This window comes from uncultured Intestinimonas sp., assembly GCF_944387725.1.
In the GTDB taxonomy this organism is placed as follows: Bacteria; Bacillota; Clostridia; order Oscillospirales; family Oscillospiraceae; genus Intestinimonas.
Genome location: NZ_CALXGA010000007.1, coordinates 1 through 50,864, shown reverse-complemented (window position 1 = coordinate 50,864; position 50,864 = coordinate 1). Strand labels below are relative to the sequence as shown.

The following is a 50,864-nucleotide window of genomic DNA, read 5'->3' as shown; positions in this document are numbered from 1 at the left end:
GCCTTCGTTTACCTTGCCGCCATTGCTATTTTGTTGCTTTAGTACAAGCCTCCTGATTTTTCAAACAAGCCCTAGTACTCTACCAAGTTAGAACTTGCAGATTGAATTTCGAGCGTAATTTTTGCAGAACAAGGCAGAGGACGCCGGTGGGCTGACGCCCACCAAGGACGATCACGAAGGGATGCGGAAATTCCGCCGAAAAGCAAATGCAAGGTTCTGGCTTGGCAGAGTACTAGAAGGCCCCCCAGTCCGCGCTCACCGTGCCGCTCCTGAGGTCGTCATAGTAGTAGAGCATCAGCTCGGAGCCCTCCAGCCCCATGGCCTCCAGGGCGGCGGTGGCCTGGAGCTCCGGCAGGACCTGGCGCCCCTCCTCCAGATAGGTGTAGCTGCGCAGCTGGAGCTGGTAGCCTGTAATGGCCTGTCCGGTGATTTCCACCCGGGCGGCCCAGCCGTTCGTCCCCACATAAACCGGGGCCCCGTCCAGTTGATAGCCGAAGGTGACGGCCGCGCCGCCCCCCTCCAACTCCTCCAGGCCCGTGGCGTAGAGCCGGGCCTCCCCGTAGAGAGGGGTGGAGGCCGTCTGGAAGACCGTCTCTACAAAGGCCCAGGCGCTGCCCACCAGCTCCCAGTCCTCCGGGTCCTGGCTCAGGCCCTGGATGGGGTAGCGGGGGTCGGCCAGTTCCGGGGCGGTGTAGGTCACCAGCCCCGATTCCGACACCCGCAGCCGCTCCGATCCCTCCTGGACCACCACATCCCGCCCCGACTGGTAGGAGGCCGACTGGGGCTGAAAGGAGAGGTTCCGCACCAGGGCGTCGAAGGCCTCCCCGTAGCCGCTGCCGCCGGAGCTCTCGATGGGCGCCGGGTTGGAGGCCGAGTAGCAGCCCGGCCGGGGGGAGGCGGTGCCCTCCAGCAGGGTGTAGGGGTCCAGAACAGCGTAGGCCTCCCCGCTCTCAAAGGCAAAGGCGGCCCCGTTGGGGGCTGCGGCCTCCGCAAACCGGATCAGCCGGTCCGCCAGGTCTCCGGAGGTCTGGGAGACATAGCAGAGGCCGCTTTCGGCGTCGATATAATAGAGGAGGGCCTGACCCCCTTCCCCGATGGTGAGGAGCAGGCGGCGGGCGGAGGCGGTGAGGCTTGCGCTGGAGGTGCGGCCGCCGCTGAGCCAGGCCGCCAGGTTGGGCAGGGGGAGATCCCCCAGGAAGTCCAGGTAGACCCCCGGCACGTTGGCGGTGAGGGCCGCCCGGAATTCCTCGGCGCTGGCCTCCTCCGGGGGGGAGGCCCCGGCCAGGGCGTCGGCCAGGGGATTGATGAGGTCGTGGAAGCAGGGGTCCAGGGCGGCGTTGCCGTACTGAATCCCGGCGCTGCCCTGGGGGCTGAGAATCACCATGCGGACGGGCCGGGGGACGCTGCCCTGGGTCCACTGGCCCACAGTCTGGGCGGCGTCCGTCTCCTCCGGCTCCGGCAGGAGGGAGAGGAGGGAGGAGAAGAGGCCCTGGTCCCCCTGGCCGTAGAGCTGGGTGCGGCCCGACAGGTAGAGGGCCGAGAGGGCCAGGGCGGCAATGAGGACGTTTTTGCCCCACTCGATGAGGCGGCGCTTCCGGTTATTTTCCATGGGCGGGTCCCTCGACGGGCAGCTCGACGCGGATGGTGGTGCCGGGGCCCGGCCGGTCCACCAGGGCGATGATGCCCTCATGGCGGTCCACAATTTCCTTGGCGATGGACAGGCCCAGGCCGGTACCGCCCGACTCCCGGGAGCGAGCCTTGTCCACCCGATAGAACCGCTCGAAAATCCGGGGCCGGTCCTGGGGCGGGATGCCGATGCCGTTGTCGCTGACCTCCATCCACACCCGCAGCGCGTTGCGGCCGGCAGAGATGTGAATCCGCCCGCCGTCGGGGGTGTACTTGATGGCGTTGGAGACGATGTTCATCATCACCTGGAGCACCCGGTCCCGGTCGGCCACAATGTCGGGGAGCTGGTCCGGCAGGTTCAGGGTGAGGGTGTGGCCGCGGCGCTGGACCTCCATGAGCACGGCGTTGCAGATATCCCGGACCGCCGCGCCGAAGGGAAACTTCTCCAGCTTGAGCTCGCTGCGTCCGGAGTCGAACCGGGAGAGGGTCAGCAGGTCCTGGACGATGTGGGTCATGCGGTCGGACTCGTTGAGGATGACCCCCAGGAAGTTTTTCTCCATCCCCGGGGGGATGTCCCCGATCCCGTCCGCCAGGGTCTCGGCGTAGCTGCGGATGTTGGTAAGGGGGGTGCGCAGCTCATGGGAGACGTTGGCAACGAACTCCCGGCGCATCTCCTCGTTCCGGCGCTGGGTGGTGACGTCGTGGATGACCACCAGGACGCCCCCCTCGTCCCGCTCCTGGTCGAAGGGGGCCATCAGCAGCTCCAGGGTCCGGTTTCCGGCAACGCACTCCCTGTCCAGATAGGCAGGCTGCTCCAGGGCCAGGACCTCGGAGATGGGGGCGGCATCGGCGAAGAGGTCGGCATAGGTGACGCGCTCGTCGATGACCCGGCCCAGCATGTCCTCGGCGGCGGGATTTTTCTGAATGACGGCGCCTGTCCGGCTGAAGGCCACCACGCCGTCAGTCATATGGAGGAAGAGGGTGTCCAGCTTGTTGCGCTCGTTCTCGGCCTCCCGGATGGTGGCCTGGAGCTGCCGGGCCATGGAGTTGAAGGTGGCGGTGAGAATGCCAATCTCGTCCTTGGAGCCCACCTCCAGCTTGCGGGAGAAGTCCCCGGCGGCCACCCGCCGGGCCCCGTCGGTGAGGCGCTCAATGGGGGTAATCATGGTCTTGGCCAGCAGGAAGGACAGGAGCACGGAGGAAATCAGGCCGAAGATCAGGGACTGGATGATGAGCATGAAGAGGGCGCTGTTGAGCTGGGAGGCGCTCTGGCGGTTGTCGTAGATCTGGATGATGTAGGTCACGTCCCCCCGGGTAATGGGAATGGCCACGTCCATGTAGTCGGCGGTAATGTCGCTGCTGGAGGCGGGTTCTCCGGTGCGCAGGGCGCTGAGGACGTTGGGGCTCTTGTTCAGGCTCTCCCCCAGATCGTCGTCGGAGCCGGCCAGGTAGGCCCCTGTGGCGGCGTCCAGGATGAAGTAGTTCCGGGTGCGGCCGTCCACCCCCAGCTCGCCCATGTTGGCCCGCAGGACATCCTCCAGGCCCTCTACGCCGTTCTCCTCCCCGTCGTAGGGATTGGTGAGGTCCTCGTAGAACTCCCGGTTCTCGTCGGAGAACATATTGCTCATGCGCTGGTTGAAGTCGTTGAGATAGAAGCGCACCACGGCGTTCATCAGGAAGACGCCCACCACCAGCATCAGAGACATGATGAGCAGCACCATAATGAGCACCAGCTTCATATGCAGGGAGCGAAACATCCGGGCGTCCTCCTTTCTGCCCCATGCGGCGCTGCCGTATAGGGCATTTCTTCACAAACGGCCGTACTCAGGCGTTGAAGAGGTACCCCAGCCCTCTTCTGGTAATGACAAACTGCGGAGAGGCCGGGTCGTCCGCCCCATGCGGCGCCGCATGGGGACCCCATTGGGATGGAACATGCTCGGGGCAAATAAATTGCCCTGCGCCAAGGTTTCGGGCCGTTGGCCCGAAACGCTTGTACGGCGCTGACGCGCCGCCCCATCTGCGATGGGGCCCTGTGGAGGACGCCCCAGCCTCCGCAGCGCTGTGCCGTACTCAGGCGTTGAAGAGGTACCCCAGCCCTCTTCTGGTAATGACAAACTGCGGAGAGGCCGGGTCGTCCTCCACTTTTTCCCGGAGCCGGCGGACGGCGACGTCCACCGCCCGGACGTCCCCCACATAGCCCTCGTAGTTCCACACATTTTCCATCAGCGCCTCCCGGGAGAAGACCTTTCCCGGGTTGGAGGCCAGGAACTTGAGCAGCTCGTATTCCCGCTGGGTCAGGTCCAGGGGCAGGTTGTCCTTGTAGGCCATCAGCAGCTCGGTGTCAATGGCGATGCGGCCCAGCTCCATCCGGCCCGCAGGGGCCGTCCCGGCGGAGGGGGCCATGGTGCTCCGGCGGATGTTGGCCTTCACTCGGGCCAGAAGCTCCCGCATGGAAAAGGGCTTGGTGATATAGTCGTCTGCCCCCAGCTCCAGCCCCAGCACCTTGTCGGTCTCCTCCTCCCGGGCGGTGAGCATGATGATGGGGGTGGTGCGGCCCTCCGTCCGCAGGTCCCGGCAGACGTCAAAGCCGCTCTTCCTGGGCAGCATCAGGTCCAGCAGAATGAGGTCGGGGTCCTGCTCCAGAGCAAGCTGGAGGCCGGCGTCGCCGTCGTAGGCCTCCAGGGTGGCGTAGCCCTCCTTATTCAGGTTGTAGCTGAGGATGTCCACAATATTCTTCTCGTCCTCCACGATGAGGATGGTCTTTCCCATGGTGTGCCTTCCTTTCGTTCGAACTCAAGGCCCGCAGGAGCTGACGCTCCGGCGGGCCTGGCTGCTCACAGGCCCAGGAAAACCTTGGTCTTCAGCAGGCCCGCGACGGTCTTGCCGTCCTGGAGCTCTCCCCGCATAACCTGGTCCAACAGCTCCGGGAAGGGCACCCGCCGGTACGCCAGAAACTCGTCTGGGTCCAGGTGCTGCTTCCCCTGGCGGAGCCCCCTGGCCAGGTAGAGGTGGATGACCTCATCGGAAAAGCCTGGGGAGGAGAGCATCCCCCCCAGGTAGGTGAATTCCCCGGCGGTGAGGCCGGTCTCCTCCTCCAGCTCCCGGATACCGGCCAGGCGGTGGTCCTCTCCCCGCTCCAGCTTGCCGGCGGGGAGCTCCGTGATGACCCGGCCAATGGGGTATCGGAATTGTCGGACCACGGTGACCGTGCCGTCGTCGTGGTAGGGGACCACGCACACGCCCCCGGGGTGGGAGACCACCTCCCGCTTGGCGCTTCTGCCGTTGGGCAGGCGCACATGGTCCACCCGCAGGTCTACGATGACCCCCTTGAACACCGGCCTGCTGGATACCGTCTTTTCCTCAAACTCCATGCTTCTCCGCTCCTGTCCGCCCGGAGGCGGCCCGGGCCTGAATTTGTTTTCGCCCTCTAGTATATCATGAATTTGGAAAAACTGCAATCATTCCCGTTATCTCCAGGGATTACAGCTTCTACCCGGAGGACCGGTCCTCTATAATGGAGGGTACAAAACTGTCTCTCGCCCCGGCGGGAGAGACTGGAGGTACGGATATGACGATGCAGCCGGTGGGAGGGCGGGGAGCCCTCCTCACCATGACCCGGGAGGAGCTGTGGGCCCGGGGGACGGACCCGGAGGCGCTGAACCTGGAAGAGGCCCTGGCCCTGGTCCGGGAGGGGGCCGCCCTGGCGGGCCTGACCCTGGAGCACCCCCTGGAGCTGGAGGCCTATCCCCAGCGGGATGGGCTGCTGCTCTTTGTCCGCTCCCTGGCCCCCCGGCGGGTGTGGTACCCCTTCCCGGAGCTGGAGGGGCTCCTGGCCGCCGCCCGGGACCTGGGCGGCCTGTGCGCTCAGGCCGAGGCGGTTTGGCAGGGGGATCGGCGCTGGCTGACCCTTCCAGAGGAGGCCCAGGGGGCCCGCCGCCTCCTGGCGGGGCTGGGTCTCCCCCAGGAGGGGCCCCCGCCCCAGGAGGCCGGACGCCTCCGGCTGTGCGGCCGGGCCCTGGCCGTTCTTTTTGACGATTCCAGGGAGCGGCTGGAATAAAACCGGCCGGTTCCGGGCACACCACTTCGTGAAATCTTTTCCAGAAAAGAATGCCGTAACATTTGCGTAAAATTTCTTTTGATTTTACATACTAGGAATGATATAATATCCTTGTATTGGAGCGGGCGGACGGCATTGGACCCCCGCCGGAGTCAGCATTTACCAGGGCCGGGGGAAAAACCGGCCCTTGATACGCGCCCCCGGCCCCGCCGGGGAGCTGCGAGAGAATAGAAGGTGCGGTATTGACGAAGTATGTGATCCAGGGAGGCAGGCCGTTGTACGGGGAGATTGACATCAGCGGCGCCAAGAACGCCGCGGTGGCCATTATTCCCGCCGCCCTGTTGGTGGACGGGGTGTGCCGGATTGAGAACATCCCCCAGATCAGCGACGTGACCCTGTTATTGAAGATTCTCCAGGAGCTGGGCGCCGACGTGCGCACCGTGGACCGGACCACGGTGGACATCGACTGCACCCACATCCAGAACGCCAAGGTGCCCGACAGCATGGCCCGGCAGATTCGGGCCTCCTATTACCTCATCGGGGCCCTGCTGGGCCGGTTCGGCCTCTCCCAGGTGCCCCCGCCGGGGGGCTGCCATCTGGGGGCCCGGCCCATCGACCAGCACATCAAGGGCTTTGTGGCCATGGGGGCCGACGTGGACGTCAGCGGCGGCTATATCAACGCTTCGGCACAGGGGGGGCGCCTGCGGGGGGGACAGGTCTACCTGGACATCGTCTCCGTGGGGGCCACCATGAACATCATGCTGGCGGCCACCCTGGCCAAGGGCATGACCATCATCGAAAACGCCGCCAAGGAGCCCCATATTGTGGACCTGGCCAACTTCCTCAACTCCATGGGGGCCGACATCATGGGGGCGGGGACCGACGTCATCAAAATCCGGGGGGTGGACCGCCTGGGAGGCGGGACCTACTCCATCATTCCCGACCAGATCGAGGCCGGGACCTATATGGCCGCTGTGGCCGCCGCCGGGGGAGAGGCGCGCATTCGGAACGTCATCCCCAAGCACCTGGACTGCATCACCGTCAAGCTCATGGAGATGGGGGTGGAGGTGGAGGAGTCCGACGACTTCGTGGTGGTCCGCCGGGACCCCAACCGCCGCCTGACCCGGGCCAACGTCAAGACCCTGCCCTATCCCGGCTTCCCCACCGATATGCAGCCCCAGATTGCCGTGGCCCTGTGCCAGGCGGAGGGCACCAGCGTCATCACCGAGGGGGTCTGGGACAGCCGCTACCGCTATGTGGACGAGATCCGCCGCATGGGGGCCCGCATCCAGGTGGACGGCAAGGTGGCCGTCATCGAGGGGGTGGACCGGCTCACCGGGGCCCCGGTGCAGGCCTGTGACCTCCGGGCGGGGGCGGCCATGGTCATCGCCGGACTGGCCGCCCAGGGCACCACGGAGGTGGACTGCGTCCACTTCATTGAGCGGGGCTATGAGGACATTGTCCGCAAGCTCTCCGGCGTGGGGGCCGACATCCGGGTGATGGTCATCCCAGACGAGGGAAAGCCCCAGGCCTCGGCGGGCTGAAAGAAAGACGCAGCCGGAGCGGCGGAACACGTTGCCCCGGCTGCGCTGCCGAAAAACCGTACATAGGAGCGATTTCCTTGCTGACACTCACCACGCTGGCCAGCGGCTCCTCCGGGAACTGCGCCCTCCTCTCCGACGGGGAGACCCATGTGCTCCTGGACGCGGGCATCTCCTGCCGCCGGATCACCGGGGCCCTGGGGGCCCTGGGCCTGGAACCGGCCGCCCTGGCGGGCGTGCTCATTACCCATGAGCACACCGACCACATCTCCGGCCTGGCCGCCCTGGCCAAGCGGTACCGGGTGCCAGTCTACACCAGCCCCGGCACCGGACGGCAGCTGTGCTACCGCATAGCCGCCCTGGAGGACTTGCTCCATCCCGTGGCCCCAGGCGCGGCCTTCACCCTGGGGGGCCTGGACGTGGAGACCTTTCCCACCCTCCACGACGCAGCCGCGCCCATGGGCTTTGCTGTCTCCGGCGGGGGGCGGAAGGCCGCCGTGGTCACCGACCTGGGGGTGGTGACCCAGGACGTCCGGGCAGGAATAGCCGGGGCTTCTCTGGTGCTGGTGGAGGCTAATTACGACGAGGAGCGGCTCCTGTCGGGGCCCTATCCCCTCCCCTTGAAGCGGCGCATCCTGGGGGAGTGTGGCCATCTGTCCAACGAGGCGGGGGGCGCCCTGGCCCGCTCCGCCGTGGAGGCGGGGACCCGGACTGTGGTGCTGGCCCACCTCTCCGCCGAGAACAACACCCCTGAGCACGCCTATGCCGCTGTGAGCACTGCCCTGCTGGACTGCGGTGCTCAGCCTGGGCGGGACGTGCTTTTGGAGGTGGCCCCCCGGTCCGGGACCGGGCCCACCTACCCGGTGTAAGGAGGGGCCTTCCGTGAAGAGCATCCATCTTATCTGCGTGGGCAAGCTGAAGGAGCGCTTTTACCAGGACGCCTGCGCCGAGTACGCCAAGCGGCTGTCGGCCTACTGCAAGCTCCAGGTGGTGGAGCTGCCGGAGGAGCGCCTGCCCAGGGACCCCGCTCCGGCCCAGATCGAAAAGGCTCTGGAGAAGGAGGCGGCGGCCATTCGGGGCAAGCTCCCCCCCGGCGCCTGGGTGACGGCCCTGTGCGTGGAGGGCCGGATGTGCTCCAGCCGGGAGCTGGCCGACTGTCTGAACGCCTGGGAGGGAAGCAGCGCCCGGCAGATGGTCTTCCTGGTGGGGGGCTCCCACGGGCTGGACGAGAAGCTCAAAGCAGAGGCCCGGATGCGGCTCTCCATGTCCCCCATGACCTTCCCCCACCACCTGGCCCGGGTGATGCTTTTGGAGCAGATCTACCGGGCCTTCAAGATTCGGGAGGGCTCCGGCTACCACAAGTAAGTCTCCGCAGTTTTTGCGGAGGATTTGCCCATTTCCCTGGTAAAATGGACAGATCCCCATTGAAGCCGAAGGGACTTTTGTGTTATACTGATAAGTACCACACAAAGAGGAGGTCCTTCCCATGTCCTACCGTGATACCTATGAAAAATGGCTCCACAGCGCCGCCCTCTCCCCGGAGGAGAAGGCCGAGCTGGAGGGCATCGCCAACGACGAGAAGGAGATCGAAAGCCGCTTTTTCGCCCCTCTGGAGTTCGGCACCGCCGGTCTGCGGGGAACCATGTGCGTGGGCCTGCACCAGATGAACGTCCATGTGGTCCGGCACGCCACCCAGGCCTTCGCGGAGGTCATCCTGGCCGAAGGGGCCGAGGCCGCCCGGCGGGGGGTGGCGGTGTGCTTCGACTGCCGGAACCACTCCCAGGAGTTCGCCCGGGAGACCGCCTGCGTCATGGCGGGCAACGGCATCCCCGTGCGGCTCTTCGACGCCCTGCGCCCCACCCCGGAGCTCTCCTTTGCCGTCCGGGCGTACCACTGTATCGCCGGCGTGAATGTCACCGCCAGCCACAACCCCAAGGAGTACAACGGCTATAAGGTCTACTGGCAGGACGGGGCCCAGCTCCCGCCCCGCCACGCCTCCGCCATTGCCAAAAAGATGGAGGAGCTGGACATCTTCACCTCCATCCGGCGCATGGACTACGACCAGGCGGTGGCCCAGGGGCTCATCACCCTCCTGGGGGCGGAGACCGACGAAGCCTTCCTGGAAAACGTCATGGGACAGCTCAACGACCGGGCGGCGGTGGAGAAGGTGGCCGGCACCTTCAAGATGGTCTACACTCCCTTCCACGGCACCGGCTACAAGCTCATCCCGGAGGTCCTCCGCCGCATGGGCATGAAGCACGTCCTGTGCGTCCCGGAGCAGATGGTCATTGACGGCAATTTCCCCACGGTGGCCTCCCCCAACCCGGAGAACCCCGAGGGCTTCTACCTGGCGGTGGACCTGGCGAAGAAGGAGGGGGCCGACTTCATCCTGGGTTCCGACCCCGACGCCGACCGGGTGGGCATTATGGTGAAGAACGACCGGGGGGAGTACGTCACCATCTCCGGCAACCAGACCGGAGTGCTGCTGCTGGACTACCTCATCGGGGCCAAGCGCCGCACCGGCAAGATGCCGGAAAACCCGGTGGCCCTGAAGACCATCGTCACCACCGAGATGGCCCGGAAGGTGGCCGAGGTCAACGGCCTGAAGTGCTACGACACCTTCACGGGCTTCAAGTTCCTGGCGGAGAAGAAGGACGCCCTGGAGTCGGCCGGGGAGGGCAAGGTGATCTTCTCCTACGAGGAGAGCTACGGTTATATGCTGGGGGACTATGTCCGGGACAAGGACGCCGTCACCGCCGCCCTGTGCCTCACCGAGATGGCGGCCTGGTACGCCGGAGAGGGCATGACTCTGTACGACGCCCTGCTGAAGCTTTATGAGAAGTACGGCTGGTACGGGGAGAAGACCCTGAACCTGGTGATGCCCGGCCTGGACGGCCTGCGGAAGATGGCCGCCCTGATGGCGGACCTCCGGGCACAGCCCCCGGCGGAGATTGCCGGCGTGGCGGTGAAGGAGCGGAAGGACTACCAGGACGGCTCCGTGGTTGACGCGGCCACCGGCGTCAGGAGCGCCATGGAGCTCAGCGGCTCCAACGTCCTGCGCTATGAGCTTGCCGACGGCGCCAGCCTCATTGTCCGCCCCTCCGGCACCGAGCCCAAGGTCAAGGTCTACATCCTGGCCAGCGGCGGCTCCAGGGCCGAATGCGGCGAGAAGGTGGCCAGGTACGCCGCCTGGGCCGAGGGCCTGCGGAAATAAAGACGGATCGCGGCGGGGCGCCCCGGGCGCTGGACGCCGTGTGGAACAGCGGACGGCACATGGGCATAGAGCCTGTGTGCCGCCCTTTCTGCCAATGGCCTGCGGCCTCCGGGGGCGGCTTGCAAAGGGAAACGAGGTTGTGGGATGGAGCGGGAGACAATCAAAACCATTTGGTATGAATTCGAGGCGGCGGCTGGGTCCTTTGACCTGCTGGACAGCAACGCGGATGTGGTCGTTACCCTCAGCAGCGGGAGAAGATGGGCCGCGAGCTTCTTCACTTACCAAAATATCAAGACTCTGCGGAAAATGAATACACTGTCTGGGGAATGTCTTCGCGGGACCTATTTTTGTGCAGACAGCATGATCTTGGTTTCTGAACTGTCCAAGGAAGTGATTCAGGCGGTCCTCCAGGATATCATCCAGAATGGTGCGCTGGCCCGATTCTGTACGCGCTTGGAGACGGAGGAGGACCAGGAGACTATGGGAAGCAGGGAATTGATGGACCGGATTGCGGGAATCTCCGGAAAGGAGGGCTTTTTGGCCTTTTTGGAGGAACTGCGCCGGGATTTTCTGTCACATCCAAGGGCGTGGGCCAACACGGCCATCGACGGGTATCTGGAGGCCATGGCGCGGTGGGTGGAGGACGTTTCTGCCTCTGGATGGAACGATATCAACTGGGACAGGGTGGACTACAAGACCATGGCAAAGATCTTATATATGGGCAAGATCTATGCGTGAAGGGTTTGCCCCGCCGGTTGGGATGGGACTGCGAGCTGCGCCCCTTTGTCCTTCCAGGGAGCGCCACGACAACCGAACGCTGCCTGCCAAGGCGCGGCCAGCGCCCAATCCCGCCGTGGTCCCCTGGCCCGGTAAAAAAATCACCCAAACACAGGGCTGCAAGCCCTGCATTTGAGTGACGCCATGACTGCCCAGTGGACGCATGGAACGGTTTTACTGATATTCCAGCAGCACGGCCCCGGCGGCCCGGGCGAACATCCGGGCGGCGGCGAGGGCCTCCTGGAGGGTATTGCCGTGGGCTCCCACCTCCACCAGCAGGGAGCCGGTGGCGGTCTGCTGGTTGTAGCGGTTCTCCCGCAGGCCGATGGGCCGGGCCAGGGTGGGCCAGAGGGTATTCATCTCCTTCTGAATTTTCACCGCCAGGCTCAGATTCTCCTGCCAGCCTGGGTGGTCGTAGAGGGCGTTGGAGCCCATGACCAGCATGACCTGGGCCGCCTGCTCCCCGCCCACGGTGGTGATGGGCTTGTAGATGGTGCCGTCCTCCCCCACCAGGGCGTCCCGGTGGACGTCCAGCACCACCCGGATGCTGGGGTACTGCTCCAGCCAGGCCTCCACCGCCGCCAGGGACCGGTCGTAGGCCCCGTTATACTCCGGGTAGTCGTAGAGCTGGGTATCGTGGACCACGGTGAGGCCCATCTCCGTAAGGACTCTGGCGATCTCATCCCCCACCCGGACCACGTTTTTGGCGGTGTCCAGGGTTCGGCACTCCCCGGTGGGGACATAGGTGTCCGTGCCGTCGGGGGTGTATGCCTCGCTGCCGTGGGTGTGCACGATGAGGACCTGTGGGCCCTCCTTCGGCAGCTCCAGGCTCAGATCGGCGCTGGCCAGGGCGGCCACGTCCAGGTCCAGGCCGGGGCGGTTTTCAATGTAGACCCCCTGGGCGGAGTCGTAGCCGTCGCCGCTGACTGGCGTCAGGGTCCGGCCCACAATATCCTCCGGGGCGGTGGTCACCGCCGGAAGGACCTCCGGGTCCTCCGGGTCGTCGGGCTCCGTGGGGGCGGGGGTGTCCTGGGCCGGCTCCGCCGCCGGGGCGCTGTCGGGGACCTCCTCCACCCCGGCCATCAGGGCCGGGGACTGGCTGAGGATCAGCTGCTGCCAGCCCGTCAGACCCTCCGAGTCCGCCGGGTCCTCTGGCAGGTTCCCCAGCTCGGCCCGCAGGGCGGCTGAGACAAAGGCGGGGCTCTCCGCCAGAGTGCGGAGGGCCACAGCCGCCGAGCCCGTGTCCGCCGTCAGAGACAGCAGCCACACCGTCACCGTGGCAAGAAAAAGGGCTGCGCCCCTCCGCAGCAGCCTGGGCCACTGGCCTTGTCCCCTTTGCATGGCTCCTCCCCGCCCTTTCCTCAGTCTCTCTACGAGCATATGCGGGCGGGGGCGGGGTTATGACCCCTCAGATCAGGGCGGAGGAGATCCTTTGAAGGGTGGAAGCGGTCTCGTTGACCTGGCGGATGGTGGAAAAGATACTCCCGATCTCCTCGCTGATTTGGGTCACCAGGGTGTGGAGAGCCTCCACCTCAGCGGAGTTCTGCTGGCTGCTGGAGCGGATCTGGGAGAGAATGTCGTTGATCTTCTCCACGGACTCCTTGGTGTCCTGGGCCAGGCTCCGCATCTCCTTGGCCACCACATGGAAAGCGCTGTCCCGGACGCCGGTCCGGGCGGCTTCGATGACGGCGTTGATGGACAGCAGGTCGCTCTGCTGAGAGACCTTGCGGACGAACTCGGTGATGCTCCGGGAGTTCTGGATGGCGCCGCAGGTCCCCTCCATGCTCTGGAGGAGCTGGTCGCTGCCGGTCCGCATCTCCTCGATGCGCCGGGCGATGCCGTCAGAGGAGTTGGAGAGGGTCTCAATGGCGGCAGCCAGGTCCTGGGAGAGCTTTTGGAGCTGGTCCTCGGTCTCGGTGGCCTGAAGGACGGCGCAGCCGCCGATGATCTGCCGGCTCCCGTCCCGCAGGGGAAAGGAGCGGACCAGGTAGGGGATGCCAAAGGTGTTGATGTCTCCCCGGAGAGAGATGGTGCTGCCCCCGTCTATGGAGCGCCGGACAGCGGTGTTGTCGGGAATGGGGTCGCCTGGCTTGATCCTCAGGTCCAGCTTGCCGCTGGGGAGATAAAAAATGTATTTTTCCAGGTCAGTAACAGCAATGCTGTACCCCATCGCCGCCCCCAGCGCCCGGAAGGCCGGAAGAAACTGCTGGAGCAAAACCTCGTTGGACTGCATTGTGAAACCCCCTTTTGAACTCTCGCCTCTTCCAGAATAAAGAAAAAGGATAAATAAAGTATAGCATGGAGTTCGGGAAACTGTCTATAGTAAGGAAGAGGCATATATGTATAACAATTTTGTATAGATACATTTATCAGACAGCATGGACCGCCCTCGACGCCGCAGCCTCTGTGTGCTATATTTAAAGTAAGTTTTTTCAGGAGCCCAGACATGACCTACCAAGAATTTCAAACTGCCTTTTCCATCCGGCTCAATCCCCAGCAGGAGGCCGCCGTGCGCCAGACGGAGGGTCCCGTGCTGCTTCTGGCGGTGCCGGGCAGCGGCAAGACCACCGTTTTGGTGACCCGGCTGGGCTATCTCCTGTACTGCAAGGGAGCCGCCCCGGAGGAGCTCCTCACCGTCACCTACACCGTGGCCGCCGCCGGGGATATGAAGCGGCGCTTTCAGGCCCTCTTCGGGGAGCGGTTCACCGGCCGGCTCACCTTTCGGACCATCAACGGCCTGTGCGCCTCCATCATCCGCTTCTACGCCCGGCGGCGGGGGAGCACCCCCTTTGCACTGGCGGACAACGAGGGCCGGCTCAACGCCGCAGTGCGGGACCTGCTCTCCAGGACCGGAGGGGCCTACCCCTCGGAGCAGCAGATCAAGGACGCCCGGACCCACATCACCTACTGCAAAAACATGATGCTCTCCGAGGCGGAGATCCACGCCCACCGGGTGGAGGGCATGGACTTTCCGGCGGTGTACTTTGCGTATCAGGACTTCCTGCGCCGGAGCCGGCTCATGGACTTCGACGACCAGATGGTCTTCGCCCTGCGCATCCTCCGGCGGGAGCCCGGCGTCCTGGCTCACTACCAGCGGCGGTACCGCTATCTCAGCCTGGATGAGGCCCAGGACACCTCCAAGATACAGCACGCCATTCTGGCCCTGCTGGCCCGGGAGCGCCGGAACTTCTTCCTGGTGGGGGACGAGGACCAGAGTATCTACGGCTTTCGGGCGGCCTGGCCCCAGGCGCTGCTGACATTTGAGGAGAACTGGCCGGGGGCCAGGGTCCTGTTTATGGAGACCAATTACCGCTCCACCCAGTCCATTGTGACGCGCGCGGACGCCTTCATCCAGCAAAATCAAAGCCGGCGCCCCAAGCACATGCGCACGGACCATCCCCAGGGGGAGCCCATTCGGAAGATAGAGCTGGCGGACTACAGCCGGCAGGCCAGCTATCTGCTCCAGGTGGCCCGGGACTGTCAGCGGCCCACAGCGGTGCTCTACCGAAACAACGACAGCGCCCTCCCCCTCCTGGACCTGCTGGATCGGGAGGGGGTGCCCTACGCCTGCCGGCAGCGGGAGGGCTTCTTTTTCACCAGCCCGGTGGTCCGGGACCTGACGGACATTCTGCGCTTTGCCTTCCACAACTGCGACCGGGAGGCCTTTCTGCGGTTTTACTACAAGCTGGACCTGAAGCTCAAAAAGCGCCTGCTGGAGGAGCGGCTGCGCTTCCAGCGGGAGGGGGAGACGGTCTTTGAGACCCTGCTGAACGCCGGCGGCCTGGAGCCCTGGCAGGCGGGCCGGGTCAAGGCCATGCAGACCCACTTTGCCAAGCTGCCCCGGCTCACCAGCTTCGCGGCCCTCCAGCGCATTGTGAAATACATGGGCTACGGAGAATATCTGAAGGAGCAGAAGCTGGATGCCTCCAGGCTGGACATTCTCCTGGCCCTGGCCAACCAGACCCGGGAGACGGGGCCCTTTCTGGCCCGGCTTCAGGAGCTCCAGGGGATCGCGGCGGGGGGCGGCCAGGCGGAGAGTCCCTTTGTGCTCTCCACCATCCACGCCAGCAAGGGGCTGGAGTATGACCGGGTGCTCCTCATCGACGTGGTGGACGGGGTGTTCCCCTCCCTCCGGGAGGAGGAGGGCCTGTCCCCGGAGGACCGGGCGGCTCTGGAGGAAGAGCGGCGGCTCTTCTATGTGGGGGTCACCCGGGCCAGGGAGCGGCTGGAGCTGCTGACCTACCGGGAGAAATTCGGCGCCCCCCGGGAGGCGGGGCTCAGCTTTGTCCGGCAGCTCTTGGGGGAGGAGGCCGCACCCCGGAACCAGCCGGCGCAGCCGCGTCCCCGCCCCAAGCCAGCGGCGGGCCCCACGGCGGAGCAGGCGGCGGTCTGGGAGAAGGACTACCTCCCCGGCGTGGAGGTGGTCCACAAAAGGTTCGGCCGGGGCCTCCTGCGGGACCGGGCCGGGAGCATCGCCACCATCTCCTTCCCGGAATTTGGCGTAAAGCGGTTAGACCTTATCGTTTGCCTGAAGCGGGGACAGATTGCCCTGGCCCATTTCCTGCCGGACAGCGGGCGCTGAGGGGGGCGCAGCATACAGGCTTTCAGGCCCGGAAAAGGCTGCTGAGAACCGCCGGTTTGATGGCTTTCAGCAGCCTTTTTCTCAGGTCTTTGCCGGGGGCGGACTGCTCAGCCTTTGTCCATCTGCGCCAGCACCAGGGGGAGGAGGAGCTGGGCCACCTTGGTGTGGGCCTGGGCAGACAGGCAGCCCTGGGAGGCGGACTTCCCGCAGCACCGGCGCTCCGGACCGTCCCGGAAGGGGGCGCAGAGGTCCACAAAGGGGATGCTGAGCTGGTCGCACAGGCTGGAGAGGGATTCGTTCCAGACCGGCAGGCGGGCCTGGAGCTCCGGGCCCGCCGCCTCCTGGGAGAACCAGGGAATGCCCAGCAGGATCAGGGGAAGGTGGGCATCCGCCGCCTGGTCCAGCACGTCGGAAATCTCCGAGAGGAACTCGCCCAGGGGGACCTCCAGCTTCTTGACGTCGTTGGAGCCGAAGCCCAGGATGCACAGGCTTGCCCCCGCCGCCGCCTCGGAAAACCTTTCCATGGCAAAGTCGCCCTGGACGCCGGGACGGCCCTGGTTTTCCACCTGGACGTCCCGCCCCCGGGCCCGGAGCAGCCCCTCCAGCTTGGCGGGCCAGGCGTCCTCCAGGGGGCCGATTTTCCCGGTGTCCCCCAGGCAGCAGCAGGTGTTGGAGTCGCCGAAGGCGACGATTCGGTAGGCCATCTTCCTTCCCCTTTCTCCCGGGCCTCCAGAGGCGGGAGGCCGGTGTCCGTATTCGGCTTGGCTGCCGCTGTCCATCATACCACAGCCGGGCCCGCCGCGCAATGCCGGGGGCCGAAGTTCTGGCTCACAGCTGGATGGAACCACAGCCATGCGCCCAGCGGACAACGGGCCGGCGGAGCCTGCCGGCCGGGTTCAGACCGGCCCCAGGTCGGCGGGCACCGGGGCGTCCAGCCACAGCTCCCCCGGCGTCACCCGGCAGTCGCGGACCAGCACCTCCACCCCGGCCTCCGCCGCCGCCCGGAGGGCCGCCCCAAAGGCGGGGTGGGTCGCTTCATTGGGCCGGAAGAGGACGGGGCCCTTCATCTGAAGCACGAAGCAGACGGCGCAGGCATACCCCTCCCGCCGGGCGGCGGCGAGCTCCTCCAGGTGGCGGACCCCCCGCTCCGTGGGGGCGTCGGGGAAGGCGGCCACGCCGTCCTGCTCCAGGGTCACCCCCTTGACCTCCACGAAGCCCCGGCGCTCCGGCCCCGCCTCCCAGTAGAAGTCAAAGCGGGAGCGCCCCCAGGCCGTCTCCGGCTTCAAAAGGGTGAGACCGGGGACAAAGCGCCCGGCGGCGGCCCACTCGCCGAAAACCCGGTTGGGGGCCTGGGCGTCCATGTTGATGAGGAGGGGCCCCTTCTCCACGGCGATGAGGTCCCAGGCCGTCTTCCGGGCGGGATTGGTCCCAGGGGCCAGGTAGACCTGGGCCCCTGGCGTCAGCAGCTCCCGGCAGCGGCCGGTGTTTTTCACATGGACCGTCTCGGTCCGCCCCTCCAGATCCACCTCCGCCACAAAGCGGTTGGGCCGGCGAAGAAACCGGGCCGCCTCCACCCTGCCGTAGCGCATACCGCTCCCCCCTGTCCGGGGCGGTGGTCCCGCCCCTATTCTCTGTCATCATAGCAGGTCCCGGCGGGAATGGCAAGATTGTCCGCGTCCACGGCCCAAAAATGAGAAATTTCTCTTGACAAATCCATGAATTTGTATATAATAATGTAGCTTGTTTCCAAACAGGCGTCATCCTTGCCCCCGCATGGGCGCGGGGGCCATATGTCCATAAGGAGGTGCAAAACTATGGCAAAGATCAACGGCAATTACGAGGTGGTTTACATCCTCGACCCCGCTCTGGGTGAGGAGGCCACCGCCGCCATGGTGGCGAAGTTCAAGACCATGGCCGAGGCCCGGGGTACCGTGGCCGAAGTGGATGAGTGGGGCAAGCGCCGCCTGGCCTATCCCATCAACGACCTCAACGAGGGCTACTATGTGCTCATGACCTTTACGGCAGACGCCGCCTTCCCTGCCGAGCTGGACCGCGTGCTGCGGATCACTGACGGCGTGATGCGCTCCATGATTGTCTGCAAGGACGAGCAGTAAGAGGGCCCTGCCATGCTCAACAAAATTTTCCTCCAGGGCCGGCTGGTGGCCGACCCGGAAATGCGCCACACCACCTCCGGGGTGGCTGTGACCTCCTTCCGCCTGGCGGTGGACCGGGACTACAAGGACCGGGAGACCGGCGAGAAGAAGGCCGACTTCATCAACATTGTGGCCTGGCGGAGTACCGCCGAGTTTGTCTCCCGGTTCTTCTCCAAGGGCCGCATGGCCGTGGTGGAGGGCCGCCTGCAAATGCGGGACTACACCGACCGGGACGGCAACCGCCGCGTCGCCGCCGAGGTGGTGGCCGACAATGTCTACTTCGGTGACTCCAAGCGGGACGGCGAGGGAGGCTACGGCGGCTATCATGGCGGCGGTTACGGCGGCAGCTACGCCGCGCCGGCGGCCCCCGCCCCCAGCGCCCCTGTTCCGCCTCCGGCCTACTCCGCCCCCATGGGCGGCGGGAACCAGTTTGCCGAGGTGGAGGATGACGACGGCGATCTCCCATTTTGATGCTCTGCATCAAAATGGGACCCCAAGATTTTTGACATCCTCGGGCGGAGTGAATCCGCCCTGCGGCAAGGTTTTGGCCTCCGGCCAAAACGCTTGTACGCCGCACCTGCGGCGTCCCCGCTTGCGCGGGGGCCCGGATGCTTCCCATCAAAATGGGACCCCAGGATTTTTGACATCCTCGGGCGGAGTGAATCCGCCCTGCGGCGTCCCCGCTTGCGCGGGGGCCCGGATGCTTCCCATCAAAATGGGACCCCAAGATTTTTGACATCCTCGGGCGGAGTGAATCCGCCCTGCGGCAAGGTTTTGGCCTCCGGCCAAAACGCTTGTACGCCGCACCTGCGGCGTCCCCGCTTGCGCGGGGGCCCGCCCCTACTGAAATTACGATAAGGAGGGTATCCACCATGCCTATGGATCGAGATCGTCCCCGCGGACGGAAGCGCCGCAAGGTTTGCAGCTTCTGTGTGGACAAGGTCGAGCACATCGACTACAAGGACGCCGCCAAGCTGCGCCGGTTCCTCTCTGAGCGCTCCAAGATTCTGCCCCGCCGGACCACCGGCACCTGCGCCATGCACCAGCGCCAGCTCACCCAGGCCATTAAGCAGGCCCGCCAGATCGCCCTGCTGCCCTTTGTCACCGACTGAGCTCGGCAGGCATCCAAAGAGATCAAACATGGTTCCCATGTACGCCGGTATGTGGGAACCATGTTTTTTCACATGCGGCCAAAGCCGCCGCCATCCAATCCGCCGCCAGCTCCAGAAAATCCATTTGGGGAGGCATCGCCCATGCGTATCCGTCCATTCCAGCCATCGGACCTGGAGTCCGTCCTGGACCTCTGGCTCTCCGCCAACCTCAGCGCCCATGCCTTTCTTCCGGCCTCCTACTGGACCTCCCACCGGGAGGCGGTGGGGGAACTGCTGCCCCAGGCGGAGGTCTGGGTCTGTCAGGGCGCGAATGGCGCCCTCCTGGGCTTCGCGGGCCTCACCGGGGCGTACCTGTCTGGACGCTTCGTGGCGGAGGGGTTCCGCTCCCAGGGGGTGGGCAGGGCCCTTCTGAACCATGTCAAGGCCCGGCACGTCCGCCTGACCCTCCATGTCTACCGGAAAAACTGCGGGGCCCTCCGCTTTTACCGGCGGGAGGGCTTCCGCCTTCAGGCCGAGGAGCGGGAGGCGGCCACCGGGGAGCCGGAATTTCTCCTGGCCTGGGAGGCCCCACCGGAAGCAGTCCCCCTTTCGGACCGGGTTCCCAGCCCAACCCCGTGAAACGTCCCACAAAGCAAGAGCCCGCACCACCGGCTCCGTAGTGAGAATGGCGGACAGAAAACACGGAACTGCTTTGAAAACTAAGGAGATTGTGATACAATAAGGGGGGTGCAATCCGGCGGTTCTTTTTCCGGCGCCCCCGCCTGAATGGGAAACCGAGGAGGTATGCCCCATGGAGACCTGGAAATCCCTGTCCCGGCTGCCCAGAGTCCTGCTGGTCCTCCAGGCGGCCATGCTGGTCATCTTTACCATATTGTACCCCCTGGTGTCCAGCCGGGAGGGCATTTTCTACCGGGGCGCCCTGCTGGTGCGCTCCGAGGGGGCGGGCTCCACCCGCTACGCCGGGCGGCTGGAGGGCCGGCGGGCCGTCTTCACCGTCTCCCCGGCGGGGGAGGTGGCCTACCGGCTGGGAGACACGGCCTACGGCCCCTACGCCGTGGCCCTGGACTCCTCCGCCGTGCCCCAGGGCCATGAGCTCTCCGATGTGCTCACCGGCGTGGAGGTACGGGAGGGGGACGAAATCCTCTTCCGGGGCGGCTGGTGGTACCGCAGCGGCTTCACCTGGCTGGTGTGGGAGGACGGGCGGGAATGGGACACCTTTGCCGTCACGGTCTCCGCCGGCGGCCAGACCTATGACCTCTCGGAAGAGGCGGCGGAAGACCCCGACGCCCCTGCGGTCTCCTTCCTCCTGGAGCTGGTCCTGGAGCCGGAGCTCACCCACCGGGGCGTCTGGACCCTCTACTTCCTGGGGCTCTTCTGCTCGGCGCTCGGGGCGGCCGCCATCTGGTTTGCCGACCCCCTGTTCCGCTGGAACCTGCGCTTCCGCATCCAGGACCCGGAATCGGCGGAGCCCTCGGAGTGGGAGCTCTTCAGCCGGAAGGCGGGCTGGTGCTTCCTCACCGGCCTGGCCCTATTCGCCTATCTGGCGGGGCTCTTCTTGACCCCCTGAGGTCCCATGGGACCGGGCGGAAAACCGCCGCGTCCCTGTTCCAACCAACTCTGGTCCACCGGAGCATCCTGAAAAAAGGAGGCGCTTTGCCATGTGGATTTGGTTTGCCCTGCTCTCGGCGGTCTTTGCCGCCCTGACCTCCATTCTCGCCAAGATCGGCATCGAAAACGTGGACAGCAATCTGGCCACCGCCATACGGACGGCTGTGGTGCTGGTGATGGCCTGGGGCATTGTCTTTCTCACCGGCAAGCAGCACGGCATATCCGATATTGCCCCCCGGAGCTGGCTCTTCTTGGTCCTCTCCGGCCTGGCCACCGGGGCGTCCTGGCTCTTTTACTACCGGGCCCTCCAGCTGGGAGAGGCCAGCAAGGTGGCCCCCATTGACAAGCTCAGCGTGGTGCTGACCATGGTGCTGGCCTTTGTTATCCTCCACGAGACGGTGACGGTGAAGGGCATCCTCGGCGGCGCTCTGATTGCTGTGGGAACCCTGATTTTAATTTTGTGAAAACCTAAAGGAGCACGACAAGTCTATGTTGGACCACATTTCCGTCAAGGGCGCCCGCGCCAACAACCTGAAAAACATCGACGTCACCATCCCCCGGGACAAGCTGGTGGTGCTCACCGGCCTGTCCGGGTCGGGGAAGTCCTCCCTAGCCTTCGACACCATCTACGCCGAGGGACAGCGGCGGTATGTGGAGTCCCTGAGCTCCTACGCCCGGATGTTCCTGGGCCAGATGGAGAAGCCCGATGTGGACTACATTGACGGCCTCTCCCCCGCCATCTCCATCGACCAAAAGACCACCTCCAAGAACCCCCGATCCACCGTGGGGACGGTGACGGAGATTTACGACTACCTCCGGCTCCTGTGGGCCCGGGTGGGCACCCCCCACTGCCCCAAGTGCGGCAAAGAGATCCAGCAGCAGACCATCGACCAGATCATCGACCAGGTCATGGCCCTGCCGGAGGCCACCCGGGTCCAGGTCATGGCCCCTGTGGTCCGGGGCAAGAAGGGGGAGCACCAGAAAATCTTCGAAGACGCCCGGAAGTCTGGTTACGTCCGGGTCCGGGCGGACGGCTCCCTCTACGACCTCACCGAGGAGATCAAGCTGGACAAGAACAAAAAGCACTCCATTGAGGTGGTGGTGGACCGGCTGGTGATCCAGCCCGACGTCGCCCGGCGGCTCACCGACTCGGTGGAGACCGCCTCAGGCCTCTCGGGGGGGCTGGTGCTCATCAACATCGTGGGGGAGGACCGGGACATCCTCTTCTCCCAGAACTACGCCTGTGAGGACTGCGGCATCTCCATCGAGGAGCTCTCCCCCCGGATGTTCTCCTTCAACAACCCCTTTGGGGCCTGCCCCACCTGCACCGGCCTGGGCGCCCAGCTCAAGGTGGACCCCGCCCTCATCCTTCCCAACCCCTCCCTCTCCATCCTGGAGGGGGCCATCACCGCCTCGGGCTGGAACAACGTCAAGGGGGACTCCATCTCCCGGATGTACTTCGAGGCCCTGGCCAAAAAGTACGGCTTCAAGCTCACCACCCCGGTGAAGGACCTGCCCCCGGAGGTGATGGACGTGATCCTCTACGGCACCAAGGGGGAGAAGCTCAAGCTCACCTACGACCGGGCCAACGGCCAGGGGACCCTGATGCAGGCCTTCGAGGGGGTGGTGAACAACCTGGAGCGCCGCTACCGGGAGACCCAGTCCGACGCCATGCGCCGGGAGCTGGAGGAGTGCATGAGCCAGCGGCCCTGCCCCGACTGCGGGGGCCGGCGGCTTCGGAAGGAGGCTCTGGCCGTCACCGTGGGGGACATCGACATCGACGCCTTCTGCCACAAGTCGGTGACCCAGGCCCTGGACTTCATCGGCCATCTGGAGCTCTCCCCCCAGAAGATGCGCATCGCCGAGCGGATTCTCAAGGAGATCAAAAACCGCCTGGGCTTCCTCCAGTCGGTGGGACTCCAGTACCTGACCCTCAGCCGGGCGGCGGCCACCCTTTCCGGAGGAGAGAGCCAGCGCATCCGCCTGGCTACCCAGATCGGCTCCTCCCTCATGGGGGTGCTCTATATCCTGGACGAGCCCTCCATCGGCCTCCACCAGCGGGACAACGACATGCTCCTGGACACCATGAAGCACCTCCGGGACCTGGGCAACACCCTCCTGGTGGTGGAGCACGACGAGGATACCATGCGCGCCGCCGACTATATCGTGGACATCGGCCCCGGGGCCGGGGTCCACGGCGGGGAGGTGGTGGCCTGCGGCACCGCCGAGGAGATTATGAACACCCCCGGCTCCATCACCGGGGACTACCTCTCAGGCCGCCGGAGCATCCCCGTGCCGTCGGAGCGCCGGACGGGCAGCGGCCACAGCCTCACCATCCGGGGGGCGGCTGAGAACAATCTGCGCCATGTGGACGTGTCCATCCCCCTGGGGACCTTCACCTGCGTCACCGGGGTCTCTGGCTCCGGCAAGTCCTCCCTGGTGAACGAAATCCTCTACAAGCGCCTGGGGGCCGACTTAAACCGGGTGAAGGTCCGCCCCGGCAGGCACGACGCCCTGGAGGGGGAGGAGTTTCTGGACAAGGTCATCGACATCGACCAGTCCCCCATCGGCCGGACCCCCCGGTCCAACCCCGCCACCTACACCGGCCTCTTCAACGACATCCGGGACCTCTTCGCCTCCACCCCCGACGCCAAGGCCCGGGGCTACGGGCCGGGGCGGTTCTCCTTCAACGTCCGGGGGGGCCGGTGCGAGGCCTGTGCCGGGGACGGCCTCATCAAGATCGAGATGCACTTCCTCCCCGACATCTACGTCCCCTGTGAGGTATGCAAGGGCAAACGGTACAACCGGGAGACCCTGGAGGTGCGCTACAAGGGGAAGAACATCTACGAGGTCCTGGAGATGACGGTGGACGAGGCCCTGCCCTTTTTTGAAAACCTGCCCCGGATTTACAACAAGCTCCAGACCCTCCGCGATGTGGGCCTTTCCTATATCAAGCTGGGCCAGCCCTCCACCGAGCTCTCCGGCGGCGAGGCCCAGCGGGTGAAGCTGGCCACCGAGCTGGCCAAGCGCTCCACCGGCAAGACCATCTATATCCTGGACGAGCCCACCACCGGGCTCCACACCTACGACGTCCACAAGCTCCTGGAGGTCCTCCAGCGCCTGGTGGACCTGGGGAACACGGTGGTGGTCATCGAGCACAACCTGGACGTCATCAAGACCGCCGACTACCTCATCGATCTGGGCCCCGAGGGGGGCGACGGCGGCGGGCGGGTGGTCTGCACCGGCACCCCTGAGGAGGTGGCCGCCTGCCAGGCGTCCTACACCGGACAGTATCTGAAAAGAGCGCTGGAATAGCGGGGTCAGGGGCTTCCTTTGGGCCGGAAGCTCTCCCACAGGCCCAGCCCCGTCCGCAGGCCCAGCACAAAGGCCTGGAGGTGGCTGGCATGGCGACATCCCAAAAGGCTGTCAATCAATACCGGCAGAAGAATTATTATACCTTCTCGGTCTCCGTTCCTGCACGATACAGAGAGGCGATCAAAGCCGCTGCCGCCGGACGGGGCGTGTCGGTGTCCCGGCTGGTGTGCGATCTTTTGGGGCGGGAGCTGGGTCTGGACCTGGCTTTGGACGGCGTTTTTCCTGGCGCAAAAAAAGCGGAAGATCCCTTAGGGCTTGTTTGAAACATGTCAACATGCCCAACCGGCGGGTCTTTTGTCCCCTGGACGGCGCAATTTTTCCTTGAAATCCGCCAGGATTCCTGGGTCAAAATTGCTTGCCAGCGGCCCAAAATCCCTCGCTGCCGGACACATCGCCAATTTTCAAACAAGCCCTAGTACTCCACACGGGTCCTTGTGCGCCCCTTTGGAAAGGAGCTCTTCTATAAGCATCTTCGACATCATGGGCCCTATCATGATAGGCACGGGGCCCACTCAATTCCAATACTTTGGGCGGAAGGCTTCGCCGCCAACCTGTGCGCTCTTCGGCGAATATTACAATATTTTGTAAAAAACTCCATATTTTTATCTAATATGGTAAGTTTTATCTTGCGCCCGGCCCTGTGCTGTGATAAAATGAGACCACAAAATACGCGGACGGGAAGATCGTGGCCATCCTGTGCGAGTCTGCCTCCGCATTTAGAGGGGGCAAGTGCTATGTGCAACGGGAAGCGCTCGGCCTATGAGGCCCTGGACCAATTTTTCCATGCCTATCTGGTGGAGCGGGACCTGGAAAAAACCCTCTCCCTGCTGACGGAGGACCTCTACAGCCTGGGCGCCGGCGCGGAGGAGGTGGCCGTCAGCCAGGCGGAGTTCGCCGCCCTGCTCCGGGAACAGTTTTCCGCCCTGCCCGGGCCCATCCACTACCAGATCAGCCGTTATCACGAAAAGGAGCGCGCCCCCGGCCTCTGGGACTGCCTGTGCCAAATGACCACCACCCTGGCGGCCGACGGCGGCCGAGTGATCGAGTTCGCTGCCCGCTTCACCGCCAGCCTTCAGGAGCGGGATGGGAGGCTGCTGATCGCCTCTCTCCATATGTCGGAGGCCAGCTCCAACCAGGCCGCCGGGGCGTTCTTCCCTCTGCGCTTTGCCGACTGTGCCGCCCAGGCGCTGGAGGCGCCGGCCCAGCTGGGGCTGGTCTCTCTGCTGGGGGAGCTCCTCCCCGGGGGCGTCATCGGGGCCTATCTGGAGGAGGGCTTCCCCTTCTACGCCGTCAACGACACCCTGCTGGACATGCTGGGCTACACCCACGAGGAGTTTCTGGCCGCCACCGGCGGACTGGTCAGCAACGCTGTCCATGTGGACGACCGGCCCATTCTGGACAGCCTGTTCTCCCAGCTGGCCTTTCGGAAGGGCCGCTATGAGCTGGAGTACCGTATGAGGAAGAAGGACGGGGATTACCTCTGGGTCTATGAGACGGGCAAGCGTATCGTCACGCCGGAGGGCCGGGATGCCGCCATCTGCCTGGTGTCGGATATGACCGAGCGGGTGCGGCAGCAGGAGCTTCTGCTGCGGGAGGCCCGGCTGGACCCCCTCACCGGCGTCTACAACCGCAGGGGTGGGGAGGAGCAGATTGCCCGGGCCCTGAGGGAGGACCTGCCCTGGATGTTCCTCCTGCTGGACATCGACTTTTTCAAACAGGTCAACGACCTCTACGGCCATCAGGAGGGGGACAGGCTCCTGTGCTTTGTGGCCCGGCACATCAAGGCCGGTTTTCGGAGCGGCGACATCATTCTGCGGCTGGGGGGCGACGAGTTCGGCGTCTTTATCCAGCCCTGCACCGGTCCGGAGGTCATCCGGCAGAGGCTGGAGGAGATGGGGCGGCAGTACCATGCGGAGATCCAGGCCCGCTATCCCCTCAGCGGCTCCAGCCTGTCCTTTGGGGGCGTCTACGGCAGCGGCCCAGCCGCCTTCTCCGCCCTGTACCAGGAGGCCGATCTGCTCCTCTACGGCAGCAAGCAGCATGGCCGGGGCCGCTACCAGCTCCGGCCCCTGGACCGCAACCGCCCCGCCCTGCGGGGCAGAACCACCCGGCCGGCGATATCCGGCCCGCAGGAATAGCCCCCCTCGCGGCGGCTTGCGCAGCCCTTACCGGACCGGCGGCCCTGTCCCCCGGAAACTCACCCCGCCCCGGCGGGAGAAGGAGGCCCCATGGACCTGCCCCCTCTCAAATGCGTGGCCCGCATCCGCAGCGACTTTCCCACCAAATTCGGCATTCCCCGGCAGAGCGGCCTGGTGGAGGCCCTCCGGGCCACGGTGGTCTTTGAGCCGGACTACCGGGACCCCGCCGCCCTCCGGGGGCTGGAGGGCTTTTCCCACCTCTGGCTGCTCTGGCTCTTTTCAGCCTCGGTGCGGGAGGGCTGGTCCCCCACCGTGCGCCCGCCCCGGCTGGGGGGCAACGTCCGCATGGGGGTCTTCGCCACCCGCTCCCCCTTCCGGCCCAACCCCATCGGCCTTTCGTCAGTGCGGCTGGAGAAGGTGGACCTCCACACCCCGGAGGGTCCGGTGCTGGTGGTCTCCGGGGCCGACCTGATGGATGGCACCCCCATTCTGGACCTCAAGCCCTACCTCCCCTACGGCGACTGCCACCCCGACGCCTCCGGGGGCTTTGCCGGCGCCGGCGGCGGGGCGCTTCTGGAGGTGGCCTGCCCGGAGGCCCTTCTGACCCGGATTCCCCCGGACAAGCGGGAGGCCCTGCTGGGGGTCCTGGCCCGGGATCCCCGCCCCCCCTACCAGAACGGCACGGATCGGGTCTACGGCATGGCCTTTGCCGGATGGAACGTCCGCTTTACGGTGGACGGCCCGGTCCTCACCGTCCGGGAGATCCAGCCCCTGGCGTGAGGACCGCCCGCAGCAGACATCCTGGGGCCCAGCCCCGGAAAGGAGACTTCCCTTGCGGACACACAGCAATTCCGGCGCGGTGCTCTTCCTGGCGGCCACCGCCGCCGGGGGAGCCCTGTTGCTCACCGGGCTGACGAATACAGCCCCGGAGCGGACAGGGGTACGGCTCCCCCAGCGGAACGTGGGGGCCTATACCGCCGCCGCACCCTTACACTATGCCCGGAGCGCCCCGGACCAGGGGGGTTATGGCCTGCCGGCGGAGACCGAGCCGGCCCTGGAACACGTCCAGGACTTCCTCTCCACAGCGGACGCTGCGGCCAACAGCGCCCTGGACCGGGGGCACCTCTTCATCCAGCTCTATGGCGGGGTGCAGGCCCTCTCAGACCGGACGGTGGTGGAAGACGTGGACCCCCAGTATTCAGTGGTCAAGCTCTCCGACGGCGCCCTGACCTTTGTAAACGCCGAGCCCCTGGACGTCTCGGAGCACGGCCGGGCGGCGGCCCGGCTGGCCCTGGCCCTGGAGGACCGGGAGATCCCCCTGCTCTACGTCCAGGCCCCCCAGAAGCTCCAGGCCGGTGATCCCCGGCTGCCCGAGGGGGTGACGGACTACGGCGACGACTACGCCGACCAGGTGCTGGCAGTGCTGGAGGAACAGGGGGTCCCCACCCTGGACCTGCGGGAGAGCTTCGCCGCCACCGGGCGGGACTGGTCTTCCTTCTTCTTCCGCACCGACCACCACTGGACCCCGGAGGCCGCCTTTCTGGCCAACCAGGACCTCTGCCGGCGGCTGGAGGCCGATTTTGGATGGGACTTCCCCGACCGAAACACCGACCCTGGCAGCTTCCGGCGGAGCACTCTCTCCGACTGGTTCTTGGGCAGCCAGGGCAAGCGGGTGGGTTCCCTCTACGGCGGCGTGGACGATTTCGAGGTGTGGACCCCGGCCTTTGACACAGATTTTACCTATTCGGTGCCCTTTTACGACCTGGAGCGCACCGGGCCTCTGGAGGAGTCCATCCTCTTTCCGGAGCGGCTGGAGGAGCTGGACTGGTTCGGGGGCAACCCCTACACCTTCTATGCCGGCGGGGACTACCCCATGGCCACCATTACCAACCACGACAACGAGGACGGACCCCGGATCATGCTCCTGCGGGACTCCTACGCCTGCGTGCTCACCCCCTTCCTGGCCCTGAACTGCTCCGAGCTCATCACCATCGACCTGCGGTACTTCCAGGGCGACCTGCTCACCTATGTGGGCTGGCTGGAGCCAGACCTGGTGCTGGTGATGTACACCGCCGGGAGCACCGCCCTGGACACCCTTTTTGACTTCTTCTCCGACACCCCCCAGCCCTTCTACCAGTCTATGCCCCCCGCCGCTGAAAAGCCCGCCCTGGGCGGGACAGGAGGGGGCTGAACCTCAGCCGGACGCCCCGCGAACGCGAAGGGGACCGGACCCGAAGGCGGGAAGCCCTCGGGTCCGGTCTCTGTTGTTTCTTCGGACAGTGGCCGGTCAGAATTTGCCGTTGCCGTTCTGCCAGGCGTAGGGCTTGTTTGAAAACTGGCGATGTGTCCAGCAGCGAGGGATTTTGGGCCTCTGGCAAGCAATTTTTTCGCAGGAATCCTGGCGGATTTCAAGGAAAAATTGCGCCGTCCAGGGGACAAAAGACCCGCCGGTTGGGCATGTTGACATGTTTCAAACAAGCCCTAGGCCTCGGCGATGGTCTCCATCACATCCCAGTGATCGGCGATCTTGCCGTTTTCCACCCGCCACAGGTCGTAGCAGCTGGTGGGCGCACCGCCGTAGGCGCCCTCGCTCACCGCCAGGACAAAATTCCCCTGTGCCAGAACCATGTGGGTCTGGTCGTAGACCATCTGGATGCCCTGTTCCGCCAGAGCGGCCAGGGCGGCATTCAGGCCGGAGACCCCGTCGGCAGGGACAGCGCCGCCGCCAGGGACAGGGCTCCGATTTTCTTGGTATGCTTCATCTTGCATCGCTCCTTTTGGGCTGGTATCCGGCGGGGCTTTCCCGACCTTGGGTCTGTATCATACCCCAGACAGAGACCGTTGAAAAGTACGCACAATCTTGTGGGATAGGCAGCAGAAGGTAACAAATGGACCGTTACCAAGCGGAACCCTTTGAGCCGCCGCCAAAATTTTTTAGAATTCCCATTTGCCCCTTGACACCGGTTTGGGCGTAACGGTAAAATTGGCGCATACAGCCCAGAGAGATTCCGATAAGGGGGAACTGTGTGATGGCAGCTGTAACCAAGGCTCTCCCGGCCTGCCCTGTGGAGACCACCCTGACACTGATCAGCGACAAATGGAAGGTGCTGGTGCTCCGGGACCTGATACCCGGAACCAAGCGCTTTGGCGAGCTGAAAAAATCCATTGGAACTGTGAGCCAGAAGGTCTTGACCGCCCAGCTCCGGGAGATGGAGCAAAGCGGACTTCTGACCCGCACCGTCTACCCGGAGGTCCCGCCCCGGGTGGAGTACACCCTGACCGAGCTGGGGCGCAGCCTGAAACCGATCCTGGACGCCATGTACAGCTGGGGCGAGGAGTATCAGGCCAAACAGGAGGAGTAAGCCCCGCCGGAATCGGAAGGATGCCCTGAGGCGTTTAGGGCTTGTTTGAAAAATGTCAACATGCCCAACCGGCGGGGCTTTTGTCTCCTGAGCGGCGCAATTTTTTGAAGTCCGTCCCGACTCCTGCAAAAATTGCATGCCAGCAGGCTAAAATCCTCAATGCTGGACACATTGCGATGGTTCAAGCAGGCCCTGGCGCTCGGTTTGAACCATCGCAATAGACCGATAAAAGGCATAGAGAAAACCTATCGGAACAAATTTGTAATAAGTATTTTACATATGATATCTGCTGTGGGATACTATGGGCAGGGAAACAGCGCCACGTTCCAACGGGACGCCTCCATAGAAAAGGAGCAGACGCAAGATGGAAGAGCAGATGTTAGGGCTTGTTTGAAAAAAGTCAACATGCCCAATCAGCGGGTCTTTTGCCCCCTGGACGGCGCAATTTTTCCTTGCAATCCGCCAGGATTCCTGCGAAAAAATTGCTTGCCAGAGGCCCAAAATCCCTCGCTGCTGGACACATCGCCAATTTTCAAACAAGCCCTAGGGCTTGTTTGAAAAAAGTCAACATGCCCAATCAGCGGGGCTTTCGCCCCCTGGACGGCGCAATTTTTCCTTGCAATCCGCCAGGATTCCTGCGAAAAAATTGCTTGCCGGCGGCCCAAAATCCCTCGCCGCTGGACACATTGCTATTTTTCAAACAAGCCCTAGCGGGAAAGACGGCCATCATCACCGGGTCCAGCTACGGCATGGGGCAGACCATGGCCGAGCTGTTCGCCCAGGAGGGGGAGGCGGTGGTCCTCACGGCCCGGCACCAGGAGAAGCTGGACCAGGTGGTGGAGAACATCCGGGCCAAGGGCGGCAGGGCCGTGGGCGTGGTGGCCGACGTATGCTCCACCGAGGACACCAAGCGGGTCTTTGAGATGGCCCTGAAGGAATTCCGCGACGTGGACATCCTCATCAACAACGCCGGCATCGGCGAGCAGAAGCTCATCGACGAGACTGACGACGACTGGATGATGTATGTCATGAATACCAACCTGGGCGGCCCAGAACCTGACCAGCAGCTGGGGACAGGAGGCGGAGGGCTACGGCGCGGAGCTGGTCAGCGTGGACTCCGTGGCCGAGGGCGTCGAGCTGGTTCTCAGCGGCCGGGCCGACTGTATGCTCAACGCGGAGACGGCCTTCTATGACTACATGAACAAGCACCCGGATACCCCGGTCAGGATCGTGGCGTCCACCGACGCCACCACCTCCTCCCAGATTCCCGTTCCCAAGGGCAATGAGCGGCTGGTGGCCGCCATCAATGAGGCCCTGGAGGAGATGCGGGCGTCCGGCGCGCTCTCGGAGCTGTCGGAACAGTATTTTGGCACAGATATTACCACAGAATAGCCCCCTCCCATCCCGACGGCGGCCGGCCGTCGGGATGGGAGGGGCTATTTGGAAAGGGGAAAGAGCGTATGCAGTATGATTTTGACCAAGTGGTGGACCGCCGGGGCACCCATGCCGCCAAATGGGATGTGGCCGGGCACGAGCTGCCCATGTGGATTGCGGACATGGATTTTCTCACCGCGCCGGAGATCATCGCCGCCGTCCGGGACAGGGCCTCCCACGGGATCTACGGCTACACCGATGTGCCGGAGGCGTGGTATGACGCCATCCTCGGCTGGTGGCGGGACCGGCACGGCTTTCACATGGAGCGGGACTGGCTGATATTCTCCACCGGCGTGGTGCCCACCATCTCCAGCGTGGTGCGCAAGCTCACCACGCCGGGGGAGAATATCCTGACCATGACCCCGGTATACAACATTTTCTTCCACTCCATTGAGAACAACGGCAGGAGGGTGCTGGAATGCCCGCTGCCCTACCGGGATGGGACGTACGGGCTGGACTGGGCGGACCTGGAGGGAAAGCTGGCCGACCCGCAGACCACCATGCTGATCCTCTGCAACCCCCACAACCCCGTGGGGACCATCTGGGACCGGGAGACCCTGGCGCGCGTCGGCGAGCTGTGCTGGAAGCACCATGTCATGGTCCTCTCCGACGAGATCCACTGCGATCTGACCGACCCCGGCTGTGACTACCTCCCCTTCGCCTCGGTGTCGGAGCACTGCCGCCAGAACAGCATCACCTGCATCGCCCCCACCAAGGCCTTCAATCTGGCGGGGCTTCAGACCTCAGCGGTGGTGGTGCCCGACGGCGTCCTGCGGCACAAGGTCTGGCGGGCCCTCAACACCGACGAGGTGGCCGAGCCCAACTGCTTCGCGGCGGAGGCGGCCATCGCCGCCTTTACCCGGGGCGGCCCCTGGCTGGATGCCCTGCGGGCCTACCTGGCGGAGAACAAGGCCCAGGCCCGGGACTTCCTGGCCCGGGAGCTGCCCCAGGTCCGGCCCGTGATCTCCCACGGCACCTATCTGCTGTGGCTGGACTGCGGGGTGGTAACCGGGGACTCCGGGGCGCTGGCCCGGCAGATCCGGGCGCAGGCCGGCCTGTGCCTCTCCCCGGGCAACGTCTACCGGGGAAATGGGGCGCGGTTTCTGCGCATGAACCTGGCCTGCCCCCGCAGCCGGATGCTGGACGGCCTCCAGCGGCTCAGGGACGGGATACGCCGCAACGGGTAAAGGGCAGGCCCGTCAGTCCAGGGGCAGGCCAGTGAGAGAACGCCGGACCTGGTCGAAGGCGTGGAGGGCGGCCCGGTTTCGGACCCCGGCCCGGCCAGAGGCCCCCAGCCGGAGTTCCCGGACGTGGCAGAAGTCCGGCCCCGCCAGGGCCACATACACCAGCCCCACGGGATTGCCCCGCTCGTCGGTGTCCGGCCCCGCTACCCCGGTGGTGGAGACGGCCAGGCCGCAGTCCAGCACCCGCCGGGCCCCCTCCGCCATGGCCTGGGCCACCTGGGGGGAAACCGCCCCGAACTGGTCCAGCAGCGCCTGGGGGACCCCCAGGACGCTGTGCTTCACGGCGTTGGTGTAGCTCACCACTCCGCCCCGGAAGACCGCCGAGGCGCCGGGCAGGTCGGTCATGCGCTTGGCGATGAGGCCGCCGGTGCAGGATTCGGCGGCGCCGAAGGTAAGCCCCCGGTCCTTCAGGAGGGCGAAGACGGCGCTTTCCAGGTTCTTGACGTCGGCGCCGTAGACCACATCCCCCAGCAGGGCCCGGAGCTGCGCCTCCACCGGGGCGATGAGGGCCCGGGCCTCCGCCTCACTGGGGGCCTTGGCGGTGATGCGCAGCTCCACCTCCCCCTCTTTGGCGTAGGGGGCCAGGGTGGGGTTGGTCATAGCGTTCATCTGCTCCCGCAGAAGGGCCTCCACAGAGGACTCCCCCATGCCGAAGATCTTCAGGGTCCGGGAGACAATGGCGCCGTCGGAGAGGGTGCGCAGGTAGGTCAGGGCCCGGTGGGTGAACATGGCCCGGCACTCTCTGGGGGGGCCGGGGAGCATGATTACATGGACCCCCTGTGCCTGAAAGGCACAGCCCGGGGCGGTGCCCCAGTCGTTTTCCAGGACGGTGCAGCCCTTGGGGAGCATGGCCTGCTGGAGGTTGTTCTCCGTCATGGGCCGGGTGGGGTGGAGCCGCTGGAAGTAGCCGGCGATGCGCGCGGCAGAGGGCTGGTGAAACTCCAGGGGGAGGCCGAAGGCGTCGGCCAGGGTCTGTTTGGTGAGGTCGTCGCAGGTGGGACCCAGGCCGCCAGTGGTGATGAGGATGTCGGCGCGGCCCTTGGCGATGTCCACAGCGGAGCGGAGGCGTTCGGGGTTGTCCCCCACCACGGTGTGATAGTAGACGTTGATGCCCAGGGCGGACAGGCCCTGGGAGATCATCTGGGCGTCGGTGTTGGCGATGCTGCCCAGCAGCAGCTCGGTGCCCACAGCGATGAGCTCGGCAGTATGAGACATGGTAAAGACCTCCAATCGCCAACACCGGCGCCGGCGGCGAGTGCCGCCGCAAATACGCAGCGCAGCGAAGCATTTCCGCAGGGCGAATTTACTTCGCCCGAGGATGAGAAAGGAGCTGGGGGCCCCGCCCTCCGGCGGGGCCCCTTTTGGGCGTGTTGACGTCAGTCGTGTTCCATATAGTAGGGCTTCATCAGGCTGGGCTGCTCAGTGGAGTCCTTCACGGCCCCGCTCTTCTGGGGGAGAACTGGGGGGCGTCCGCCCCGGGGTCCGCGGCCCCGGTCCCGGCGCTTTTTGCCGGCGGGGGCTGGAGCCGCCTTGGGGGGCTGGGCCTCTCGGACCCGCCGGGCCGGCTGGGAGGCGCCCTCCCCCTGAGACTTCCCCCTGCGGCGGCGGCTCTGGCTGGCGCCACCCTCCTGGGATCGGGGCTCCGGCCGGAGGCTCCGCTTCCGGGGGGCCAGGAGCCGGGCGGTGGCGTCCATGATGTGGTCGGAGGAGAGGGGGTCGGGCCGGGAGAATTCGCCCAGAACCTCCTCCGGGGCCCCGGCGGTGCGCTCGGGGAGCACCGCGTCCAGGACGCCGGGCCGGCTGGCCTTCTGCCAGCGGGGCTCCCGCCGCTTGGCGGGGGCGGGCTGGAGGGGGGCGTCCTGGGCCTGCCGGGTCTGGGCGGCATCCCGCTGGCGGCGGCGCTCCCTGGCGGCGGCCCGGGCCTCGGCGTCCTCGGCGTTGACAGCCCGGCCTCTAGCGTCCTTGGGGACCTCGAAAACCTGCATGGGCCAGGGGTGGTCCTCCACCACCGGGATAGGCCTGCCCAGAAGCCGCTCCATGCCCTTGAGGTACTCCTTCTCCGCATAGTCACAGAAGGAGATGGCGGCCCCGCCGTGCCCCGCCCGGCCGGTGCGGCCGATGCGGTGGACGTAGGTCTCGGGCACCTCCGGCAGATTGTAGTTGAAGACGTGGGAGAGCTCCTCGATGTCGATGCCCCGGGCGGCGATGTCGGTGGCCACCAGGCACCGGACCCGCCCCGCCTTGAAGTCGGAGAGAGCCTGCTGCCGGGCGGTCTGGGACTTGTTGCCGTGGATGGCGGCGGCTGAGATGCCCGCCTTCTGGAGGTCCCCGGCCACCTTGTTGGCCCCGTGCTTGGTGCGGGTGAAGACCAGGGCGTTCTTCGCCTCCAGGGTCTGGAGGAGATAGGCCAGGAGCTTGGACTTGCTGCCCTTGTCCACAAAGTAGAGCCGCTGGTCAATGACCTCCACCGGGGAGGATACCGGGTCCACCGCCACCCGGACCGGGTCGTGGAGGAGGGCGTTCACCAGGTCCATGACCTCCGGGGGCATGGTGGCGGAGAAGAAGAGGGTCTGCTTTTTCTCCGGCAGGAGCTTCAGGACCCGGCGGACGTCATGGATGAAGCCCATGTCCAGCATCCGGTCGGCCTCGTCCAGGACGAAGATCTCCACCCGGCTCAAGTCCAGGAGGCCCTGGCCCTGGAGGTCCAGCAGGCGGCCGGGGGTGGCCACCAGGATGTCCACGCCCTTCTTGAGCTTTTCCACCTGGGGCTGCTGGCCCACGCCGCCGAAGATGACAGCGGAGCGCAGAGGCAGGTTGCGGCCGTAGCTCTGGAAGGACGCCTGAATCTGGAGGGCCAGCTCCCGGGTGGGCGTGAGGATCAGGGCGCGAATATACCTGGGTCCCATCACCACGTCGGCGTGAAGCCGCTGGAGGATGGGGGCGGCAAAGGCGCAGGTCTTGCCGGTGCCGGTCTGGGCGCAGCCCAGCACGTCCCGGCCCCGGAGGGCCGGGGGGATGGCCTGGCGCTGAATGGGGGTGGGTTCGGTATAGCCCTGGGCCGCCAGGGCCTTGAGGATGGGGGCGATGAGCCCTAATTCCTTAAAATTCATCTTGTCTCGGTCCTTTTTTGTGGATTAATTGAAGGGTCTGCCGGGGCCTCTCCCCAGCGGTCCAGGCCCTGGAGCACCGCAGCCACGGTCTCCTCCAGGGTCAGCTCCCCCACGTCCACGGTGAGGCCGGCGTACCGCTGGTAGAGAGGGGACCGGAAGGCGTAGAGGTCCGACAGCGTCTCCCCCGGAGCCATGGCGATGCCCCGGGTGGAGATATTCTGGAGCCTGCGCTCCAGGGCCTCCAGCGGGAGGCGGAGGTAGACCACCCGGCCCAGCTCCCCCAGCCGGGCCATGGAGTGCGCCCGGCACACCGCGCTCCCACCGGGCGCGATGACCGTGCGCCGGCAGTCCAGTGCGCAGAGGGCATCGGCCTCCCGATCCAGAAAATCCTCCACTCCCAGGGCGTCCACCAGATCCTGGAGGAGCATCCCCTCCTGCTCCTGGAGCAGCAGATCGGTATCCAGGAAGTTGTATCCCAGGGCCTTGGCCAGCAGCACCCCTACGGTGCTCTTCCCCGCCCCCGGCATTCCGATGAGAATGATGTTGTCCATAGTGTTCCCCTTCGACCGCGCTCCTATCAGATGATGATTATAGCAAAAAAATTCCGCCTCAGCAACTCATTTAGACGCGTCCGCCACGCCCGTCTCAGAGCGGTCCCAATCCCCGGCCGCGTCCCGGCGCTTACCGGGAGAACTCCGGCCCCAGATTCCCCTCCCGCCAGTGCTTGCGGCACAGGCCGATATACTGGTCGTTGGCCCCCAGGACCACCTGCTCCCCCTCCCGGAGGACCCGCCCCTCTCGGTCAAAGCGGGCGTTGCAGGTGGCCTTTTTGCCGCACCAGCAGATGGTCTTGACCTCCTCAATGATGTCGGCCGTGGCCAGCAGCTCCTGGGAGCCGGGGAAGAGGGCCCCGGAGAAGTCGGCCCGCAGGCCGTAGCAGATCACCGGGATGCCCCAGTCGTCCACGATGTGGACCAGGTGCTGGACCTCCTCCCGGCTCAAAAACTGGGCCTCGTCCACAATGACGCAGGCGTAGCGCTTGAGCGCCTCCTCCGGCATGGCGTGCAGCTCGGAGAAGTAGACGCAGGGGTGGGAGAGCCCCATCCGGGAGGCCACGAACTTGGCCCCGTCCCGCTGGTCGATCTCCGGCTTCACCAGCAGGGCCTCCTGGCCCCGCTCCTCGTAGTTGTAGCGCACCATCAGCGCGTTGGCCGTCTTGCTGGAGCCCATGACCCCGTAGCGAAAGTACAGCTTTGCCATCGTTCCCGCTCTCCTCTGTCTCTGATTACCGCACCCGGGCCTCCACCGCCGCCTGGAAGCTCTGGAAGGCGTTGGGCACGGCGTAGGACCCCAGGAGGTCCTCCCGGCCGGCCCACACCCAGCCGGAGGGCAGCTCCGCCCCTTCGGCCTCCACGGCCAGGGCCCGCAGCCGCCACTCGATGTGGGTGAAGATGTGCTTTCCCACCCCGGCCTCCTCCAGGGTCCGGGGCCGGACCCCCCAGGCCGCCAGGGCCCCCTCCGCCGGGGCGGGCTCGTTGGGGTACTCCCACAGCCCCGCCAGCAGGCCCTTCTCCCCCCGGCGGCGGAGGGCCGCCTTTCCCTGATGGAACAGCAGGAAGACCACCCGCTCCTCCACCCGCCGGGCCTTTTTGGGGGGCTTCACCGGCAGCTCCCCGGTCCGGCCCTCCCGCCGGGCCCGGCAGAAGTCCCCGGCGGGGCATTTCCCGCACAGGGGGGCCCCATTGGGCAGGCACACCGTGGCCCCCAAATCCATCATGGCCTGGTTGAAGTCCCCCGGCGCCCGGAGGGGGATCACCGCCCGGAGGGCCGCCCCCATGCGGCGCCTGGTCTCCGGCCGGGTGATGTCCCCGGCGTCCCCGGTGAGGCGGGCGACCACCCGGAGGACGTTGCCGTCCACCGCCGGCACCGGCTCCCCGAAGGCGATGGAGGCGATGGCCCCGGCGGTGTACTCCCCCACCCCGGAGAGCTTCAGCAGCCCCTCATAGGTCCGGGGGAAGTCCCCGCCGTAGTCCTCCACCACCTGCCGGGCGGCTTTCTGGAGGTTCCGGGCCCGGTTGTAGTAGCCCAGGCCCTGCCACAGCTTCAAAAGCCTGTCCTCCTCCACCGCCGCCAGGCAGGCCGCCGTGGGCAGGGCCTCCAGAAACCGGCGGTAGTAGTCCAGCACCGCCGTCACCCGGGTCTGCTGGAGCATGATCTCCGACACCAGGACGTGGTAGGGGGTGGGGTCGCTGCGCCAGGGCAGCACTCGCGCATTTTCGTGATACCACTCCAGCAGGGGAATGGGCAGGCGCTCCAGTTCTTCCAAAAAAATACCTCCATAGACCCCCCAACGGGGGGCGTGATGTTCGTTTGGTGTATTATATAATAAAATTTTCTCCGGCGCAATCAAAACCGCCCGCCCAGGCATCTAAATGAGTGAAAGGAGGGAGGCCGGATGACTGAGGACGCCTACGCCGTCCGGGCCGATGTCCTGAAGGAGAAGCTCTACGGCATGGCCTGGCTGTACCTGGGAAGCCAGTCCCTGGCGGTGGACGCCGTGGACGAGGCGGTCTACCGGGGGCTGCGCGCCTGCGGGAAGCTCCGGGAGGAGCGGTACTTCGACACCTGGCTCACCCGCATCCTCATCAACGTCTGCCACGCCGAGCTGCGGCGGAATAAACGGGAGGTGGCGGTGGCCGAGCTGCCGGAGACGGCCCAGGAGGAATTTGATGCCCTCCCCCTCCGGGACGCCATCGGGCGGCTCCCCCGGGATCTGCGGGAGGTTATTATCCTGCGCTACTTTACCGGCCTGACCCTGGCGGAGACCGCCCGGACCCTGGACATCCCCCAGGGCACTGCGGCCACCCGGCAGCGGAAGGCCCTCCAGCTTTTGCGGCTGGCGCTCACCGACGGAGAGGAGGCGGCGGGTCAATGAACCGAACCGAGGAATACTGGGCTCTGGCGGCCCAGCTCAAGGAGCCCCCCCCGGAGCTGGCGGGGACGGTGGACCGGGCCAGGGCCAGGGCCCGGCGGGAGCGCCGTGGAAAGCGGCTGGGCGTCCCCCTGGCCTCCCTGGGGGGCGCGGCGGCGGCCTTCGCGGTGCTGGTGAACTGCTCCACCCCCTTCGCCATGGCCTGCCGGCGGGTCCCCTTCGTCCGGGAGCTGGCCCAGGCGGTGGCCCTCCGGCCCAGCCTCAAGGCCGCCTTTGAAAACGACTACGTCCAGCCCGTGGGCCAGTCCCAGACCCAAAACGGCATCACCGCCACGGTGGAATCCCTCATCGTGGCAGACCTCCCTGAACGTGTTCTACACCCTCTCCTGGGCGGGGGACACCTGGCTGGACATCACCCCGGACCTCCTGGACGAAAACGGGGAACCCCCGGCTGGCTCCCAGGAGGCCGCCTGGGAGGACCCCGGCGAGACGGAGGCGCACTGGCGTCTGGCGACCTTCTACTTCGACGGGGCGGACCTGCCGGAGGAGCTTCAGCTGGTGCTGGAGGTCTCCGACTCCGGCCGGAACAAGGGCCAGTTTGCAGGCCCGGCGGAGGCCCCGGACGCCTCCCTCCCCTGGCCGGATGCAGAGAGCACGCCCCGGTCCCCGGTGCTGGCGGAGTTCACCTTTCCCCTGACCATCGACCCTACCCTCCTGGGCCCCGGCCGGACGGTGGAGGTGGGGCAGTGGATTACGCTGGACGGCCAGCGCCTCTACCTGGACGAGCTGACCATCGACCCCACCCGGATGGATCTCACCCTGGAGGCCCACCCGGACAACACGGCGGAGCTCTGCCGTCTGGAGTGCTACGCCCTGGACGGGGCGGGGAACCGCTATGACAGGCCCAGCGTCACCTACGGCGGCGGGGAGGCCATCCAGCTGGAGAGCTGCTACTTCTCGGAAAACCAGGATTTGACCCTCTATATCCAGGAGGCCCAGTGGCTGGACCAGGACCGGACCTCCTTCACCCTGGACCTTGCTGCCGGGGAGGCCGGCTGGCTGCCCGAGGCCCTGGGGGACCTCACCATAGAGCGCCGGGAGGGGAACGTCTACCTCTCCTTCCGCAATGACGGTCAGTCCGTCACCTTCGACGGGTATTACTACGACCCGGAGGGGGGGCGGCACGACTGGGGCAGCATGTCCATGAGCAGCACCGACGAGGACGGGGACGGCTGGTGCGAGACCATGACGGAGTACCGGGTCCTCTGGGACTACCCCTGGGACAGCGTCACCATCCCGTTGTCCTCCAACCGGGTCACGGTCTTCGACCCGCCCATCCAAGTGGACCTGCCCTGAGGCCCCGGGGCGAAAAAGGGCCGGAGAAAGGCAAAAAATACATTGACAAGGGGAAAAGGCGCTGCTATACTGTTATAGCCGCTTTGACTGGGTTTCCAAGCGGGCGGGCCGGACGGCCCCGCTCCACCCCCGACAGCGAGCCCGTTATGAAGGAGTGAACCAGACAAATGTATGCCATCATCGAGACCGGCGGCAAGCAGTACAAGGTGGCCGAGGGCGACACCCTCTTCATCGAGAAGCTCCCTGTGGAGGCCGGCGAGAACGTGACCTTCGACAAGGTCCTGGCCCTGCTGGACGGGGACAAGGCCACCTTCGGCGCTCCCGTGGTGGAGGGCGCGAAGGTCAGCGCCTCTGTGGTGAAAAACGGCAAGGGCAAGAAGATCCGCATCTTCAAGTACAACCCCAAGAAGGGCTACCGCCGCCGCCAGGGCCACCGCCAGCCCTACACCAAGGTCGCCATCGGCAAGATCGAAGCCTGATCCGGTGTGATCGAGGTTACTTTCACTTCCCAGGGCAGCCGCGTCACGGGCTTTACCGTCCAGGGACACAGCGGCCTGGCCCCCCAGGGGGAGGACATCCTCTGCGCCGCCGTCACCAGCGCGGTCCGGCTGGCCGAGTGCGCCGTCAACGACGTGCTGGGCCTGGAGGCTGCGGTGAAGGTCCGGGAAAAGGACGCCTACCTCTCCCTCAAGCTCCCCGGCGGACTGGGACCGGCCAACGAGAGCACCTGTCAGACTCTCCTCACGGCCATGATGGTCTATTTTTCCAGTCTCCACGAGGAGTATCCCGAAAACATCATCGTCTTAGACATGGAGGTGTAACACCATGCTGAACATCGGTCTTCAGTTCTTCGCCCACAAGAAGGGCGTCGGCTCCACCCGCAACGGCCGGGACTCTGAGTCCAAGCGGCTGGGCGTCAAGCGCGCCGACGGCCAGTTCGTCCTGGCCGGCAACATCCTGGTGCGGCAGCGGGGCACCCACATCCACCCCGGCGTGAACGTGGGCAAGGGCAGCGACGACACCCTCTTCGCCCTCAAGGACGGCAGGGTCAAGTTCCAGCGCCTGGGCAAGGACCGCAAGCAGGTCTCCATTGTGGAGATCGCCCAGTAAGTCGGAAAAGCCGCAAACGGGACTGTTTGCGGCTTTTTTTTACAGGACCCCGCAAAACTCTCCGCGGGGCCCGGCAGAGAGAAAGGAGCATCCATATGGAATACCGCAGCTTTCCCCAAGGCTATCTGGTCCGCCTGGACCCCGGCGAGGAGGTGGTGGCCTCCCTCTCCAAGCTGGTGGAGGAGAAGGGCATCACCCTGGCCACCATCTCGGCTCTGGGGGCGGCCAAGGATGTGACACTGGGCGTCTTTGACAGCGTGAACAAGAAGTACCTCTCCCAGCGCTGCCAGGGTACATACGAAATTGCGGCCCTGGTGGGGAATGTGACCCGGATGGACGGGGCACCCTATCTCCATCTCCACATCACCATTGCAAACCCCGAAGGGGAGGTCCGCGCCGGCCACCTGTCGGCCTGCACCATCAGCGCTACCATGGAGCTCTTCCTCCAGGTCTGGGAAGGCCAGGTGGGCCGGAAGTTCAGCGAGACCGTGGGCCTGAACCTGATGGAGTTTTAAGAGAGGAGCAGCCATGGCAGCAGCATTTGTGGACACCGCCAAAATCACGGTGCGCTCCGGGAAGGGGGGCAACGGGGCCGTGTCCTTCCACCGGGAGAAGTATGTGGCCGCCGGCGGCCCCGACGGCGGCGACGGCGGCCGGGGGGGGGACATCGTCCTCCAGGTGGACGACCACCTCTCCACCCTGATGGACTTCCGCTACAAGCGCAAGTATGTGGCGGGCAACGGCATGGACGGCTCCGGCAAGCGGTGCTCCGGCCGGGACGGGGAGGACCTGGTCATCAAGGTTCCCCTGGGCACCGTCGTCCGGGACGCGGCATCCGGCCAGATCATCCGGGACATGTCCGACCACCAGCCCTTTGTGCTGGCCCGGGGGGGCAACGGCGGCTGGGGCAACAAGCACTTCGCCACCCCTACCCGGCAGGCCCCCAACTTCGCCAAGGCCGGGCTCCCCGGCCAGGAGCGGGAGGTGGTGCTGGAGCTCAAGCTCCTGGCCGACGTGGGACTGGTGGGCTTCCCCAACGTGGGGAAATCCACGCTGCTGTCGGTGGTCTCCAAGGCCCGGCCCAAGATTGCCGACTACCACTTCACAACCCTCATGCCCAACCTGGGGGTGGTCTACCTGGAGGAGGGGGTCTCCTTCGTCCTGGCCGACATCCCCGGCCTCATCGAGGGGGCGGCGGAGGGGGCCGGCCTGGGCCACGACTTCCTGCGGCATGTGGACCGCTGCCGGCTGCTGATCCATCTGGTAGACGTCTCCGGCCGGGAGGGCCGGGACCCGGTGGAGGACTTTGAGGCCATCTGCCGGGAGCTGGCCGCCTACAGCCCGGAGCTGGCCCAGCGGCCCATGGTGGTGGCCGGCGCCAAGCTGGACATCGCCCAGGACCCCTGCCTGGCGGAGGCCCTCCGGGCCCATGTGGAGGCCAAGGGAATGCCCTTCTTCCTCCTCTCGGCGGTGACCCACCAGGGGGTGGACGAGCTCATGGGGTACGCCGCCGGGCGGCTCCAGAGCCTCCCCCCCATCCAGGTCTACGAGCCAGACTACGTCCCGGAGCCCCCCCAGCTGGACACCAGCGGCGCGGTCACCATCGAGCAGGTGGACGGCGTGTGGATGGTGGACGGGCCCTGGCTCCAGCGGCTCATGGCCAACGTCAACTTCGGGGACGTGGAGTCCCGGAACTGGTTTGACCGGGTCCTCCGGGAGTCCGGCCTCTTCCAGCGCATGGAGGCCATGGGGGTCCAGGACGGGGACACTGTCTGCCTCTACAATCTGGAGTTTGAGTATCAGAAATAACCGTTATTGTCAAATAAGGCAGAAAGACGGCAGCGGAGCATGGGCTCCGCTGCCGTCTGCCGTTATTCCCCAAGGGGGATCTCAAATTCCTGGATGCCCATATAGCCGGGGGCAATCTCGTACTCCTCGAACATCACCACGGGGTTTCCGTCGACGCCCAGGTAGAAGGGCTGGCCGTCCCGGATGGAGGTGAAGCCCTGGATGCCGCCGCTGCCGTCCCAGTAGCTGTTGGCGGGGTCCTGGCTGCGCTGGGCGATCTGCTCCTTCACCGAGGCGTTGACGGTCTCCTTCCAGTCCTCCCCCAGGAGGTCCCGGAGGGTCACGTCTTCGCCGGTGGCCAGGTCCACGGTGTAGGGGAAGAACTGCTCCGAGGCGGTGGCCCGGACCTGGGTGACGGTCACCACAAAGGAGAGATACCCCTCTCCCTGGTACTTGACCTCATAGCCGGCGGTGATGACCGCCGGGGCGTAATCTGCGGGGTTCCCGCCGGTGGCCAGGTAGGCATCCCACTCCTCCTGGGCCCGCTGCTGGGCCTCGTCCAGGAGGGCCTGGACCCGGGTGGTAATCTCGGCATTGACCCGCTCTTCCAGGGCCTCATTTCCGGTGTTCTCCAGGCCGGGCAGGCGGACGTCCAGGAGGAGGCCGTCATCCTCCGCAGTGTACTCGGCCACGGTGAAGACCCGGGCAAGGGGGCCCAGCACCGGCACCCCCGACACCGCCTGGGCGAAGGTGGGGCTGGCGTTCACCAGCAGGACGAAGCAGGCGCAGGCGGCCAGGGCGGTGGTGAGGCTCCGGCGGGCGGTGAGACGCCGCCGCCGGGTCCGGTCCCCCCGGCGGATGGCCTCCTCCACCCCTCCGGAAAACCCCTCCGGGGGCTGGGGACTTCGGTAGGCTTGCTTTGCGTGTTCCCAATCAGGATGCATGGTCAATCTCCTCTCCAGTCATGGTTCTGAGTTTTTTCAGGGCCTTGTAGAGCCGGGATTTCACCGTGTTCAGGTTGACGCCGGTGGCCTGGGCGATCTCCTCCAGCTTCAGTTCCTCAAAGAAGCGCAGCTTCACCACCGTCTGCTCCGGGAAGGAGAGACGTTGGATGGCGTCGTAGAGGTCCAGGCGTGTCCCGGGGTCCAGGGCGCTGGCGGGCTGGTCGTTCAGGGCGTCGTCGTAGGGGAGCAGGTCCCGGCTGCGGCGAAAGTGGTTCATGGCCTCGTTGATCAGGATGCGGTAAAACCAGGTCTTGAGGTAGGCCGGCTCCCGGAGGGTGTCCACCTTCTCCAGAGCCTTGACGATGGCCTCCTGGACCACATCCATAGCCGCGTCCTGGTTTTTCACATAGCTGAAGGCCAGGCGGTAGAAATCCGTCTGACGGCTGAGAATGTGGTCCACCAGGAGCTGGCGTTTTTGCTGAAGATCATATTTCAAAGAAAGCAGCATCCTTCCGCGGCGGGGCCCTTCCGGCCCCCTGTCTGACTTTCTGTTGATTAGACGCCTGGAGCGGAGAAAAGTTTGCGCCCGGGGCAAAAATTCTCCCTGGGGCCGGAACCAATGTCCTGAAACGGGCCCACCCGGCCGGTGAAAAACACCCAGGTCATTTCCTGTTTGGAAGTGACCTGGGCGTTTTCGTACCATTGACGGACGCTTCGCGCTTGGCGTTGCAGGCCGTTGTGCCGGCGATAATTTCCACAGCCTGTGGAGAGTGCTCAGCGCTATTCCGCCCCCTGGCCCGCCCGGAGGGCCCGCATGGCGTTGAGAATGGCGAGGACCGAGACCCCCACGTCGGCAAAGACAGCCCCCCACATGTTGGCCCGGCCCACCGCGCCCAGGACCAGCACCAGCAGCTTCACCCCCAGGGCAAAGACGATGTTCTGCCGGACGATGCTCAGGGTCTTTCGGGCGATGCGGATGGCCACGGCGATCTTGGAGGGCTTATCGTCCATGAGGACCACGTCGGCGGCCTCAATGGCGGCGTCGGAGCCCAGGCCGCCCATGGCGATGCCCAGGTCGGCCCGGGAGAGGACGGGGGCGTCGTTGATGCCGTCCCCCACAAAGGCCAGCTTCCCCTTCCCCGTCCGCTCCCGGAGCAGGGCCTCCACCTGGTCCACCTTGTCCGCCGGCAGGAGCTGGGTGTGGACCTCGTCCAGACCCAGACGCCGGGCCACATCCTCCCCCACGGCCTGGGCGTCGCCGGTGAGCATCACCGTCTTTTGAATCCCGATGGTCTTCAGGCCGGCGATGGCCTGGGCGGCGTCCTCCTTCACCTCGTCGGAGATGACGATGTGGCCCAGATAGACCCCCTGGGAGGCCACATGTACGGTGGTCCCAACCCGGTGGCAGGGGTGCCAGGCCGCGCCGGCGGCGTCCATGAGCTTGTCGTTGCCCACCCAGACCTCCACGCCGTCCACGCTGGCCTTGACGCCCTGGCCGGCGATCTCCTCCACGCCGTCCACCCGGCTGTTGTCGATTTCCTTGCCGCAGGCCTCCTTCAGAGAGCGGGAGATGGGGTGGTCGGAATAGCTCTCCGCCAGGGCCGCCAGCTCCAGGAGCCGGTCCTCATCGCACTGGTCCGGGTGGATGGCGGTGACGTTGAAGACCCCCTTGGTGAGGGTGCCGGTCTTGTCAAAGACCACAATCTGGGTGTCGGCCAGAACCTCTAAGTAGTTGCCGCCCTTCACCAGAATACCCGCCCGGGAGGCCCCGCCGATGCCGCCGAAGAAGCTCAGGGGCACGGAGATCACCAGGGCGCAGGGGCAGGAGATCACCAGGAAGACCAGGGCCTGGTGGAACCACTTGCTCCAGTCTCCGTCCCCCAGCAGGGGGGGCAGCACCGCCAGCAGCACCGCCGCCGCCACCACGCTGGGGGTGTAGTACCGGGCAAACTTGGTGATGAAGTTCTCCGCCTTGGCCTTTTTGCCGGCGGCGTTCTCCACCAGGTCCAGAATTTTAGCCACGGTGGACTCCTCAAAGGACTTGGTGACCCGGACCTTCAACAGGCCGGAGAGGTTGATGCAGCCGGAGATCACATCATCGCCGGCCTCCGCCTCCCGGGGCAGGGACTCCCCGGTGAGGGCGGCGGTGTCCAGGGTGGAACGGCCCTCCAGAATCACGCCGTCCAGGGGCACCCGCTCCCCGGCCTTGATGACGATGGTGTCCCCCACTTCTACCTCGTCGGGGTCCACCTGGAGGAGCGCCCCGTCCCGCTCCACGTTGGCGCAGTCGGGGCGGATGTCCATCAGGGCGGTGATGGACTGGCGGGACTTGCCCACGGCGTAGCCCTGGAAGAGCTCTCCCACCTGGTAGAAGAGCATGACGAAGACGGCCTCGGCATACTCCCCGGTGCCGAAGGCCCCCACGGTGGCCAGGGCCATGAGAAAGTTCTCATCAAAGATCTGGCCGTGGGCGATGTTCCGCACCGCCTTCCACAGCACGTCCCAGCCGATGAGCAGATAGGGGACCAGATAGAGCGCCCAGGGGGCCAGGGAAAAGGCGGCGCTCCCGTCCTGGGCGGCGTGGCTGACGCTCACCAGGGGAAGGGCCCCGGGGAGCCAGAGGGTGGGCAGCAGCCGCGCCGCAGCCAGCAGCGCCGCCGAAAGGAATATCCGTCCAAGGGTTCGTTTCTGCTTCTGAGTCATGGAAATCCCTCCTGGATTCAGAATGGCGCGGCAGGTCAGCGCTGGATGACGCAGCCGGGTTCGATTTTCCGGCACACCCGGACCGCCTCCTCCACAATGTCGTCGAACCGGGTGTCGTCGGCCTCCAGGGTGAGCTTCTGGGTCAGGAAGCTGACGGTGGCGCTGTGGACGCCGTCGATCTTCTGGATGGCCGCCTCCATCTTGGCCGCGCAGCTGGCACAGTCCAGATCAGTGAGCTTGAATTTCTTTTTCATGGGAAATGCCTCCTTTATAAAATCGTACGCGCGGGGAGCTTACTCTGCCACATGCTCCATGCCCTGGCCCAGGATGGTCCGCACATGGCCGTCGGCCAGAGAATAGAAGACCTGCTTCCCCTCCCGGCGGTAGCGGACCAGCTTGGCCTGCTTCAGGGCCCGGAGCTGGTGGGAAATGGCCGACTGGCTCATGTTCAAAAGCTGGGCGATATCGCACACGCACAGCTCCGAGGCGAACAGGACGTACAAAATCTTAATGCGGGTGGAGTCGGCGAAGAGCTTGAAGAGCTCCGCCAGGTCGTAGAGAATCTCCTCGTCCGGCATCCCGGCGTTGACCTGCGCCACAAGGTCCTGGTGGATGTGGACGCTCTCGCACCGCTCCAGATCTTCCTGCTTTTCCATGGGTGATCCCTCCTTCTATTAAACATATGAGCTATTGTTCATATATAATTATAATTCTTTTCCCATCCTTGTCAAGAGGGAAATGTTCTTTTTTTGCAGGGGGGAGCCGGATGTTCTCCGCCCTGTCCAGCGCCAGCTGCCCTCCGGCGGGGAGTTATGTTACAGGAATGTTACGTCAAAATCACGAAAATTTTTTTCACGCTGCCGGGAACTTCGATGGAGATTTTGCCGAAACAGGCATATTTTGTGTGAATATGATGGAATTCTTGTAGAAAACACAGGATTTATGAGGGTCAAAAGTGGCGGACCCTTCGACCAGCTTCGCCCAAAAAAGGCTTGACGGCCCCAGGAAAAACGAGTATCATTCGTTTGTAACCATTTGTAATCTTTTATGATCGCTCTGTTACTTTTCTTCTACAAGTCCTGAGAGATTTGCGGAGCGATGGGTAAAGGAGGGCTTTACGAGACATGGATGAAATCCTGCACGCACCGCAAAACGAGTTTCCGCTCCATAGACGGCGCAAAGGCCACAGCCCCACCGGGGCAGAGAGGGTCGAGCGCTTCAAGGAGCAGTTTTCTAAATTTCGGGAGGAGGCTGCGGACTGCGGCCGGGTCCTGCGCCTCCAGGGCGCCCGCGTCTTCCATCGGGCCTGGTCGGCCGTGGCGGGGAAGCCCAAGCTCTCCCCCCTGCCCTTCCTGGCCCTCAGCGCCGTCATCGGCGTGGCGGCGGTGGTGGGCACCGTCTACACCCCCTCCTATGTGGTGACGGTGGACGGCGCCGACCTGGGCCTGGTCCGCAGCCAGAGCGTCTTTGAGCAGGCCATGGAGCGGGTGGAGTCCAGGGCTTCGGAGATTCTGGGCTATGACTACCAGCTTGCCCACACGGTGAGCTACGCCCCGGCCCTCTCCGGCAGCGGGGACCTCACCCCTGTGGCTGACTTTGAAAACTACCTGTTCAACCAGATCAGCGAGATTACCCAGGGCTACGTCCTTTCTGTGGACGGCCAGACGGTGGGCGCCGCCGCCGACCGGGCCACGCTGGACGCCCTGTTGGAGACGCTCTCCGCCCCCTATGTCAACGAGAACACCGTTTCGGTGGGGTACACCAAGAACGTCCACATCACCAAGGAGTACTTCCCCAGCGATACCCAGCAGGACACGGCGTCCATGCTGGACATGCTTACCGCCAATACAAACGGCCAAACCACCTACGAGGTTCAGCAGGGCGACACCTTCATGGCCCTGGCTTTCGACAATGACATGACTATGGCTGAGATGGAGGCCCTGAACCCAGACGTGGATGTGGACCGGCTCTATATCGGGCAAATCCTCAACATCAAGGAGGAAATCCCCTTCCTGGGGGTGGAGACCATCGAGACCCACACCTACACCGAGGAGATTGCCTGCCCGGTGCGGGAGGTGGAGGACAGCAGCATGTATCAGGGAGATTCCGCCGTGCTGGAGGCCGGCGTCCCCGGCGAGGCTCTGGTCACCGCCGATGTCACCTATGTCAACGGCGTGGAGCGGGAGCGCAACGTCACCTCCACCACTACGGTCCGGGAGGCCACTGAGCGGGTCATCGCCGTGGGCACCAAGGAGCGCCCCTCCTGGTACCCCACCGGCAACTATATCTGGCCGGTGTACGGCTCCATCACCTCCCGGTTCGGCTACCGCTATATCTTTGGCTCCTACAGCTACCACTCCGGCCTGGACATCGCCGTCCCCTACGGCACCAGCATCCGGGCCTCCGACGGCGGCACCGTCAGCTTCGCGGGCTGGCAGGGCTCCTATGGCTACCTGGTGGTCATCGACCACAGCAACGGCGAGCAGACCTACTACGCCCACAACTCCAGCCTGCTGGTCTCTACCGGCGACAAGGTCTACCAGGGCCAGACCATCGCCCGGGCCGGTTCCACCGGCCGGTCCACCGGCAGCCACTGCCACTTTGAAATCCGGGTCAACGGCACCCGGGTCAACCCCGCAGCCTATCTCCCCTGACCGGCAGATACCCGCCCCACAAAATGGTACCGGCCGGAACAGATTGTTTTTCTTCCAACCGCAGAGGCAGCGCCTTCGGGCGCTCCCTCTGCGGTTGTCTGTTTCAGACGGCGAGGTCCGCATCCTCTGCCAGGGCGAAGGCGGCGCGTGATTCCGCCGGTTTCCGCCCTGGGCCGGTTTACAAAAAGTTCATGGGAATTTCAGCCTGTTTTCAGCTTTGCCTGCTATGCTTTCTCCCGCATGAAACCGCCCCCGGCCCAGGGCCGGGGGAGATAAAGGAGGAAAAGCCCTTGATCGAAGTGCGCGACCTGGTAAAGCGGTATGGCCGCCGCACGGCGGTGGACCGTCTGAGCTTCACGGTGGAGGGGGGCCAGGCCTACGGCTTCCTGGGCCCCAACGGGGCCGGAAAGTCCACCACCATGAACATCATGACCGGCTGCCTGGGCCCCACAGAGGGGGAGGTGCTGGTGGACGGGCTGAGCATGACGGAGGAGCCAGAGGCGGCCAAAAGGCACATCGGCTACCTGCCGGAACAGCCGCCCCTCTACCCCGACATGACGGTGGAGGAGTATCTCGCCTTCGCCGCCGCCCTGAAAAGGGTCCCGGCCCGGGACCGGGAGGGGGAGCTGGAGCGGGTGGAGGCTCTGACCATGCTCACCGGCGTGGCGGGGCGGCTTATTCGCAACCTCTCCAAGGGCTACCGCCAGCGGGTGGGCATCGCCCAGGCCCTGCTGGGGGACCCGGAGATCGTCATTCTGGACGAGCCCACTGTGGGCCTGGACCCCAAGCAGATTATTGAAATCCGCGCGCTCATCCGGGACCTGACCCAAAGGCACACCGTCATCCTCAGCTCCCACCTGCTGGCGGAGGTCCAGGCGGTGTGCGACCGCATCCTCATCATCCGCCAAGGCCGCATGGTGGCCTCCGGCACCCCGGCGGAGCTGGAGCGGGACCTGGCGGGGGAGCGCTTCCTCCAGGTCACCCTGAAGGCCGGGGCGGACCAGGGCCTGGCCCTGCTCCAGGGCATCCCCGGGGCGGGGGCGGCGGAGCTCCTGCTCGGGGCGGCGGAGGGGGAGAGCGCCTTCCGCCTGGAGAGCGCCGGGGGAGACCTCCGGGAGGCCGTCTTCCGGGCCTGCGCCCGGGAGGGCATTCCCCTGCTGGGCCTGACCGCCGGAGGCATGACCCTGGAGGACGTCTTTCTCCAGCTCACCGCCGACGACGCCCCGGAGGAGCCCCCGGACCAACCCGCGCCGGAGGACCCGGCGGGAGAGGAGGAACCCTCATGAAAGCCATCTATCTGCGGGAGGTGCGGGCCTGCTTTACCAATATGACCGGCTGCGTGTTCATCGCCGTGGTGACCTTCTTTATCGGCATCTACTTCATGGCCAACAACCTCTACTATGGCTACCCCCAGTTTTCCTACGCCCTGCTCAACGGCATCGTCGTCTTTCTGGTGGCGGTGCCCATTCTCACCATGCGCTCCATGGCCGAGGAGCGGCGCGCCCGCACCGACCAGCTCCTGCTCTCCGCCCCGGTCTCCCTCACGGGAGTGGTGCTGGGGAAGTATTTCTCCATGCTCACGGTGCTGGCTATCCCCATGGGCCTCTTCTGCCTGTGTCCTCTCATCATCGCCGCCAACGGCACGGGACAGCTGGCCTCCGACTACGCCTCTATCTTGGCCTTTTTCCTGATGGGCTGCGTCTTTGCGGCGGTGGGGATGTTTCTCTCTTCCCTCACCGAAAGTCAGGTCATCGCCGCCGTGAGCACCTTCGCCGCCCTGCTGGCGCTCTACCTGTGGGACGACCTGATGGACTTCCTCCCCGACGCCCTGGCCGGGCTGCTCTCCCGGTTCTCCTTCTCCTCGGTGCTCTACAACTTCGCCTACTACAGCGTCTTTGACGTGGGTGGCGTGGTGCTCTACCTGTCCCTGTCCGGGCTCTTTGTGCTCCTCACCGTCCAGGCGCTCCAGAAGCGCCGCTGGGGCTGAAGGAGGTGGCCGAAATGCAGAAACGCAGGCTTCGCCAGGGGGGATATCTGGCGGCGG

General features: G+C 65.5%; 53 protein-coding genes. 33 read left to right on the top strand and 20 right to left on the bottom strand.

Features of this window, described 5'->3' with window-relative positions; translation table 11 throughout:
* Positions 1 to 232 precede the first annotated feature (232 nt).
* The 4 genes from Q0K09_RS02225 to Q0K09_RS02210 form a co-directional block, all read right to left on the bottom strand.
* A complete protein-coding gene (locus tag Q0K09_RS02225) occupies positions 233 to 1,609 on the bottom strand; it encodes a hypothetical protein (RefSeq protein WP_294472318.1) in 1,377 nt (458 codons plus the stop codon).
* On the bottom strand, positions 1,599 to 3,383 hold the full coding sequence (locus Q0K09_RS02220) for an ATP-binding protein (protein ID WP_294472316.1): 1,785 nt from the start codon (positions 3,381 to 3,383) through the stop codon (positions 1,599 to 1,601). The genes Q0K09_RS02225 and Q0K09_RS02220 overlap by 11 nt, the downstream gene beginning before the upstream one ends.
* A gap of 313 nt (positions 3,384 to 3,696) precedes the next feature.
* Positions 3,697 to 4,395, bottom strand: coding sequence for a response regulator (locus Q0K09_RS02215; protein WP_294472314.1), 699 nt, complete (start codon positions 4,393 to 4,395; stop codon positions 3,697 to 3,699).
* 65 nt (positions 4,396 to 4,460) lie between these two features.
* Entirely contained in the window at positions 4,461 to 4,997 is a 537-nt protein-coding gene (locus Q0K09_RS02210) for an NUDIX hydrolase (protein ID WP_294472312.1), read from the bottom strand.
* A 197-nt stretch (positions 4,998 to 5,194) separates the two neighbouring features.
* Between Q0K09_RS02210 and Q0K09_RS02205 the strand changes: the two genes are divergently transcribed.
* The 6 genes from Q0K09_RS02205 (at position 5,195) to Q0K09_RS02180 (ending at position 11,176) form a co-directional block, all read left to right on the top strand.
* Entirely contained in the window at positions 5,195 to 5,683 is a 489-nt protein-coding gene (locus Q0K09_RS02205) for a hypothetical protein (protein WP_294472310.1), read from the top strand.
* A 242-nt stretch (positions 5,684 to 5,925) separates the two neighbouring features.
* The gene (locus Q0K09_RS02200) at positions 5,926 to 7,227 is read left to right on the top strand and encodes a UDP-N-acetylglucosamine 1-carboxyvinyltransferase (protein ID WP_294472308.1); all 1,302 of its coding nucleotides are present in this window, start codon (positions 5,926 to 5,928) and stop codon (positions 7,225 to 7,227) included.
* A 77-nt stretch (positions 7,228 to 7,304) separates the two neighbouring features.
* Positions 7,305 to 8,093, top strand: coding sequence for an MBL fold metallo-hydrolase (locus Q0K09_RS02195; RefSeq protein ID WP_294472307.1), 789 nt, complete (start codon positions 7,305 to 7,307; stop codon positions 8,091 to 8,093).
* Between the two features lie 13 nt (positions 8,094 to 8,106).
* The gene (gene rlmH, locus Q0K09_RS02190) at positions 8,107 to 8,589 is read left to right on the top strand and encodes a 23S rRNA (pseudouridine(1915)-N(3))-methyltransferase RlmH (protein WP_294472305.1); all 483 of its coding nucleotides are present in this window, start codon (positions 8,107 to 8,109) and stop codon (positions 8,587 to 8,589) included.
* 121 nt (positions 8,590 to 8,710) lie between these two features.
* On the top strand, positions 8,711 to 10,438 hold the full coding sequence (locus tag Q0K09_RS02185; RefSeq protein WP_294472303.1) for a phospho-sugar mutase: 1,728 nt from the start codon (positions 8,711 to 8,713) through the stop codon (positions 10,436 to 10,438).
* Positions 10,439 to 10,582: 144 nt separating this feature from the next.
* Complete coding sequence (locus Q0K09_RS02180; protein WP_294472300.1) at positions 10,583 to 11,176, top strand: hypothetical protein; 594 nt, start codon at positions 10,583 to 10,585, stop codon at positions 11,174 to 11,176.
* 213 nt (positions 11,177 to 11,389) lie between these two features.
* Here the strand turns inward: Q0K09_RS02180 and spoIIP are convergent, their stop codons facing one another.
* Both spoIIP and Q0K09_RS02170 read right to left on the bottom strand, forming a co-directional pair.
* Positions 11,390 to 12,556 carry a stage II sporulation protein P gene (gene spoIIP, locus Q0K09_RS02175; RefSeq protein ID WP_294472293.1) on the bottom strand — a complete coding sequence of 389 codons (1,167 nt, stop codon included), beginning with the start codon at positions 12,554 to 12,556 and terminating at the stop codon, positions 11,390 to 11,392.
* 67 nt (positions 12,557 to 12,623) lie between these two features.
* Positions 12,624 to 13,448 (bottom strand): methyl-accepting chemotaxis protein, encoded by an 825-nt coding sequence (locus tag Q0K09_RS02170; protein WP_294472291.1) that lies wholly within the window; start codon positions 13,446 to 13,448, stop codon positions 12,624 to 12,626.
* A gap of 213 nt (positions 13,449 to 13,661) precedes the next feature.
* On the opposite strand from Q0K09_RS02170, the gene Q0K09_RS02165 reads away from it, so the two are divergent.
* Positions 13,662 to 15,797, top strand: a complete 2,136-nt coding sequence (locus tag Q0K09_RS02165) for an ATP-dependent helicase (RefSeq protein ID WP_294472289.1) — start codon at positions 13,662 to 13,664, stop codon at positions 15,795 to 15,797.
* Between the two features lie 107 nt (positions 15,798 to 15,904).
* Here Q0K09_RS02165 and Q0K09_RS02160 read toward each other — a convergent pair whose 3' ends face one another.
* Both Q0K09_RS02160 and sfsA read right to left on the bottom strand, forming a co-directional pair.
* A complete protein-coding gene (locus tag Q0K09_RS02160; RefSeq protein ID WP_294472288.1) occupies positions 15,905 to 16,501 on the bottom strand; it encodes an SGNH/GDSL hydrolase family protein in 597 nt (198 codons plus the stop codon).
* Positions 16,502 to 16,693: 192 nt separating this feature from the next.
* Positions 16,694 to 17,386: a DNA/RNA nuclease SfsA gene (gene sfsA / locus Q0K09_RS02155; RefSeq protein ID WP_294472287.1), complete on the bottom strand. Its 693-nt coding sequence runs from the start codon at positions 17,384 to 17,386 to the stop codon at positions 16,694 to 16,696.
* A 225-nt stretch (positions 17,387 to 17,611) separates the two neighbouring features.
* On the opposite strand from sfsA, the gene rpsF reads away from it, so the two are divergent.
* From rpsF to Q0K09_RS02100, 11 genes are all read left to right on the top strand, one after another.
* Positions 17,612 to 17,911: a 30S ribosomal protein S6 gene (rpsF, locus tag Q0K09_RS02150; protein WP_294472286.1), complete on the top strand. Its 300-nt coding sequence runs from the start codon at positions 17,612 to 17,614 to the stop codon at positions 17,909 to 17,911.
* Between the two features lie 12 nt (positions 17,912 to 17,923).
* Positions 17,924 to 18,421, top strand: a complete 498-nt coding sequence (locus Q0K09_RS02145; protein WP_294472285.1) for a single-stranded DNA-binding protein — start codon at positions 17,924 to 17,926, stop codon at positions 18,419 to 18,421.
* Positions 18,422 to 18,822: 401 nt separating this feature from the next.
* The gene (rpsR, locus tag Q0K09_RS02140) at positions 18,823 to 19,062 is read left to right on the top strand and encodes a 30S ribosomal protein S18 (protein ID WP_294472283.1); all 240 of its coding nucleotides are present in this window, start codon (positions 18,823 to 18,825) and stop codon (positions 19,060 to 19,062) included.
* A gap of 141 nt (positions 19,063 to 19,203) precedes the next feature.
* Entirely contained in the window at positions 19,204 to 19,680 is a 477-nt protein-coding gene (locus Q0K09_RS02135) for a GNAT family N-acetyltransferase (protein WP_294472280.1), read from the top strand.
* Positions 19,681 to 19,852: 172 nt separating this feature from the next.
* Positions 19,853 to 20,629 (top strand): hypothetical protein, encoded by a 777-nt coding sequence (locus Q0K09_RS02130; RefSeq protein WP_294472278.1) that lies wholly within the window; start codon positions 19,853 to 19,855, stop codon positions 20,627 to 20,629.
* 91 nt (positions 20,630 to 20,720) lie between these two features.
* Positions 20,721 to 21,134: an EamA family transporter gene (locus Q0K09_RS02125; RefSeq protein WP_294472276.1), complete on the top strand. Its 414-nt coding sequence runs from the start codon at positions 20,721 to 20,723 to the stop codon at positions 21,132 to 21,134.
* Positions 21,135 to 21,159: 25 nt separating this feature from the next.
* A complete protein-coding gene (gene uvrA / locus Q0K09_RS02120; protein ID WP_294472274.1) occupies positions 21,160 to 23,985 on the top strand; it encodes an excinuclease ABC subunit UvrA in 2,826 nt (941 codons plus the stop codon).
* 89 nt (positions 23,986 to 24,074) lie between these two features.
* Positions 24,075 to 24,308, top strand: coding sequence for a hypothetical protein (locus Q0K09_RS02115; protein ID WP_294472272.1), 234 nt, complete (start codon positions 24,075 to 24,077; stop codon positions 24,306 to 24,308).
* A gap of 471 nt (positions 24,309 to 24,779) precedes the next feature.
* Complete coding sequence (locus Q0K09_RS02110; RefSeq protein WP_294472269.1) at positions 24,780 to 26,183, top strand: diguanylate cyclase; 1,404 nt, start codon at positions 24,780 to 24,782, stop codon at positions 26,181 to 26,183.
* Positions 26,184 to 26,273: 90 nt separating this feature from the next.
* Positions 26,274 to 26,963: a tRNA (N6-threonylcarbamoyladenosine(37)-N6)-methyltransferase TrmO gene (gene tsaA, locus Q0K09_RS02105; RefSeq protein WP_294472267.1), complete on the top strand. Its 690-nt coding sequence runs from the start codon at positions 26,274 to 26,276 to the stop codon at positions 26,961 to 26,963.
* 52 nt (positions 26,964 to 27,015) lie between these two features.
* Positions 27,016 to 28,374: a DHHW family protein gene (locus Q0K09_RS02100; protein WP_294472265.1), complete on the top strand. Its 1,359-nt coding sequence runs from the start codon at positions 27,016 to 27,018 to the stop codon at positions 28,372 to 28,374.
* Positions 28,375 to 28,664: 290 nt separating this feature from the next.
* Here Q0K09_RS02100 and Q0K09_RS02095 read toward each other — a convergent pair whose 3' ends face one another.
* Complete coding sequence (locus Q0K09_RS02095) at positions 28,665 to 28,952, bottom strand: hypothetical protein (protein ID WP_294472263.1); 288 nt, start codon at positions 28,950 to 28,952, stop codon at positions 28,665 to 28,667.
* A 260-nt stretch (positions 28,953 to 29,212) separates the two neighbouring features.
* Between Q0K09_RS02095 and Q0K09_RS02090 the strand changes: the two genes are divergently transcribed.
* From Q0K09_RS02090 to Q0K09_RS02070, 5 genes are all read left to right on the top strand, one after another.
* Complete coding sequence (locus tag Q0K09_RS02090; protein ID WP_294472261.1) at positions 29,213 to 29,545, top strand: helix-turn-helix domain-containing protein; 333 nt, start codon at positions 29,213 to 29,215, stop codon at positions 29,543 to 29,545.
* 159 nt (positions 29,546 to 29,704) lie between these two features.
* Positions 29,705 to 30,103: a hypothetical protein gene (locus Q0K09_RS02085; RefSeq protein WP_294472259.1), complete on the top strand. Its 399-nt coding sequence runs from the start codon at positions 29,705 to 29,707 to the stop codon at positions 30,101 to 30,103.
* Between the two features lie 128 nt (positions 30,104 to 30,231).
* Positions 30,232 to 30,738, top strand: coding sequence for an SDR family NAD(P)-dependent oxidoreductase (locus Q0K09_RS02080; protein ID WP_294472257.1), 507 nt, complete (start codon positions 30,232 to 30,234; stop codon positions 30,736 to 30,738).
* Positions 30,656 to 30,937 carry a transporter substrate-binding domain-containing protein gene (locus Q0K09_RS02075; protein ID WP_294472255.1) on the top strand — a complete coding sequence of 94 codons (282 nt, stop codon included), beginning with the start codon at positions 30,656 to 30,658 and terminating at the stop codon, positions 30,935 to 30,937. Before Q0K09_RS02080 ends, Q0K09_RS02075 begins: the two co-directional genes overlap by 83 nt.
* A 68-nt stretch (positions 30,938 to 31,005) precedes the next feature.
* Positions 31,006 to 32,166, top strand: a complete 1,161-nt coding sequence (locus tag Q0K09_RS02070; RefSeq protein ID WP_294472253.1) for a MalY/PatB family protein — start codon at positions 31,006 to 31,008, stop codon at positions 32,164 to 32,166.
* A gap of 12 nt (positions 32,167 to 32,178) precedes the next feature.
* On the opposite strand, the gene Q0K09_RS02065 is transcribed toward Q0K09_RS02070, so the two are convergent.
* The 5 genes from Q0K09_RS02065 to mutY all read right to left on the bottom strand — a co-directional run bounded on the left by Q0K09_RS02065 (position 32,179) and on the right by mutY (position 37,659).
* On the bottom strand, positions 32,179 to 33,438 hold the full coding sequence (locus Q0K09_RS02065) for a competence/damage-inducible protein A (protein WP_294472252.1): 1,260 nt from the start codon (positions 33,436 to 33,438) through the stop codon (positions 32,179 to 32,181).
* Positions 33,439 to 33,599: 161 nt separating this feature from the next.
* Positions 33,600 to 35,333, bottom strand: a complete 1,734-nt coding sequence (locus Q0K09_RS02060) for a DEAD/DEAH box helicase (RefSeq protein WP_294472250.1) — start codon at positions 35,331 to 35,333, stop codon at positions 33,600 to 33,602.
* Positions 35,330 to 35,884, bottom strand: coding sequence for a shikimate kinase (locus tag Q0K09_RS02055; protein WP_365931203.1), 555 nt, complete (start codon positions 35,882 to 35,884; stop codon positions 35,330 to 35,332). The genes Q0K09_RS02060 and Q0K09_RS02055 overlap by 4 nt, the downstream gene beginning before the upstream one ends.
* 130 nt (positions 35,885 to 36,014) lie before the next feature.
* Positions 36,015 to 36,593, bottom strand: coding sequence for a thymidine kinase (locus Q0K09_RS02050; protein WP_294472248.1), 579 nt, complete (start codon positions 36,591 to 36,593; stop codon positions 36,015 to 36,017).
* A gap of 25 nt (positions 36,594 to 36,618) precedes the next feature.
* Positions 36,619 to 37,659: an A/G-specific adenine glycosylase gene (gene mutY / locus Q0K09_RS02045; RefSeq protein WP_294472246.1), complete on the bottom strand. Its 1,041-nt coding sequence runs from the start codon at positions 37,657 to 37,659 to the stop codon at positions 36,619 to 36,621.
* 129 nt (positions 37,660 to 37,788) lie between these two features.
* On the opposite strand from mutY, the gene Q0K09_RS02040 reads away from it, so the two are divergent.
* Positions 37,789 to 38,268 carry a sigma-70 family RNA polymerase sigma factor gene (locus Q0K09_RS02040; protein ID WP_294472243.1) on the top strand — a complete coding sequence of 160 codons (480 nt, stop codon included), beginning with the start codon at positions 37,789 to 37,791 and terminating at the stop codon, positions 38,266 to 38,268.
* Here the strand turns inward: Q0K09_RS02040 and Q0K09_RS02035 are convergent.
* Positions 38,237 to 38,530 (bottom strand): hypothetical protein, encoded by a 294-nt coding sequence (locus Q0K09_RS02035; protein ID WP_294472241.1) that lies wholly within the window; start codon positions 38,528 to 38,530, stop codon positions 38,237 to 38,239. The genes Q0K09_RS02040 and Q0K09_RS02035 overlap by 32 nt on opposite strands.
* Before the next feature lie 104 nt (positions 38,531 to 38,634).
* Between Q0K09_RS02035 and Q0K09_RS02030 the strand changes: the two genes are divergently transcribed.
* The 6 genes from Q0K09_RS02030 (at position 38,635) to obgE (ending at position 42,540) form a co-directional block, all read left to right on the top strand.
* Entirely contained in the window at positions 38,635 to 39,621 is a 987-nt protein-coding gene (locus tag Q0K09_RS02030) for a DUF5643 domain-containing protein (protein ID WP_294472239.1), read from the top strand.
* Between the two features lie 167 nt (positions 39,622 to 39,788).
* Positions 39,789 to 40,100, top strand: coding sequence for a 50S ribosomal protein L21 (gene rplU / locus Q0K09_RS02025; RefSeq protein ID WP_294472237.1), 312 nt, complete (start codon positions 39,789 to 39,791; stop codon positions 40,098 to 40,100).
* Between the two features lie 6 nt (positions 40,101 to 40,106).
* Positions 40,107 to 40,442, top strand: coding sequence for a ribosomal-processing cysteine protease Prp (locus Q0K09_RS02020; protein WP_294472234.1), 336 nt, complete (start codon positions 40,107 to 40,109; stop codon positions 40,440 to 40,442).
* 4 nt (positions 40,443 to 40,446) lie between these two features.
* Positions 40,447 to 40,731, top strand: coding sequence for a 50S ribosomal protein L27 (gene rpmA / locus Q0K09_RS02015; protein WP_294472232.1), 285 nt, complete (start codon positions 40,447 to 40,449; stop codon positions 40,729 to 40,731).
* Between the two features lie 95 nt (positions 40,732 to 40,826).
* Positions 40,827 to 41,246 carry a PPC domain-containing DNA-binding protein gene (locus tag Q0K09_RS02010; protein ID WP_294472230.1) on the top strand — a complete coding sequence of 140 codons (420 nt, stop codon included), beginning with the start codon at positions 40,827 to 40,829 and terminating at the stop codon, positions 41,244 to 41,246.
* A 13-nt stretch (positions 41,247 to 41,259) separates the two neighbouring features.
* On the top strand, positions 41,260 to 42,540 hold the full coding sequence (gene obgE / locus Q0K09_RS02005; protein WP_294472228.1) for a GTPase ObgE: 1,281 nt from the start codon (positions 41,260 to 41,262) through the stop codon (positions 42,538 to 42,540).
* A 62-nt stretch (positions 42,541 to 42,602) separates the two neighbouring features.
* Here the strand turns inward: obgE and Q0K09_RS02000 are convergent, their stop codons facing one another.
* The 5 genes from Q0K09_RS02000 to Q0K09_RS01980 form a co-directional block, all read right to left on the bottom strand.
* The gene (locus tag Q0K09_RS02000; protein ID WP_294472227.1) at positions 42,603 to 43,463 is read right to left on the bottom strand and encodes a DUF3298 and DUF4163 domain-containing protein; all 861 of its coding nucleotides are present in this window, start codon (positions 43,461 to 43,463) and stop codon (positions 42,603 to 42,605) included.
* Positions 43,453 to 43,959 (bottom strand): sigma-70 family RNA polymerase sigma factor, encoded by a 507-nt coding sequence (locus tag Q0K09_RS01995; RefSeq protein WP_294472226.1) that lies wholly within the window; start codon positions 43,957 to 43,959, stop codon positions 43,453 to 43,455. Before Q0K09_RS01995 ends, Q0K09_RS02000 begins: the two co-directional genes overlap by 11 nt.
* Before the next feature lie 284 nt (positions 43,960 to 44,243).
* Positions 44,244 to 46,166 (bottom strand): heavy metal translocating P-type ATPase, encoded by a 1,923-nt coding sequence (locus Q0K09_RS01990; RefSeq protein WP_294472224.1) that lies wholly within the window; start codon positions 46,164 to 46,166, stop codon positions 44,244 to 44,246.
* 35 nt (positions 46,167 to 46,201) lie between these two features.
* Positions 46,202 to 46,420, bottom strand: coding sequence for a cation transporter (locus tag Q0K09_RS01985; RefSeq protein WP_294472223.1), 219 nt, complete (start codon positions 46,418 to 46,420; stop codon positions 46,202 to 46,204).
* A gap of 39 nt (positions 46,421 to 46,459) precedes the next feature.
* Positions 46,460 to 46,822 (bottom strand): metalloregulator ArsR/SmtB family transcription factor, encoded by a 363-nt coding sequence (locus tag Q0K09_RS01980; protein ID WP_294472221.1) that lies wholly within the window; start codon positions 46,820 to 46,822, stop codon positions 46,460 to 46,462.
* A gap of 468 nt (positions 46,823 to 47,290) precedes the next feature.
* Between Q0K09_RS01980 and Q0K09_RS01975 the strand changes: the two genes are divergently transcribed.
* The 3 genes from Q0K09_RS01975 to Q0K09_RS01965 all read left to right on the top strand — a co-directional run bounded on the left by Q0K09_RS01975 (position 47,291) and on the right by Q0K09_RS01965 (position 50,807).
* Entirely contained in the window at positions 47,291 to 48,820 is a 1,530-nt protein-coding gene (locus Q0K09_RS01975; RefSeq protein ID WP_294472219.1) for a M23 family metallopeptidase, read from the top strand.
* Between the two features lie 299 nt (positions 48,821 to 49,119).
* The gene (locus Q0K09_RS01970) at positions 49,120 to 50,106 is read left to right on the top strand and encodes an ABC transporter ATP-binding protein (protein WP_294472320.1); all 987 of its coding nucleotides are present in this window, start codon (positions 49,120 to 49,122) and stop codon (positions 50,104 to 50,106) included.
* A complete protein-coding gene (locus Q0K09_RS01965) occupies positions 50,103 to 50,807 on the top strand; it encodes an ABC transporter permease (RefSeq protein ID WP_294472216.1) in 705 nt (234 codons plus the stop codon). The genes Q0K09_RS01970 and Q0K09_RS01965 overlap by 4 nt, the downstream gene beginning before the upstream one ends.
* Positions 50,808 to 50,864 lie beyond the last annotated feature (57 nt).

Coding starts and splice junctions, on each gene's coding strand:
- Q0K09_RS02225 (WP_294472318.1), bottom strand. CDS start 1,609: ATGGAAAATAACCGGAAGCGCCGCCTCATCGAGTGGGGCAAAAACGTC.
- Q0K09_RS02220 (WP_294472316.1), bottom strand. CDS start 3,383: ATGTTTCGCTCCCTGCATATGAAGCTGGTGCTCATTATGGTGCTGCTC.
- Q0K09_RS02215 (WP_294472314.1), bottom strand. CDS start 4,395: ATGGGAAAGACCATCCTCATCGTGGAGGACGAGAAGAATATTGTGGAC.
- Q0K09_RS02210 (WP_294472312.1), bottom strand. CDS start 4,997: ATGGAGTTTGAGGAAAAGACGGTATCCAGCAGGCCGGTGTTCAAGGGG.
- Q0K09_RS02205 (WP_294472310.1), top strand. CDS start 5,195: ATGACGATGCAGCCGGTGGGAGGGCGGGGAGCCCTCCTCACCATGACC.
- Q0K09_RS02185 (WP_294472303.1), top strand. CDS start 8,711: ATGTCCTACCGTGATACCTATGAAAAATGGCTCCACAGCGCCGCCCTC.
- Q0K09_RS02180 (WP_294472300.1), top strand. CDS start 10,583: ATGGAGCGGGAGACAATCAAAACCATTTGGTATGAATTCGAGGCGGCG.
- spoIIP (WP_294472293.1), bottom strand. CDS start 12,556: ATGCAAAGGGGACAAGGCCAGTGGCCCAGGCTGCTGCGGAGGGGCGCA.
- Q0K09_RS02170 (WP_294472291.1), bottom strand. CDS start 13,448: ATGCAGTCCAACGAGGTTTTGCTCCAGCAGTTTCTTCCGGCCTTCCGG.
- Q0K09_RS02165 (WP_294472289.1), top strand. CDS start 13,662: ATGACCTACCAAGAATTTCAAACTGCCTTTTCCATCCGGCTCAATCCC.
- Q0K09_RS02160 (WP_294472288.1), bottom strand. CDS start 16,501: ATGGCCTACCGAATCGTCGCCTTCGGCGACTCCAACACCTGCTGCTGC.
- sfsA (WP_294472287.1), bottom strand. CDS start 17,386: ATGCGCTACGGCAGGGTGGAGGCGGCCCGGTTTCTTCGCCGGCCCAAC.
- rpsF (WP_294472286.1), top strand. CDS start 17,612: ATGGCAAAGATCAACGGCAATTACGAGGTGGTTTACATCCTCGACCCC.
- Q0K09_RS02145 (WP_294472285.1), top strand. CDS start 17,924: ATGCTCAACAAAATTTTCCTCCAGGGCCGGCTGGTGGCCGACCCGGAA.
- rpsR (WP_294472283.1), top strand. CDS start 18,823: ATGCCTATGGATCGAGATCGTCCCCGCGGACGGAAGCGCCGCAAGGTT.
- Q0K09_RS02135 (WP_294472280.1), top strand. CDS start 19,204: ATGCGTATCCGTCCATTCCAGCCATCGGACCTGGAGTCCGTCCTGGAC.
- Q0K09_RS02130 (WP_294472278.1), top strand. CDS start 19,853: ATGGAGACCTGGAAATCCCTGTCCCGGCTGCCCAGAGTCCTGCTGGTC.
- Q0K09_RS02125 (WP_294472276.1), top strand. CDS start 20,721: ATGTGGATTTGGTTTGCCCTGCTCTCGGCGGTCTTTGCCGCCCTGACC.
- uvrA (WP_294472274.1), top strand. CDS start 21,160: ATGTTGGACCACATTTCCGTCAAGGGCGCCCGCGCCAACAACCTGAAA.
- Q0K09_RS02115 (WP_294472272.1), top strand. CDS start 24,075: ATGGCGACATCCCAAAAGGCTGTCAATCAATACCGGCAGAAGAATTAT.
- Q0K09_RS02110 (WP_294472269.1), top strand. CDS start 24,780: ATGTGCAACGGGAAGCGCTCGGCCTATGAGGCCCTGGACCAATTTTTC.
- tsaA (WP_294472267.1), top strand. CDS start 26,274: ATGGACCTGCCCCCTCTCAAATGCGTGGCCCGCATCCGCAGCGACTTT.
- Q0K09_RS02095 (WP_294472263.1), bottom strand. CDS start 28,952: ATGCAAGATGAAGCATACCAAGAAAATCGGAGCCCTGTCCCTGGCGGC.
- Q0K09_RS02090 (WP_294472261.1), top strand. CDS start 29,213: ATGGCAGCTGTAACCAAGGCTCTCCCGGCCTGCCCTGTGGAGACCACC.
- Q0K09_RS02085 (WP_294472259.1), top strand. CDS start 29,705: ATGCTGGACACATTGCGATGGTTCAAGCAGGCCCTGGCGCTCGGTTTG.
- Q0K09_RS02070 (WP_294472253.1), top strand. CDS start 31,006: ATGCAGTATGATTTTGACCAAGTGGTGGACCGCCGGGGCACCCATGCC.
- Q0K09_RS02065 (WP_294472252.1), bottom strand. CDS start 33,438: ATGTCTCATACTGCCGAGCTCATCGCTGTGGGCACCGAGCTGCTGCTG.
- Q0K09_RS02060 (WP_294472250.1), bottom strand. CDS start 35,333: ATGAATTTTAAGGAATTAGGGCTCATCGCCCCCATCCTCAAGGCCCTG.
- Q0K09_RS02055 (WP_365931203.1), bottom strand. CDS start 35,884: ATGGACAACATCATTCTCATCGGAATGCCGGGGGCGGGGAAGAGCACC.
- Q0K09_RS02050 (WP_294472248.1), bottom strand. CDS start 36,593: ATGGCAAAGCTGTACTTTCGCTACGGGGTCATGGGCTCCAGCAAGACG.
- Q0K09_RS02040 (WP_294472243.1), top strand. CDS start 37,789: ATGACTGAGGACGCCTACGCCGTCCGGGCCGATGTCCTGAAGGAGAAG.
- rplU (WP_294472237.1), top strand. CDS start 39,789: ATGTATGCCATCATCGAGACCGGCGGCAAGCAGTACAAGGTGGCCGAG.
- rpmA (WP_294472232.1), top strand. CDS start 40,447: ATGCTGAACATCGGTCTTCAGTTCTTCGCCCACAAGAAGGGCGTCGGC.
- Q0K09_RS02010 (WP_294472230.1), top strand. CDS start 40,827: ATGGAATACCGCAGCTTTCCCCAAGGCTATCTGGTCCGCCTGGACCCC.
- obgE (WP_294472228.1), top strand. CDS start 41,260: ATGGCAGCAGCATTTGTGGACACCGCCAAAATCACGGTGCGCTCCGGG.
- Q0K09_RS02000 (WP_294472227.1), bottom strand. CDS start 43,463: ATGCATCCTGATTGGGAACACGCAAAGCAAGCCTACCGAAGTCCCCAG.
- Q0K09_RS01990 (WP_294472224.1), bottom strand. CDS start 46,166: ATGACTCAGAAGCAGAAACGAACCCTTGGACGGATATTCCTTTCGGCG.
- Q0K09_RS01985 (WP_294472223.1), bottom strand. CDS start 46,420: ATGAAAAAGAAATTCAAGCTCACTGATCTGGACTGTGCCAGCTGCGCG.
- Q0K09_RS01980 (WP_294472221.1), bottom strand. CDS start 46,822: ATGGAAAAGCAGGAAGATCTGGAGCGGTGCGAGAGCGTCCACATCCAC.
- Q0K09_RS01975 (WP_294472219.1), top strand. CDS start 47,291: ATGGATGAAATCCTGCACGCACCGCAAAACGAGTTTCCGCTCCATAGA.
- Q0K09_RS01965 (WP_294472216.1), top strand. CDS start 50,103: ATGAAAGCCATCTATCTGCGGGAGGTGCGGGCCTGCTTTACCAATATG.